The 57,671-nt window shown below is 41.8% G+C and carries 59 protein-coding genes and 1 other annotated feature (2 of these 60 cut by a window edge); of the genes, 8 read left to right on the top strand and 51 right to left on the bottom strand.

Annotated features, from left to right (window positions below):
- The 35 genes from H4683_RS03035 to H4683_RS03205 form a co-directional block, all read right to left on the bottom strand.
- A protein-coding gene (locus H4683_RS03035; protein ID WP_192597353.1) for an RluA family pseudouridine synthase crosses the window boundary here: on the bottom strand, positions 1 to 179 show its 5' portion. It extends 748 nt beyond the left edge of the window; only the first 179 of its 927 coding nucleotides appear in the window; its start codon is at positions 177 to 179; its stop codon lies off the left edge, out of view.
- Complete coding sequence (lspA, locus tag H4683_RS03040) at positions 179 to 655, bottom strand: signal peptidase II (RefSeq protein WP_192597354.1); 477 nt, start codon at positions 653 to 655, stop codon at positions 179 to 181. The genes H4683_RS03035 and lspA overlap by 1 nt, the downstream gene beginning before the upstream one ends.
- Positions 656 to 803: 148 nt before the next feature.
- Positions 804 to 3,566: an isoleucine--tRNA ligase gene (ileS, locus tag H4683_RS03045; RefSeq protein ID WP_192597355.1), complete on the bottom strand. Its 2,763-nt coding sequence runs from the start codon at positions 3,564 to 3,566 to the stop codon at positions 804 to 806.
- A gap of 170 nt (positions 3,567 to 3,736) precedes the next feature.
- Positions 3,737 to 3,955 (bottom strand) — a binding site (T-box leader).
- A 52-nt stretch (positions 3,956 to 4,007) separates the two neighbouring features.
- The gene (locus H4683_RS03050) at positions 4,008 to 4,517 is read right to left on the bottom strand and encodes a DivIVA domain-containing protein (protein ID WP_192597356.1); all 510 of its coding nucleotides are present in this window, start codon (positions 4,515 to 4,517) and stop codon (positions 4,008 to 4,010) included.
- Positions 4,518 to 4,732: 215 nt separating this feature from the next.
- Complete coding sequence (locus H4683_RS03055) at positions 4,733 to 5,509, bottom strand: YlmH family RNA-binding protein (RefSeq protein ID WP_192597357.1); 777 nt, start codon at positions 5,507 to 5,509, stop codon at positions 4,733 to 4,735.
- A gap of 50 nt (positions 5,510 to 5,559) precedes the next feature.
- Positions 5,560 to 5,808, bottom strand: a complete 249-nt coding sequence (locus tag H4683_RS03060; protein WP_225941843.1) for a YggT family protein — start codon at positions 5,806 to 5,808, stop codon at positions 5,560 to 5,562.
- Between the two features lie 65 nt (positions 5,809 to 5,873).
- A complete protein-coding gene (locus tag H4683_RS03065; protein WP_192597359.1) occupies positions 5,874 to 6,320 on the bottom strand; it encodes a cell division protein SepF in 447 nt (148 codons plus the stop codon).
- Positions 6,317 to 7,009, bottom strand: coding sequence for a YggS family pyridoxal phosphate-dependent enzyme (locus H4683_RS03070; RefSeq protein ID WP_192597360.1), 693 nt, complete (start codon positions 7,007 to 7,009; stop codon positions 6,317 to 6,319). Before H4683_RS03070 ends, H4683_RS03065 begins: the two co-directional genes overlap by 4 nt.
- A gap of 69 nt (positions 7,010 to 7,078) precedes the next feature.
- A complete protein-coding gene (locus H4683_RS03075) occupies positions 7,079 to 7,324 on the bottom strand; it encodes a PRC-barrel domain-containing protein (RefSeq protein ID WP_192597361.1) in 246 nt (81 codons plus the stop codon).
- Between the two features lie 91 nt (positions 7,325 to 7,415).
- Entirely contained in the window at positions 7,416 to 8,201 is a 786-nt protein-coding gene (sigG, locus tag H4683_RS03080; RefSeq protein WP_192597362.1) for an RNA polymerase sporulation sigma factor SigG, read from the bottom strand.
- Between the two features lie 93 nt (positions 8,202 to 8,294).
- Positions 8,295 to 9,005: an RNA polymerase sporulation sigma factor SigE gene (sigE, locus tag H4683_RS03085; protein WP_192597363.1), complete on the bottom strand. Its 711-nt coding sequence runs from the start codon at positions 9,003 to 9,005 to the stop codon at positions 8,295 to 8,297.
- Entirely contained in the window at positions 8,995 to 9,849 is an 855-nt protein-coding gene (locus H4683_RS03090; protein WP_192597364.1) for a sigma-E processing peptidase SpoIIGA, read from the bottom strand. The genes sigE and H4683_RS03090 overlap by 11 nt, the downstream gene beginning before the upstream one ends.
- A gap of 460 nt (positions 9,850 to 10,309) precedes the next feature.
- The gene (gene ftsZ / locus H4683_RS03095; RefSeq protein ID WP_192597365.1) at positions 10,310 to 11,479 is read right to left on the bottom strand and encodes a cell division protein FtsZ; all 1,170 of its coding nucleotides are present in this window, start codon (positions 11,477 to 11,479) and stop codon (positions 10,310 to 10,312) included.
- Between the two features lie 53 nt (positions 11,480 to 11,532).
- A complete protein-coding gene (gene ftsA, locus H4683_RS03100) occupies positions 11,533 to 12,816 on the bottom strand; it encodes a cell division protein FtsA (RefSeq protein WP_192597366.1) in 1,284 nt (427 codons plus the stop codon).
- A 94-nt stretch (positions 12,817 to 12,910) separates the two neighbouring features.
- Entirely contained in the window at positions 12,911 to 13,282 is a 372-nt protein-coding gene (locus tag H4683_RS03105) for a small basic family protein (RefSeq protein WP_192597367.1), read from the bottom strand.
- Between the two features lie 2 nt (positions 13,283 to 13,284).
- A complete protein-coding gene (locus H4683_RS03110) occupies positions 13,285 to 14,004 on the bottom strand; it encodes a DUF881 domain-containing protein (protein ID WP_338062380.1) in 720 nt (239 codons plus the stop codon).
- A gap of 24 nt (positions 14,005 to 14,028) precedes the next feature.
- The gene (locus H4683_RS03115) at positions 14,029 to 14,751 is read right to left on the bottom strand and encodes a DUF881 domain-containing protein (protein ID WP_338062381.1); all 723 of its coding nucleotides are present in this window, start codon (positions 14,749 to 14,751) and stop codon (positions 14,029 to 14,031) included.
- Positions 14,732 to 15,520: a cell division protein FtsQ/DivIB gene (locus H4683_RS03120; protein WP_192597368.1), complete on the bottom strand. Its 789-nt coding sequence runs from the start codon at positions 15,518 to 15,520 to the stop codon at positions 14,732 to 14,734. The genes H4683_RS03115 and H4683_RS03120 overlap by 20 nt, the downstream gene beginning before the upstream one ends.
- Before the next feature lie 17 nt (positions 15,521 to 15,537).
- Positions 15,538 to 16,626 (bottom strand): putative lipid II flippase FtsW, encoded by a 1,089-nt coding sequence (gene ftsW / locus H4683_RS03125; protein ID WP_192597369.1) that lies wholly within the window; start codon positions 16,624 to 16,626, stop codon positions 15,538 to 15,540.
- Between the two features lie 82 nt (positions 16,627 to 16,708).
- Complete coding sequence (gene murD / locus H4683_RS03130; protein WP_192597370.1) at positions 16,709 to 18,061, bottom strand: UDP-N-acetylmuramoyl-L-alanine--D-glutamate ligase; 1,353 nt, start codon at positions 18,059 to 18,061, stop codon at positions 16,709 to 16,711.
- The gene (gene mraY / locus H4683_RS03135; protein ID WP_192597371.1) at positions 18,062 to 19,033 is read right to left on the bottom strand and encodes a phospho-N-acetylmuramoyl-pentapeptide-transferase; all 972 of its coding nucleotides are present in this window, start codon (positions 19,031 to 19,033) and stop codon (positions 18,062 to 18,064) included.
- Positions 19,034 to 19,103: 70 nt separating this feature from the next.
- Positions 19,104 to 21,017, bottom strand: coding sequence for a penicillin-binding transpeptidase domain-containing protein (locus H4683_RS03140; protein WP_420826534.1), 1,914 nt, complete (start codon positions 21,015 to 21,017; stop codon positions 19,104 to 19,106).
- A 57-nt stretch (positions 21,018 to 21,074) separates the two neighbouring features.
- Positions 21,075 to 23,267: a penicillin-binding protein gene (locus tag H4683_RS03145; RefSeq protein ID WP_192597372.1), complete on the bottom strand. Its 2,193-nt coding sequence runs from the start codon at positions 23,265 to 23,267 to the stop codon at positions 21,075 to 21,077.
- Positions 23,268 to 23,302: 35 nt separating this feature from the next.
- Complete coding sequence (gene ftsL, locus H4683_RS03150) at positions 23,303 to 23,674, bottom strand: cell division protein FtsL (RefSeq protein WP_192597373.1); 372 nt, start codon at positions 23,672 to 23,674, stop codon at positions 23,303 to 23,305.
- Positions 23,675 to 23,701: 27 nt separating this feature from the next.
- Entirely contained in the window at positions 23,702 to 24,634 is a 933-nt protein-coding gene (gene rsmH / locus H4683_RS03155) for a 16S rRNA (cytosine(1402)-N(4))-methyltransferase RsmH (RefSeq protein WP_192597468.1), read from the bottom strand.
- A gap of 45 nt (positions 24,635 to 24,679) precedes the next feature.
- Positions 24,680 to 25,111, bottom strand: a complete 432-nt coding sequence (gene mraZ / locus H4683_RS03160) for a division/cell wall cluster transcriptional repressor MraZ (protein ID WP_192597374.1) — start codon at positions 25,109 to 25,111, stop codon at positions 24,680 to 24,682.
- 303 nt (positions 25,112 to 25,414) lie between these two features.
- The gene (gene bshC / locus H4683_RS03165; RefSeq protein WP_192597375.1) at positions 25,415 to 27,031 is read right to left on the bottom strand and encodes a bacillithiol biosynthesis cysteine-adding enzyme BshC; all 1,617 of its coding nucleotides are present in this window, start codon (positions 27,029 to 27,031) and stop codon (positions 25,415 to 25,417) included.
- A 102-nt stretch (positions 27,032 to 27,133) separates the two neighbouring features.
- Complete coding sequence (locus H4683_RS03170) at positions 27,134 to 27,523, bottom strand: DUF3397 family protein (protein ID WP_192597376.1); 390 nt, start codon at positions 27,521 to 27,523, stop codon at positions 27,134 to 27,136.
- Positions 27,520 to 28,422 (bottom strand): 2-dehydropantoate 2-reductase, encoded by a 903-nt coding sequence (locus tag H4683_RS03175; RefSeq protein ID WP_192597377.1) that lies wholly within the window; start codon positions 28,420 to 28,422, stop codon positions 27,520 to 27,522. Before H4683_RS03175 ends, H4683_RS03170 begins: the two co-directional genes overlap by 4 nt.
- A gap of 62 nt (positions 28,423 to 28,484) precedes the next feature.
- On the bottom strand, positions 28,485 to 30,035 hold the full coding sequence (locus H4683_RS03180) for an acyl-CoA carboxylase subunit beta (protein ID WP_192597378.1): 1,551 nt from the start codon (positions 30,033 to 30,035) through the stop codon (positions 28,485 to 28,487).
- Positions 30,036 to 30,071: 36 nt separating this feature from the next.
- Entirely contained in the window at positions 30,072 to 30,287 is a 216-nt protein-coding gene (locus H4683_RS03185) for a biotin/lipoyl-containing protein (RefSeq protein WP_192597379.1), read from the bottom strand.
- Positions 30,284 to 31,645 (bottom strand): acetyl-CoA carboxylase biotin carboxylase subunit, encoded by a 1,362-nt coding sequence (locus H4683_RS03190; protein ID WP_192597380.1) that lies wholly within the window; start codon positions 31,643 to 31,645, stop codon positions 30,284 to 30,286. Before H4683_RS03190 ends, H4683_RS03185 begins: the two co-directional genes overlap by 4 nt.
- A gap of 96 nt (positions 31,646 to 31,741) precedes the next feature.
- Entirely contained in the window at positions 31,742 to 32,503 is a 762-nt protein-coding gene (locus H4683_RS03195) for an enoyl-CoA hydratase/isomerase family protein (protein WP_192597381.1), read from the bottom strand.
- A gap of 134 nt (positions 32,504 to 32,637) precedes the next feature.
- Entirely contained in the window at positions 32,638 to 32,811 is a 174-nt protein-coding gene (rpmF, locus tag H4683_RS03200) for a 50S ribosomal protein L32 (RefSeq protein ID WP_192597382.1), read from the bottom strand.
- 23 nt (positions 32,812 to 32,834) lie between these two features.
- Positions 32,835 to 33,368 (bottom strand): YceD family protein, encoded by a 534-nt coding sequence (locus H4683_RS03205; protein ID WP_192597383.1) that lies wholly within the window; start codon positions 33,366 to 33,368, stop codon positions 32,835 to 32,837.
- A gap of 118 nt (positions 33,369 to 33,486) precedes the next feature.
- Between H4683_RS03205 and H4683_RS03210 the strand changes: the two genes are divergently transcribed.
- Positions 33,487 to 34,716: a nucleotidyltransferase gene (locus tag H4683_RS03210; protein ID WP_338062382.1), complete on the top strand. Its 1,230-nt coding sequence runs from the start codon at positions 33,487 to 33,489 to the stop codon at positions 34,714 to 34,716.
- Between the two features lie 9 nt (positions 34,717 to 34,725).
- Here H4683_RS03210 and H4683_RS03215 read toward each other — a convergent pair whose 3' ends face one another.
- Positions 34,726 to 35,772: a SepM family pheromone-processing serine protease gene (locus H4683_RS03215; protein WP_192597385.1), complete on the bottom strand. Its 1,047-nt coding sequence runs from the start codon at positions 35,770 to 35,772 to the stop codon at positions 34,726 to 34,728.
- A gap of 133 nt (positions 35,773 to 35,905) precedes the next feature.
- On the opposite strand from H4683_RS03215, the gene H4683_RS03220 reads away from it, so the two are divergent.
- Positions 35,906 to 36,826 (top strand): hypothetical protein, encoded by a 921-nt coding sequence (locus tag H4683_RS03220; protein ID WP_192597386.1) that lies wholly within the window; start codon positions 35,906 to 35,908, stop codon positions 36,824 to 36,826.
- A 53-nt stretch (positions 36,827 to 36,879) separates the two neighbouring features.
- Here H4683_RS03220 and coaD read toward each other — a convergent pair whose 3' ends face one another.
- The 3 genes from coaD to H4683_RS03235 are packed head-to-tail and all read right to left on the bottom strand — an operon-like array spanning position 36,880 to position 39,357.
- On the bottom strand, positions 36,880 to 37,362 hold the full coding sequence (gene coaD, locus H4683_RS03225; RefSeq protein WP_192597387.1) for a pantetheine-phosphate adenylyltransferase: 483 nt from the start codon (positions 37,360 to 37,362) through the stop codon (positions 36,880 to 36,882).
- 10 nt (positions 37,363 to 37,372) lie between these two features.
- Complete coding sequence (gene rsmD / locus H4683_RS03230; protein WP_192597388.1) at positions 37,373 to 37,921, bottom strand: 16S rRNA (guanine(966)-N(2))-methyltransferase RsmD; 549 nt, start codon at positions 37,919 to 37,921, stop codon at positions 37,373 to 37,375.
- Positions 37,918 to 39,357: a hypothetical protein gene (locus H4683_RS03235; RefSeq protein ID WP_192597389.1), complete on the bottom strand. Its 1,440-nt coding sequence runs from the start codon at positions 39,355 to 39,357 to the stop codon at positions 37,918 to 37,920. The genes rsmD and H4683_RS03235 overlap by 4 nt, the downstream gene beginning before the upstream one ends.
- Positions 39,358 to 39,424: 67 nt before the next feature.
- On the opposite strand from H4683_RS03235, the gene H4683_RS03240 reads away from it, so the two are divergent.
- The gene (locus H4683_RS03240; RefSeq protein WP_192597390.1) at positions 39,425 to 39,820 is read left to right on the top strand and encodes a DUF7147 family protein; all 396 of its coding nucleotides are present in this window, start codon (positions 39,425 to 39,427) and stop codon (positions 39,818 to 39,820) included.
- Between the two features lie 3 nt (positions 39,821 to 39,823).
- Here H4683_RS03240 and H4683_RS03245 read toward each other — a convergent pair whose 3' ends face one another.
- A complete protein-coding gene (locus H4683_RS03245) occupies positions 39,824 to 40,096 on the bottom strand; it encodes a YlbG family protein (protein ID WP_192597391.1) in 273 nt (90 codons plus the stop codon).
- A 128-nt stretch (positions 40,097 to 40,224) separates the two neighbouring features.
- On the opposite strand from H4683_RS03245, the gene H4683_RS03250 reads away from it, so the two are divergent.
- Positions 40,225 to 41,136, top strand: coding sequence for a glycerophosphodiester phosphodiesterase family protein (locus tag H4683_RS03250; protein ID WP_192597392.1), 912 nt, complete (start codon positions 40,225 to 40,227; stop codon positions 41,134 to 41,136).
- Positions 41,137 to 41,317: 181 nt separating this feature from the next.
- On the opposite strand, the gene H4683_RS03255 is transcribed toward H4683_RS03250, so the two are convergent.
- Both H4683_RS03255 and H4683_RS03260 read right to left on the bottom strand, forming a co-directional pair.
- Positions 41,318 to 41,761 carry a YlbF/YmcA family competence regulator gene (locus H4683_RS03255; RefSeq protein WP_192597393.1) on the bottom strand — a complete coding sequence of 148 codons (444 nt, stop codon included), beginning with the start codon at positions 41,759 to 41,761 and terminating at the stop codon, positions 41,318 to 41,320.
- Positions 41,762 to 41,816: 55 nt separating this feature from the next.
- Positions 41,817 to 43,253 (bottom strand): UDP-N-acetylmuramoyl-L-alanyl-D-glutamate--2,6-diaminopimelate ligase, encoded by a 1,437-nt coding sequence (locus H4683_RS03260; RefSeq protein ID WP_192597394.1) that lies wholly within the window; start codon positions 43,251 to 43,253, stop codon positions 41,817 to 41,819.
- Positions 43,254 to 43,363: 110 nt separating this feature from the next.
- On the opposite strand from H4683_RS03260, the gene H4683_RS03265 reads away from it, so the two are divergent.
- The gene (locus H4683_RS03265; protein WP_192597395.1) at positions 43,364 to 44,095 is read left to right on the top strand and encodes an amino acid kinase family protein; all 732 of its coding nucleotides are present in this window, start codon (positions 43,364 to 43,366) and stop codon (positions 44,093 to 44,095) included.
- A gap of 13 nt (positions 44,096 to 44,108) precedes the next feature.
- Here the strand turns inward: H4683_RS03265 and H4683_RS03270 are convergent, their stop codons facing one another.
- Positions 44,109 to 45,179, bottom strand: a complete 1,071-nt coding sequence (locus H4683_RS03270; protein WP_192597396.1) for a CAP domain-containing protein — start codon at positions 45,177 to 45,179, stop codon at positions 44,109 to 44,111.
- Between the two features lie 236 nt (positions 45,180 to 45,415).
- Between H4683_RS03270 and H4683_RS03275 the strand changes: the two genes are divergently transcribed.
- Positions 45,416 to 45,781: a YugN family protein gene (locus H4683_RS03275; protein ID WP_192597397.1), complete on the top strand. Its 366-nt coding sequence runs from the start codon at positions 45,416 to 45,418 to the stop codon at positions 45,779 to 45,781.
- Positions 45,782 to 45,926: 145 nt separating this feature from the next.
- A complete protein-coding gene (gene ytvI / locus H4683_RS03280) occupies positions 45,927 to 46,985 on the top strand; it encodes a sporulation integral membrane protein YtvI (RefSeq protein ID WP_192597398.1) in 1,059 nt (352 codons plus the stop codon).
- Between the two features lie 35 nt (positions 46,986 to 47,020).
- Here the strand turns inward: ytvI and H4683_RS03285 are convergent, their stop codons facing one another.
- The 7 genes from H4683_RS03285 to cyoE form a co-directional block, all read right to left on the bottom strand.
- On the bottom strand, positions 47,021 to 47,482 hold the full coding sequence (locus H4683_RS03285; RefSeq protein WP_192597399.1) for a DUF420 domain-containing protein: 462 nt from the start codon (positions 47,480 to 47,482) through the stop codon (positions 47,021 to 47,023).
- Positions 47,483 to 47,522: 40 nt separating this feature from the next.
- On the bottom strand, positions 47,523 to 48,476 hold the full coding sequence (ctaG, locus tag H4683_RS03290) for a cytochrome c oxidase assembly factor CtaG (protein WP_225941844.1): 954 nt from the start codon (positions 48,474 to 48,476) through the stop codon (positions 47,523 to 47,525).
- A gap of 613 nt (positions 48,477 to 49,089) precedes the next feature.
- Positions 49,090 to 49,437, bottom strand: a complete 348-nt coding sequence (locus H4683_RS03295) for a cytochrome C oxidase subunit IV family protein (RefSeq protein ID WP_192597400.1) — start codon at positions 49,435 to 49,437, stop codon at positions 49,090 to 49,092.
- A gap of 1 nt (position 49,438) precedes the next feature.
- Positions 49,439 to 50,065 carry a cytochrome (ubi)quinol oxidase subunit III gene (locus H4683_RS03300; RefSeq protein WP_192597401.1) on the bottom strand — a complete coding sequence of 209 codons (627 nt, stop codon included), beginning with the start codon at positions 50,063 to 50,065 and terminating at the stop codon, positions 49,439 to 49,441.
- Positions 50,065 to 51,939, bottom strand: coding sequence for a cbb3-type cytochrome c oxidase subunit I (locus H4683_RS03305; RefSeq protein WP_192597402.1), 1,875 nt, complete (start codon positions 51,937 to 51,939; stop codon positions 50,065 to 50,067). Before H4683_RS03305 ends, H4683_RS03300 begins: the two co-directional genes overlap by 1 nt.
- 33 nt (positions 51,940 to 51,972) lie before the next feature.
- Positions 51,973 to 53,043 (bottom strand): cytochrome c oxidase subunit II, encoded by a 1,071-nt coding sequence (gene coxB, locus H4683_RS03310; RefSeq protein WP_192597403.1) that lies wholly within the window; start codon positions 53,041 to 53,043, stop codon positions 51,973 to 51,975.
- Positions 53,044 to 53,140: 97 nt separating this feature from the next.
- Positions 53,141 to 54,058 carry a heme o synthase gene (gene cyoE / locus H4683_RS03315; protein ID WP_192597404.1) on the bottom strand — a complete coding sequence of 306 codons (918 nt, stop codon included), beginning with the start codon at positions 54,056 to 54,058 and terminating at the stop codon, positions 53,141 to 53,143.
- 327 nt (positions 54,059 to 54,385) lie between these two features.
- Between cyoE and H4683_RS03320 the strand changes: the two genes are divergently transcribed.
- Positions 54,386 to 55,297, top strand: coding sequence for a COX15/CtaA family protein (locus tag H4683_RS03320; protein WP_275403057.1), 912 nt, complete (start codon positions 54,386 to 54,388; stop codon positions 55,295 to 55,297).
- Between the two features lie 80 nt (positions 55,298 to 55,377).
- Here the strand turns inward: H4683_RS03320 and pyc are convergent, their stop codons facing one another.
- Positions 55,378 to 57,671, bottom strand: partial view of a pyruvate carboxylase gene (gene pyc, locus H4683_RS03325; RefSeq protein WP_192597405.1) — the 3' portion only. The gene runs 1,144 nt beyond the window's last position; the window shows 2,294 of its 3,438 coding nt (coding positions 1,145–3,438); the start codon falls outside the window, past its right edge; its stop codon occupies positions 55,378 to 55,380.

A 57,671-nucleotide genomic window follows, 5' to 3' on the forward strand; every position in this document is an offset into this window, starting at 1 on the left:
ATGTCACCCAGCTTTACTTTATAATTCGGTTTCACTTGTATTCCGTCCAATAACACAAAGCCATCTTTCAACCAGTGCTGAATATGTGTGCGTGACCATTCTGAGTTAATGGATGACAACGCTTTGTCGATTCGACTTCCAACTTGCTCTTCCGTTATTTCAATTTCAAATCTCTCCATTAGGACACCTTTTTCTTATTGTTTTTTTCATCCATGATGACATGAATGATAATCAAGACCACCCCAACCGTCAATGCCGCATCAGCCACATTGAAAATAGGGAAATCGTAGTTGATGATCGGAATGAGGACATCGATAAAATCGACGACTTCCTTGCGCCATATACGGTCGATGAAATTACCAATCGCCCCTCCAAGCAAGAGCATGAGGCTTAGTCCAAATAGCAGATGACCTTTCGCTTCTTTATGGAAAAAGTAAATAATGCCGACGACCACAAACACTGTTACGATATAAAACAACCACATTTGTCCTTCAAGCATCCCCCACGCAGCACCTTTATTACGGTGTGAAAGAAATCCGAAATACGGCTCGACAACGCTAATTCTTTCATCGAGCTCCATGTTTTTAACGACGAACCATTTCGTCAACTGATCCAAAATGATGACGACAACCGCCACCCCGTAATATATGAGCAATCCAAATACCTCCGTCCAACAGATTACGTTTCATTTTAACATACTGACAACTTGAAGACCGAATTTCAACGCCAAATCAACATTATGATAAAACGGCTGCGGCAAGCCTTATAAAAAGACTACCCCAGCCGCTGCAATTTTGATTCACTTAAGCGTAGTATTTTTTCACAACATCCGCACAGCGTGTGCACAGTGTCGGATGCATTTCATCTGTCCCAATCGATTCAGAAATCGTCCAGCAGCGCTCACATTTTTCTCCGTCTGCTTTCTCAACAAGAACGCTCACTGTATCTAGCTTCAACGTTCCCTCTGGCATGCGATCAACAGTACCTTCAGCAAATTTTGAAACGATGAAGAATTGAGCAAAGTCGATGTCATCAGCCGAGAAAACAGCTTGTAAACTTTCAGGTACTGTAACTGTAACCTTCGCTTCAAGTGATTTCCCAATTACTTTTTCATTCCGCGCTTCTTCTAGCGCTTTCAAGACATCATCACGGATAAGCATCAATGTAGCAAAACGGTCACGAAGTTGTGTCGCTTCCTCACCTAGATCCAGTGCTTCCGGCATATCTGTCAGTTGGATACTTTCCTCTTCAACATGCTCGATATGAGCCCACATCTCATCAGTCGTATGTGGCAAGATTGGAGTAAGTACTTTTAATAACGTAATCAAGGTTTCATGCATAACTGTCTGCATTGCGCGGCGGTGTGCATGATCCATACCTTCGATGTAGACAACATCTTTTGCAATATCAAGATAAAACGAACTTAATTCGCCCGTACAGAAATTATTCACCGCATGATAGACGCTTGCGAATTCATAGTTCTCATACGCATTACGCACTTCTTTAATCATATCTTGCAATTTCACGTAGACGTATTTATCCACAGTTCGCATGTCCTCAAACTTCACACTATCCGTCGACGGATTGAAGTCTGATGTATTACCATGTAGGAAACGCAGTGTATTACGGATTTTACGATACACCTCGGAAACTTGTTTAAAATTGGAATCAGAAACCCGAACATCTGCCGTGTAATCAACTGAAGAAACCCATAGACGCAGGATATCCGCACCAAGCTGATTCATTACTTTTGCAGGTACGATGACGTTACCGATGGATTTACTCATTTTACGCCCTTCTTTATCAAGCGTGAAGCCATGGCTTAGCAAGCCTTTATAAGGGGCATGTCCATTGATGGCAACACTTGTCGTAAGGGATGAGTTGAACCATCCACGGTACTGGTCAGATCCTTCCAAGTAAAGATCCGCAGGGTAGACAAGGTCATCTCGTTCTTCGAGTACGCCTTGATGTGTTGAACCTGAATCGAACCAGACGTCCATGATATCCGTTTCTTTTGTGAATTCACCATTCGGACTACCTTCATGCGTGAAACCTTCAGGTAATAACTCTTTCGCTTCACGCTCAAACCAGCTGTTGGATCCATTTTCACGGAAGATTTTGGAGACATTCGCAATCGTTTCATCCGAAATGATTGGCTCCCCGTTTTCAGCATAAAATACAGGTATCGGAACGCCCCAGACACGTTGACGCGAAATACACCAGTCACCGCGGTCACGAACCATATTATACAGCCTAGTTTCACCCCATGACGGTGTGAATTTCGTGTTATTGATTGCATCAAGCAATTGTGTACGGAATGACTCAATTGAAGCAAACCATTGTGATGTTGCACGGTAGATAACCGGCTTTTTTGTCCGCCAATCATGTGGATAAGAGTGCGTGATGAATGATAATTTCTTGAGTGCCCCCACTTTGTCAAGTGCTTCAGTCACTGCTTTATTGGCATCATCGTAAAACAGTCCTTCGAAACCTGGAGCCTCATCCGTCATGACACCACGATCATCAATAGGTGATAGCGCATCGATGTCATATGATTTAGAGATATAGAAGTCATCTTCCCCGTGTCCTGGAGCCGTGTGGACACAACCTGTACCCGCTTCTGCAGTGACGTGTTCGCCAAGCATAACAAGTGAGTCGCGCTCATACAAAGGATGTTTTGCAACAACACGGTCCAAATCAGAACCTTTCAGTTCACGTTCGACTGAATAGTCTTCCCAGCCAATTTCTGTTACAACAAAAGTAAGAAGATCTTTAGCAATAAGGAATTTCTCTTCCCCAACCTTCACGATGACGTATGTGAATTCTGGATGAACAGAAATCCCTAGGTTAGCAGGAATCGTCCATGGTGTCGTTGTCCAGATGAGGAATTTCACATCCGAGTCGATAACGCCAAGACCATCCTTCACCTGGAAAGCAACGTAGATGGATGCTGATTTTTTATCCTGATATTCAATTTCAGCTTCCGCAAGTGCCGATTCACTTGAAGGTGACCAGTAAACAGGCTTAAGGCCTTTATAGATGTATCCTTTTTTCGCCATTTCACCAAACACTTCAATTTGGCGTGCTTCAAACGCCGGTTTCAATGTGATATATGGATTATCCCAATCACCGCGCACCCCAATCCGTTTGAACTGCGAACGCTGGTTGTCGATTTGGCTATAAGCATAGTCCTCACACATTTTACGGAACTCGGCGATTGTATGCTCTTTCCGTTTCACACCTTTATTAACAAGCGCCTGCTCGATTGGCAGACCATGTGTATCCCAACCAGGAACATAAGGTGCATGGAAACCTGTCATCGATTTATGGCGTACGATCATATCTTTTAGCACTTTGTTCAGCGCATGCCCCATGTGAAGATCACCGTTTGCATATGGCGGTCCATCATGTAGAACGAAGAACGGGCGACCCGCCGTGCGTTCCTGCACTTTTTTATAGATGCCCATTGCTTCCCATTTCGCTTGTATTTCAGGTTCTTTATTCGGCAGATTTCCTCGCATTGGGAAATCTGTTTTTGGCATAAGTAACGTGTCTTTATAATCCATTTTGTTTTCCTCCTTTAAATTTAGAAAAGCGCAAAAAGCTGCATACCTATATCCTCTTATAAGGAAGACAGTCTTAGTGCGCGACGTCCTGTCGCAACAAGGAGGGATAAAGTTCAATCCCTCCCCCCTGCGTACCTGTATCTTGCGGGCACAAAAAAATCCCCATCCCTAAAAGGGACGAGGAATCATTCTCGCGTTACCACCCTAACTTGCAGCAAATAAATTTGCCACCACTCAGACACCATAACGGGGTGTATCCGGGATTGCGTACAACATTCCGCAATCCGGCTCGGGAGTGATTTTCATTTCCAATCTGATGACCAGGCTTTCACCACCCCTGGCTCGCTATGCACAAACTTAGAAAGTACTTTCTCTTTCAACGCCTATTGTAAATATATGCCCATAATTATATGTGCATAATCTAGTTGAGTCAAGTGATTGTCAAATTTCTTTGTCTGCAAAAGCCTCTAATCGCTCCGCATCCATCTCGTATTCAAGCAAGGTGTCCCAATCATCCGACTGGATAAGATCCAGTTGTGCTTCGATTAACATACGGAATCGATTACGAAAAATTTTCGATTGCTTTTTAAGATCTTCACTTTCCAATGAGATTTGACGTGTTCGTGACAACGCTTCATTGACGATTCGATCCGCATTCTTTTCTGCTTCCTTGACAATTAATTTTGCTTCCTTCATAGAGTTACGCCTGACATCTTCAGACGCTTCTTGGGCAATAATAATTGATTTTTGCAAGGTTTGCTCAATCGAATTGAAATGCAACAATTGCTCTTTTGACTGTTTTAAGCTATTTTTCAATTCTTTGTTTTCTTCAAGAACATTATCATAGTCTTTTAAAATTTGCTCTAAGAACTCATTTACTTCATCTTCATCATAGCCTCGAAACCCGCGACTGAATTCTTTATTGTGTATATCAAGTGGTGATAAAGCCATACAATGCATCTCCCCTTTAATATATTCCTTATTCTATTATACATGTTGAATCAGCAGAAGATAGGTTTTTTCTTGTTATCTGATGAAATGAAGATTCAATCAGTTATGCGATTGAGTGAACTTAGGTTTTATTGCACAATACTTGAGGCAATTGAACTACATTTCCTCCTTAAAAAAGTTTATATTAAGGATATTATTGCTGTTATGCAGGAAAATCATTCAAGTTTTCCAATGAGGAGACGAATTTTATCTTTACGAGTCCTTCCTTCAATCGCAATTACTTTGAATCTGCCGGAACCTCTAATAGATAATATATCCGACTCATGAAGCTCGAATGCTGGCTGATTTCGGACCGTCCAGTTTACTTTCACTTTTTCACCATGGATTAAAGAAGCTGCTTTCTGACGTGACAAATTTATGAGTGCTGCGACAACTACATCAAGACGTAAGGAACTAATAATGTATATTTCCTCAATCCATGTTTCCGTTGTGACTAGCAAGCTTTCTCGATGATTGTTCACTTCCATTGTCACTTTCGCTTTTCCAATCGATATGAAATTCGCTGTCATATAATCTTTTAACTCGCCTACGAGTGCAAACTGTACTTCATCGTCTCCTACCCGAATATCTCCGAATTTTGAACGGTCGATGCCAAGTGACATCATCGAACCAAGGATATCTTTATGTTCCAGTTTTAAAAATTTTGTTGCGTATTTCACATTGAATATTGCGATTTGATAATCAGCCGTTTCAGGCACATAATAATCGGGATAGATTAAAATTCTTTGCCGTTCCGCATCGATAAATGCACCATCCATTCCGACCAATAACATTGAACTCCCTGCAATCGATTCCACAATGAATCGTTGTCTCGGGTCAAGAAATCCGGTCAATTTAGGGGAATAATTATCCTCTACTTCACGAATCCAACCCATTGTCGTTTCGATGAAGGGCTGTTCGTCTTTTCTAAAATGTTGGATTAAACTGTCCATTACACTCTGCTCCTTATAGAAAAATCCTCACATAAGTGAGGACAACATAATTATAGTAAATACTTGGACAATAAAATAAACAGTTCCTCTACACCTCTCGAAATTAAGTTCAAAGTGAAAAGTCCTACGATTGGTGAAATATCAATCATTCCAAGTGGGGGTATAAACTTCCTGAAAAATCCTAAATAAGGTTCGGCAATTTTTTCGAGCAGTTGCCCAAATTTTGTATCACGTGTCGAAGGTACCCATGACATGAATATGTAAATAATAAGGAGCACCCAGTAAATTTGAATTATCATTGATATGCCTTTGTATAATAATATAAGTATCTCTGCCATTCTAGTTTTTACACCTCATTCAAATTCTATCGATCAAAATAATCGGATATTGCTCCAGCAACTTCCACATTTTCCGGCACACAGAGAAAAATATCCGTTCCGATTCGCTGAATATCTCCACCTAATGCATAAACGGTTCCACTTAAAAAATCGACAATCCGAACCCCTTGATCGCGCTCAATCCGTTGCAAATTAACGACGACTGCACGTTTGTTTTTTAGATGTTCAGAAACATCTTGCGCTTCCGCATAGACACGTGGTTCGGCTAGAATGACTTTCGAAGACTTCTGAATGCTTTGTAAACTCACGACCGTTCCTGTTTGTTGTGTTTCACCTACTGGGTGTTTACGGGTCGTGGCTTGCCTCGGTTTTTCCTGTACAAAGCGTTGTTCTTCTCGACGTGGCTGTTCTTCCACATATTCTTCTTCGTCGTCAAGATAAAACCACTTCTCAAATTTTTTTTTTATGCTCATGCCTCTCCCTCGCTTTCTGCTCCGACGAGTGCAGTTCCAATCCTTAAATGGGTAGCACCTTCCTCGATTGCGATGATGAAATCATTTGACATTCCCATGGACAACTGTGTACACGGCGCATGTAGCAACTTTAGTGCCGAAATTTCATCACGGAGTTCCCTTAATGAGCGGAAAATGGTACGGATTAAATCTTTGTCTCCCGACAATGGTGCCATTGTCATCAGCCCAATAATTCGGACTTTATCGTAAGCCCCTACTTCTTTAATAAAACTTGCTAACTCAGCCGGAGTAACCCCTGACTTGCTCATTTCACCAGAAACATTCACTTGCAGGAAGCAATCGAGAGTTTGGTTAGATCGCTTGTGAATCTCCTTTACGATACTCATTCGATCAACTGAATGTAAATAATCAATTTTATTGATAAACTCTTTTACTTTCCTACTTTGGACATTCCCTATGAAATGCCATATAGCTTCGTCTTGTATAATTACCTGCTTATCAAGGAGAACCTCTGGACGGTTTTCCCCAAGATGTATTATACCTGAATCCATCACAGCAGAAGCTCTTGCTGTCGATACTTCCTTGGTAACTGCTACAACCGTAATTTCTAATCTATTTCTACCTATGCGGTCACAAGTTGACTGTATATCATATTCAATTCTTTGTATTCGTTGTTGAAGTTCCCTCAATATTATCACTACTTTTCATGTTTCTTAATCTTCATTGTAACAAGCAGACGTCTACATATCAATGATAAATCATTTTTTTTCGTCCTTTTTCCCCACAAGAACAATATCTTTACCGATTGTTGCAACATCTTCGAGACGAACCCGCTTTATTTCTTTATCTTTCACATCGAAAAACAGGTTGCGATCTCCCCCCCCAACATGAAATGATTCAACTTTACCGTTTACGATGTCAATCGTCGCATCTTGGACAAATCCGAGAAACGCGCCTTTCGTAACGTCGATGACTTCCTTTTTCTGTATTTCTGAAAACTTCATGAAATCCCTCCTTACGATGAATATATGCACCCAAGTAGAAAAAAACGCAATGCAATCGCCGCATTGCGTTCTTTACTTTGTTGAACATCTTCTACATTGTCTGATCCATTCCTTCACGGATGATTTTCACTGCGTTTTTTTCAAGTCTTGAAATCTGCGCTTGTGAAATTCCCATTTCTTTTGCAATCTCCGTCTGTGTCTGTCCTAGATAGAATCGTTTTGAAAGTATCGACTGTTGCCGTTCATCCATATTGGAAACAGTCTCTTTAACAGAGACATACGTCAACCACCGTTCCTCGGACACTGTTTTATCCTGGATTTGATCCATCAAAAATACAGGATCTCCTCCGTCTCCGTTCATAGGCTCATGAAGTGACATGGGATCTTGGATAGCATCGAGCGCAAAAAGAATATCGTCTGCTGGAATACCTGTTGCCTCCGCCAAATCGGAAATCCGCGGTTCTTTTTGATTGTCATTTACAAACTGTTCTTTTGCCCTGATTGCCTTATAAGCTGTGTCACGAAGTGACCTAGATACCCTTATTGAATGATGATCACGCAGATGTCTTTTTATTTCTCCGATAATCATCGGAACGGCGTATGTTGAAAATCGGACATTATGCTTCAAATCGAAGTTGTCGATTGATTTTAGAAGACCAATACATCCTACTTGAAATAAATCATCTGCTTGTTCTCCCCTATAGGCGAATCTTTGAACAAGGCTCAAAACAAGTCTTAAATTTCCGAAAACAAGTTCTTCCCTTGCTGCTAAATCTCCGCTTTGAAGCCTAATAAACGTTTCTTTCATCACTTCACTCGTGAGTAATGGCAACTCGGACGTATCGATACCACATATTTCCACTCTTGTACGTACCATTCGCTTTTCCTCCGCTTTCTGTAGATGACTGTATGAGATATTGTGTCCTCAGTCGTCTGGAATATGCGGAATACAAGTCGCCAATTTCAACCATTATGCAATTGGATGATTCAACCTTTCGCGCAGGTCCATGATTATTTTCTTTTCAAGCCGGGAAATATAGGACTGGGAAATTCCGAGTAATTCAGCAACTTCTTTCTGAGTCATTTCAATTTGCCCTGACAAACCAAAACGTTGTTCCATAATATAGCGTTCCCGCTCATCAAGCGTCATGATCGCGTCAATCATGTGCTGGCGTTCAATTTTCTTTTCAACATCGTCAATGATAATATGCTCATCTGTTCCAAGGATATCCGACAAAAGTAATTCATTGCCATCCGCGTCTGAATTAAGCGGTTCATCGAAAGATATTTCTGAACGCAATCTATTCGTTTTGCGTAGATGCATTAGAATTTCATTTTCAATACAACGTGACGCATAAGTTGCCAATTTTATATTTTTATCGGTTTTGAATGTCTCGATCGCCTTTATAAGTCCGATGGCACCAATACTAATGAGGTCTTCGATATGCGTATTCGTATTATCAAAACGTCGGGCGATATAAACGACCAGTCTAAGATTTTTTTCAATAAGGGTATCACGTGCATTCATATCTCCTTCCATGAATGCATGAATCGTTTTAGCTTCCTCTTCACGGTTTAATGGTTTGGGAAGTGACTCGTGTCCCCCAATATAGTATGTTCCATTTTTCCTTTTGAAAAAGCTGACTAGCATCGACATCCATTTCTTCATTTCAAGCAGCATGGACTTTTCCCCCTTCTTCGATTGTTGATTCCATTGCAGATACGTGTAAAATAGCTTCAGCACCATCCGGATAACGACGGTCGTTTTTTGTGAGTACGATGTATCCCGGTTGCAATTTCCCTCCATCCACAATCGTCCACTCTTCGAATTTAAAACCGACTGCCCATGACTGCCCTTGAACCGTCAACAGACGAATAAGTCGGATCTCCTTATGATAGGCGCTAGGAAACTTTGTCATCATGGGGGAACCACAGTGATCCCAAGCAAGTAGTGGCTCTACCAAATCCCCGGGTAAGTACTTTAAGACCTTATCAAAGGATACGAAATGGACCGGAGCACCCGACAAAGGCTCCGTGCAGCCGTTCCCTGAGTCAACAAATACATCGACCTCTATTTCAGAGTTCCAAATCCTGAGAATGGACGACGCACGTAGTGACGACACACTCCGTGCTGTCCTGACATCAAGCCATTTCCTTTTCATTAAAAATAGGGCGACATATGCAACAAGCGCATAAGATAGAACAGTCAATGTTGAATTGGTTAGATTGATGCGAAATTGAAGGGCTGTTAATAATCCTCCTGCAAAAACCGCCCCGATTACTACCATCGTTGCCGACTTTCTCCACGGTTCAAATGCTTTTCCAAAAGCACTCATTGTCATACCAAAAAAAGAGGCGATTATAGCGACGAATGATGTAGGAAAGAGAGTAACCGGCACGGAACCTACAAATGAAGCGAACACAAGACGTCTACGGGTAGTCTCAACGTTTCCTACCTTGTTCGCGAATAAGAGAATTGCGTAATTAAACAGCATGTTTAATACGATAATAAGTTCACCATACATAGACTGCCCTCCCCGATTTCAACAATAGCATCCATGCGATGAAACATTTGTCGGAATAGGCGCAGAAATAAAAAAAGAATTCGACAACTATTTCAGATTTTAAAAACGACTCGACAAACCCTCTAAAATAAAGACTTATTACGGGAAAAAATAATTCATCCTCTGTTTAACCGCAAAATATAAGGTATCAATCGATGATACAAAGTGTTTTATTTGGTGGAATTCATGCATTTTTAACACTAATCCAGGAGTAATTAAAAAACCATAGAACTACTATAGTTCTAGCTTATATCATCGATTTTTATACCAATTGTTCAAAGCTACTATTATTATTCAACAATATAATGTTTATAAATAAAAACCCTAATCCACACAATTCAAGCATGTGGACTAGGGTTTTTATTCAAAACTGCACTGGTTATTTAACTGTATTTTCGAACAAACAGAATTCAATGTTGACTTATTTTCGACGTTGCCTATTACGTAGAAATGTAGGGATGTCTAGTGCTTCTTCAGGCTGATTATTATTCTGCTGACGTCCCGATCCCTGTGGCTGTTGGAACTGATTCGTCTCTTCTAAGCGTTCCCTAATCGGAGACGGGTGTTCCTGATCACGAGCTTGTGAACGACTTGCACCAAAGCCTGAGCTCCTTGTAGGCCTTGGTTGAACTAATTGAACTTCGTTAAATCCTGTTGCAATAACCGTCACGATGATTTCATCTTTCAAATTATCGTTGATAACAGAACCGAAAATCATATTCACATCCTCATCTGAAGCAGAAGCAACGATATCTGCAGCTTCCTGCACTTCAAAAAGACTTAAATTCGAACCGCCAGTAATATTCATGAGTACGCCTTTCGCTCCATCAATTGAAGTCTCGAGCAATGGACTTGAAATGGCCTTCTTCGCCGCTTCTGCTGCTCGGTTTTCTCCAGTTGACATCCCAATTCCCATAAGGGCGGATCCCTTGTTTGCCATGATTGTCTTGACATCAGCGAAGTCGAGATTAATAAGTCCTGGGACGGCAATCAAATCTGAAATACCTTGTACTCCTTGACGAAGCACGTTATCCGCTTCACGAAATGCTTCTAACATCGGTGTATTCTTATCAACTATTTCAAGTAGTTTATCATTTGGAATAACAATTAATGTGTCAACAGCTTCTTTCATTGCCGCTATCCCACCCATTGCCTGCGTGGAGCGTTTCCGTCCTTCAAAGGTGAACGGTCTTGTAACAACCCCAACAGTAAGCGCTCCGAGATCTTTTGCAATTTGTGCAATAACTGGTGCAGCACCTGTTCCGGTACCTCCACCCATTCCCGCAGTAACGAAAACCATATCAGAACCTTTTAGCGCTTCTTCAATTTGCTCTCTACTCTCTTCGGCAGCCTTTTTACCAACTTCCGGATTTGCCCCTGCGCCAAGACCCCTTGTCAGTTTAGCACCAATTTGCAATTTCACTTCCGCACTTGAAAGATTGAGGGCTTGTGCGTCTGTATTTACGGCAATAAATTCTACACCCTGTACACCATATTCAATCATACGATTTACTGCATTATTTCCACCGCCACCCACACCAATCACTTTGATTACTGCAAGAGCGTCGATATTCGTATCAAATTCCAGCATCGTCTCTCCTCCTAATCCATCTTATACCGTTCGGGTCAATTATTAATCGATACTCACTCGAATAAATTGTCGAAAGCTTTCTTTGCCTTGTGTAATATGCCGGGCCTTTTTTCCTTATTTCGATCCATTGTTTTTTTCATATTGACCGGAGCTTGTGTTTGCTCTTCATTAGCCATAACTGCTGGCGTTTTCTGTACATGACCGAAATATGCATCCTGCATATGCGCATAACGTATAAGTCCTACCGCAGTCGTATACATCGGTTCCCTTACACCAATATATTCAGGTATATGGATACGTACTCTTGTTTTTAACACATGTCTTGCAAGTTGGAGAAGTCCATCAAGTTTCGTAATCCCACCAGTCAATACGATTCCCCCAGGTAGATCATGAACACCCATGCGGTACATTTCCTCCATGACCAAATCGAAAAGTTCTTCCAGTCGAACACCAATAATTTCCGATATATATCGTTGACTGTATTGATCTTTTGAATCAGCTCCGATGACAGGCACTTCAAACAACTCATCGTCTGATGCATCATCAGAGAAAGCATGTCCAAATTGGTGTTTGATTTTCCTTGCTTGTTCCGTTGGAGTTTTCAAAATGATTGATAGGTCTTTCGTTATATGATCCCCACCGACAGGTACAACTGTTGTAGCCATTAGCCGGTTTTCACCAAATATCGCAATTGTTGTAGAACCACCACCGATATCAATAAATGCAGTTCCATGATTCCTTTCATCTTCTGTTAAGGCAAACGTACCTGCTGCAAGTGGTTGTAAATAGATTTCCCTTATTACAAGACCTGCGCGCTCTACACAACGTAAAATGTTATGCACAAGTGTTTTCGAGGTCGTAACAAGCGTCCCATCCATTTCAAGTCGAACACCAATCATACCCCGCGGATCTGTTATTTCATTATAATCATCAACGATGAATTGTTTTGGAATAATATTAACGATTTCTCGTTCAGGTGGAACCGACATAACCTGTGCCGACTTCATAACCCGATCGAGATCATCATCTGTAATTTCACGATTTTCTGAGTTGACCGCTACTACACCTTTAACATCTTGCAATCTAATACCATTTGCAGGAATACCGAGAATGACTTCTTGGATTTGCATTCCAATCATACGCTCGGCTTGGTCAACCGCTTTACGAATTGAGCGTACGGTCGCATCAATGTCAATGATTGTTCCTTTTCGGATTCCAGCCGATTGAACGTTACCGACTCCAATTACGTGCAGAGAACCACCGTCTACTTCGCCGATCAATACTTTAACCGACGAAGAACCTATATCAAGTGATATGTATAATTCTGATTGGCTCATCTACTGGCACCTCCCATGGCAACTCTTACATCCCATTCTATTGTATTATGAGTGTACTGTCTAAATACTTTCGACATCTTTTGTCTAAATCCTTTCATTCGGAAGGATTTGTATCGGAAGCCTTACTTCGCTCTGTCCATTTAGCAAGAAGAATTCTTCTAATGATGGCAATGTTCTGAAATAGCCTAACACCGAATGCGAATACCGCAGCAAGATATAGATCCACTCCTAAATGCACCCCGAGGAACGCCAGACAGGCCGCTAAAGCGATGTTAAAGAAGAACCCAGATACAAACACCCGGTCATCATAGACTTGTTGTAAATGAGCCCGGATACCTCCGAAGAGCGTATCCAGTGCGGCGAGTACAGCAATCGATAAGTAATTGCCGTATTCTTGTGGAATTTGTATGTCTGATAAAAGCCCAAGTGAAATTCCAAGGATAAGTCCAAGCAAAGGTAACCACATTGTCATTCCCCTTTCGGCAATTCCTTTAAAAATTGATTTTCAAACATTTCGGGGGAGCCATGGATTTCTACAAACCTTTCAGGCTTCCCCACTTCAAGAATCAAATTATCAATATAGAAGTCATCGTGAATTGTTGATGCTGCCAAATAACTGTATAATTTTTCGCTATCCTTAAAGCTAGGCGAAATAATCTTCATCGAGACCGGAGGTGTTGAAACATTCAATCCGTTCACGGTCGTAATGCCATTAATATCCCTAATTGAGCTTAAAGTTGTAAAACGTTTACCATCAATTTCAAGAATAAGACCTTTAAAACGGTTAATTTCATTGACAAAACGAGTAAGTAAGTCCGGAGAAACGTCAGTAACTGGAATACCAAATGCTTCACTTTCAGCGGAAGGTTTCACTTTGATGATAATTCCAGTTCCTTGAATGTTTGTCATGCCCGCTTGACTATAAAGCTTGTCCACTGTTTCAGTTAGGGCTTTCCCTGTGTTTTCATCATTCAATGATTTATATGTAAATATCGTCTTATCAAGTTCACGAATCTCAGATAATAATTCAGAATGAAGCTGCTTTTCAACCGCAAGCTCATGACGAACCGCCCAAATATCCCTTGTATCACGTTCCTTCGGATTCTTCATTGAATTGTATTGGACAGCTGTCATAAAACCGACAGTCAGCAGGATCAATGTGAATTTCCAGTTTATCGTTTTTTTCACTCGACCATCTCCCTATACCAATACTCAACTTTCGTTCCGCAAGGCTGACAAACGGAGATCTTTTAATTGTTCCGTTGTGACGACTATGTTATCGCGGATTAGACCGTCAATTACACCGCCCTTCAATTGCAATGCAGAGGAAAGGACATTCATATCACCAATCGCATCGATGACGAAGGGAGCAGGATACATTCTCCCATCAACCGTGATAACTGGGCCTGTGCATTTGATATAGGAATTTGATGTAATTCTTTGCCCGTTGATCGCTAATCCTTGTGCTCCGGCAATTCTTAGTTCATTGACAACTCGGAGAATATGACTTTCATGAACGATATAATCATTCGGGTTTTGGTCAACCGGATCATAATCCGCATCTTTCAAAGTGATTTTAACACCTTGTCCAATGGCAGGGATGACGCCAAGCAGCAAGCGGAGGTCTTTTGCTTCTTCAACAAGATCAGCATAATCTTCTTCCCTCATAGAAAACGAGCGCTCATACTCACGTATATCCTCCTGCTTGGCGGCGATTTCATCAGATAACTCCTTGTTCCGTTCCTGTTGGTCAATCAGACTCCCACGGTATTCCTCCTCTTGAAGAAATGCCATCGATTCGAATTTACCAACTTCCTTGTTTGAACCGAAAGTTCGATACGAAAATGCGAGGATGAAACCGAGAACAAGGAAAACAACGGAAAAAATAATGTGTTTTCCTCTCTTCTTGTATGCATCATTCATCTTTTTCGTCAACAGAATCACCCTCCTTTTCTTCCCCATACTCTTTACTGAATGGAGTGAAGTATGCTCCAATTTCTATATCGATTATCCCCTTTTCATAGCCGTTTAGTTGTGCTATCATATCTGGGTAGTAAACCATACTTTCAGCAAACGTGGAAATAACAGCACGTACTTCATTTCCGTCATCCATATAAACAGTAAGACGATCTGGATCCACTTCTGTTCCCTCGTAAATAATTTCAGAAATAATTTGATAAATATTTTCATCCATTTTTAGAAGTTGGGCTATCAAACGTTTCTGAATACCTAAATCCTTGATATTGTTCAATACTGGAGCTTCTGCTTCTGGTAACAACATTCCAGCCGGTAACGTTTCTCCATTCTCCAACAGTAAACTATACTGCCCATCTTCCTCAATATAAGCAACTGTCTTCCACTCAGAAATAATAATTTCGATATCTCGTAACCACTTTCGCGACACCGTTACACCTTGGACACCATCAATTTTTTCAAGTGCATCTTTTATTTCTCCCGAACTAAAGCTCCAAAATGGACTTCCGACTGTTAAGCCACTTTGCACTTTATAAAAATCTGGATCCTGAAGAACCGCACCCATAACACTAATACTATCTACTTTACTAAGTGGTGACTGTAAATATAGGACCGCCAGTAGAGCAACAATGAACACTGTCAAGATGAACCGAAATTTCTTATTTGTCTTTCTTCGGCGCTTTTCCCGCATGGAAGGGATTCGCTCTTCGATGTCAATGACTTTTTCCATTTCGGCTCCTCCTTCATCTACCTTTTAGAATTCTTTGTAAAGTGCATGATTGTTCCCGCTGCCAACCATGTAGTCATCAATGATGAACCTCCATAGCTTATGAATGGCAATGTGACACCGGTTACTGGTAATAATCCTGATACGACACCAACATTCAGAAACGTTTGAAAAAAAATCATTGATCCCATTCCCGCTACCATAAGAAATGCATAGTTCCCTTTAGCCCTAATCGCAATTCCAAAAGTCGAAATCAACAGGATAGTGAAAAGGAAAAGAACAAACATAGCCCCGATAAATCCAGATTCCTCTGCAATAATTGAAAAGATGAAATCATTTTGAGGCTCCGGCAAATACAAGAACTTCTGGCGACTATTTCCATAGCCATGTCCAACTAACCCACCAGGCGCGATGGCAAAAAGCGACTGGATTCCTTGGAAACCCGTTCCAAGCGGATCATTCCATGGATCGATGTAAGACTTTATACGATTCAATCGATATGGCGCCGCAGCGATTAGTGCTACAAAAGCACCCACTCCTGCTACACCAAGGAATATAAAAAAACGGAGTGGATAACCTGCTATGAATAGAATAACAAACGAGGAGACAATCATGATGACGGCTGAACCCAAATCCGGTTGTAGCATGATAAGAATTCCTGGTAAAAGTATCAATCCTAGATGCTTGAACCGAAAAACGCCTTTTCTTCCTATTTTGTCCATGCTACATGCCAACTTGCCAATAAGTGCAACCTTTACAAATTCAGCTGGCTGGATACTGAACGGTCCAAAGGCAATCCAGCTCTGGGACCCGTTCCGAACTGCACCCACACCAGGGATAAGGACGGCAACGAGTAGCAAGATCGTTCCATAGTAGAGAATGGTCCATGTCCTAGGACTCGAAGTCAATGGACTTTTCATGATTGCAATTGCAATACCTATCGATACCACCATATAGATTGCCTGTTTTACAATGAATGGCGGGGAATTTGCGTAATGGACCGCTCCCCAATATGAACCAGCTGAATGGACGAAAGCCAATCCAATCAATGACAGCGCCACCGCCGAAATGATAAATGATGTTTTCAGCTTCCCTTCCAGTGAACGCATCCTTCCGCAATTTTAGTCAATCAATTAATAAATCCTCAGGAACAAATTCTACACGATTTCATCCAAGGATACCTTTACAGATTCATGACAACTTTATGACAGCTTCTATGAACTGATCTCCACGTGCTTCGAAGCTAGGGTACTGATCCCAACTTGCACATGCAGGTGATAATAGGACAATATCGCCAACGTCAGTGAGTGGATATGCTTTTAGCACAGCATCATTGACATCATCAGCATGAATAATTTTCGTAATACCACATGATGTTGCAAACTCCGCAAACTTTCCAGCAGTCTCTCCGAGGGTAACAACTGCTTTCACATTATTCATAAAAAGCCTTAATTCTTCGAATGAATGCCCTCGGTCTAGTCCGCCAGCGATAAGAACTATCGGCATGTCAAATGCCGCCAATGCACTTTTCGTTGCAAGTGTGTTCGTTGCTTTTGAATCATTATAAAAGGTCCGACCTTTTAATTCCTTTACAAATTGCGTTCGATGTCTAACACCAGTAAAAGAACTAAGCACATTCTCAATCGCCGCTTTATCGCAATTCAAAAGAATGGCAGCAGCTGTTGCGGCAAGAATATTCTCTAAGTTATGCTGACCTGGTAACTTGATGATAGAACGCTTTACGTAAGGTTCCCCATCCCAATATATTTGTTCGTCATCCGCTGATATGCCGGCACTTCTTATTCCCTTTAATGAAAATGGGACCTTTGTAGCCAATGAACGAGCCGCAAACTTACGTAGTTCAGCCTGATCTTCGTTATAAATGAAATAATCCTCTTGCGTTTGTTTTTCAGTTACCCTTGACTTTGCCACTGCATACGCTTCAGAAGTCCCATGGTAATCGAGATGTGCGTCATACAAATTCGTCCATATAGCGATTTTCGGACGGAATGCTTCTGTCCCCATTAATTGAAACGAGGATACTTCAAGGACGATGAAATTGTCTTCCGTTGCTTTTTCGGCCACTGTACAAGAAGCTGTTCCAATATTTCCCGCGATAAGTGGATGCTTCCCACCTATATTAAGCATATGGTATAACAGTGTCGTCGTCGTTGTTTTGCCGTTAGACCCTGTGATGGCGATAATCGGAGCCTCACTTATCCTAGAGGTAAGTTCAATCTCGGTCCACACTGGAATTCCTTTTTGAACCGCATCTACTACAACTGAATTACTATAGGGAATGCCCGGGTTTTTCACAATAAGTTCAAAACCTTCATCTAAAATCCCTTTCGGATGTCCGCCACAAATGACCTGAATCCCTTCCAAACGAAGCGCTGACGCCTCCTTATTTCCCTCTTCTGGAGATGCGTCATTTACTGTCACTTCTGCTCCGAGCGAATGGAGCAGCTTCGTCGCAGCATAGCCGCTTTTCGCAAGGCCAAGGACAAGGACTTTCATCTCTCTAAACTGGTTTACATTCTTCACTTACATCACCTCCATCAACACAGGGAGAATTGCTGCCAAGAAAGCGACTCCCCAAAAAACGATGACAATTTTCCATTCGGACCACCCTGACAGTTCGAAATGATGATGGATCGGACTCATTTTAAATACCCTCTTACCCGTTGTTTTAAAACTAATGACTTGGATAATAACAGAAAGTGTTTCAACAACATAAACAATTCCGATAACAAGCAAAAGAAATTCTTGTTTTATTAACACCGAAAGCATTGCCAGTGCCCCACCGAGTGCCAATGAACCTGTATCACCCATGAATACTTTTGCCGGCTTAACATTAAAGATTAAAAAACCAAGCATAGCTCCAGTAACCACAAATGCGAATATCGCGATATCATACTGTTCATATATGAGTGCATGAACTCCAAATGCACCGAAGGCAATTGATGATGTCCCCGCTACAAGTCCATCCAATCCATCTGATAAATTCACTGCATTGGAGAATCCGACAAGCCAAAAAATAAGAAAAGCCACATAAAATATGCCAAGCTCCATTTTGAATTCAGTGAATGGAATTTGAACCGTAGTATCGAAAGGCCCTAATTTAAGTAGGAAAAATGCAGCAACTGCAACAACTATTTGACCGATTAGTTTTTGGATAGACGTAAGCCCAAGATTCCTCTTCAAGACTACGATTATGAAGTCATCAAAAAAACCAATGAGTCCAAATCCAACGAGAACCAGCAACAGGACGATTGTCTGAGTTGTAAGTACATCGTATATGTATGAAAGGGAGAGCGTCGAAATGATAATCGAACCAATGAAGATAAGACCACCCATCGTAGGGGTTCCTGCTTTTTTTTGATGAGTTTTAGGTCCTTCCTCGCGGATGCTCTGCCCAAACTTCATCCTTCTAAGGGCAGGGATAATAACAAATCCCAGAATTACTGAAATGATGAATGCAACGGCTATCGCCGTCAAAGTAGTGACAAGTGTCATGATTTTTTCTCCTTCTATCTTCTGAAACAGTATTAATGCTTACGCTGTGTCAGCCTTTTCATTTAACTAGTTATTCTGTATAGACATGAATGACATCTTCCACGGAGATTAATGTGTTCGCTACTGGTAACTGAGTCTTCACTTGTTCCCCAGAACCATGCCATTCGATTTGAAACGTATGCAATTGGCTAGTAATCATCCCTTTGGTCATACCTGTAAGATCTGGTGCCCGCTGTGTCAACGCATCGCCCCATTTGTATTCTTTTTCGATTTGTCCTTTCCTCACTGTAATTCCTGCGAGTGGAGCAATCTCCTCCATAATACGACCAACGATTGGAGCGGCAATGACACCACCAAACTGGACCGAATTCTTCGGGCCGTCAACAGCAACATAAACGAGCAACTCTGGATCATCCGCTGGTGCAAAACCAATGAACGAGACGATATAATCACCATCTTTATATCTTCCATCCACTACCTTCTGAGCAGTCCCCGTTTTCCCTCCAACGCGTAAACCATCTGTGAATGCCTTTCCCCCTGAACCTTTTGCCACGACTGATTCCAGCGCTTCCCTCACGTGCTTTGAGGCTTCATCCCCGATGACACGTCTTTGCATTTCAGGACCAAATGAGCGAACTGCCTTCCCTTTATCATCCGTAATTTCTTTCACGATATACGGGCGGTAAAGATATCCACCGTTTATGGCCGCTGCTACCGCTTGCACTTGTTGGATTGGGGTCACTGAGATTCCTTGGCCGAATGCAGTCGTCGCTTGCTCAACGGGACCGAAATTCTTTTCAGAAAAAAGAATTCCTTTGGATTCCCCCGCAATTCCAGATTCGGTCGACTGTCCGAAACCGAAATCTCGGATATATTTCCCAAGTGTTTCTCCACCTAAACGTTGACCAATTTCAACAAATCCCGGGTTGCATGAATTCTCGACGACTTCCAAAAATGACTGATGCTTATGCCCGCTTCGTTTCCAACAACGAAGTCTCGCTTTGCCAATCATCACATAACCAGGATCATGAAAATGATCTTGATGCAAATCAATGACTTTTTCTTCGAGACCCGCTGCGAGCGTAACGATTTTGAATGTCGAGCCCGGCTCAAATGTCATCCAAACAGGTAAGTTGCGATTATAGATACTTTGATCCACATCTTTGTAGTCAGACGGATGAAAAGTAGGCGCGGATGCGAGTGATAATAATTCTCCCGTCTTCGGGTTCATGACTATAGCGAGTGCTTGGGTCGCATCATACTTCTCCATCGCCTGCACTAATTCGCGTTCTACAATCTTCTGCATGCGTACATCAATTGTCAATTCGACATTTGCGCCCTTTACACCTGTCTTAAAACCATCATCCACATGTGGAAGCGGTAATCCTATCGCATCTGTATATAAGCGAATACGATCGCCAGTTCCAAGCAAGAATTCATCATATGCGTATTCGATACCAGCTAATCCTTTACCATCATACCCTGTAAAGCCAATCAATCTCGATAGTAATTCACCATTCGGGTAATGCCTGACAAAGTCAACTCCCGTATATAATCCATCTATTTGAAGACGGGAAATTTCATCCGACAGTTCTTTTGTAATGTTTTTCCCTTCAGGTGCTAGCTTGACCATGACTTCCCTTTGCGACATCTTTTTAGCCAGTTTAGCCTCATCCACACCTAGAATTGCTGCAAGCGGCTTCGACGAGTTTTTTATATCCCGATTTTGGGTTGGCATAAAGTACAATGTCGGTGCTAGCCTATTACCGACAATGAGATTTCCATTCCGATCCAAAATATCTCCGCGCATTCCACCAAATGGGATTTCACGATCCCAACTCGCTTCCGCGCGGTCTTTGAGTATTTCATGTTTAATAATTTGTACATGAAAAAGCTTTCCCACAACCATGGCTAGCGACAGGATAAACAGGACGAATATCGCCCTTATTCTCTTTTTCGATTGGTATCCTATAACCGTTCGCAATGTTCATACACCCCACGTTTTTCTATTAACGTATGATGTAGTACAGAATGCTATTCGTCAACCACCAGTAATATCCTCTTCTTCCGGTGCCTCTCCCCTAGATTTATAAATTTCAGATGGCGATTTCAATTGGATGACAACCGGTTCATCAAGCCCTATTTCTGTCCCTTTTGAAAGACTCTGCTCTGTGACATATCCGTCACCATTAATGCGTATATCAAACCCAGATAACATTTTATATGAAAGAACCATTTTTTTCGACCACCCTGTAAAATTCGGGAGTGTCGTCACACCTTTTGTCTGTAATAAGACGATTGAACCTTCCGCTAGTTTCGTACCTGCTTGCGGGTATTGGAGGTCGATTGTCCCTCCTTCACCGATGACGATTGGATTGAAGCCACCTTGTTGAATTTCCCCAATCGCTTCAGCCGTATTTTTCCCGGTGAAATCTTGGACGACTGTCGCCTCAATGATTTCTTCTCCTTGGGGAACGATATTCATGTATTTCAAACTACCTTCCATGATGGAGGTGAACAATTTAGCAACCGGATCCGAACCGGTTTGCCCTTCCTTCAATTTCGGCTGCTGTACATAGACGTATGTAAGCAACTGGGGATCATCCACAGGTGCCATTCCAAGGAATGAATACAGATAGTTTCCACCGCCCGCCATATACTCCCGTCCCCCAGCTTTCGGAATCTCTGCCGTACCTGTCTTTCCGCCAACCGTATACCCATTTAAAGCAAACTTCTTTCCTGTTCCTTTTTCACCTGTAACGGTCGAAGCAAGTATTTCCCTTACTTTTTTTGCGGTGTCAGCAGATATGGGACTCTCGCGTTCTTCAGGATTTTGATCTTTCACTGTTTTTTCCGTGTTAGGATTCGTGATTTTATCAATTACATACGGTTTCATCATGACGCCATTATTTGCGATTGAGGTAGTCGCCTGGATTATCTGCATAGCCGTCACTGTAGAACCTTGTCCATAAGATGTCGTTAGCCGTTCACTTGGATATCTATCTAAAATTACGCCAGGTGTTTCTCTTGGTAAGTCAATTCCCGTTTTTTCACCGAAACCAAACTTTCGAATATACTCAATGAATTTTTTATCCCCAAGACGTTCCAATAAATAGGCCATTGATGTATTTGAGGATCTTTGGAACCCTTCCAAGAATGTGATTGTTCCCCATCCTGTACGGTTAACGTCTCGAATTGTCTTATCAAATATTTTGTACTGACCCGATTTAAAGTAAGCATCTGGATCCCATTTTTCCTCTTCGATTGCAGCAGCTAATGTAAACATCTTCAATGTTGAACCTGGCTCAATCGTTGTTTCTAACGATTCATTCAACCAGTTTTCGGTAAGTCCTTCTCGTGTAGCAGGATGAAAAGCAGGACGTTGGCTCATCGCAAGAATCTTACCTGTTTTCGGATCTGCAACAACGACCAACATCTTTTTCGGTGAATATTCTTTCTCCACACGGGTCATCGCGTCTTCCACAAAGTTCTGGATTGTCTTATCGATTGTTAGTTGAATTTCATAGCCATCCTTTGCGGCAATAACTGCCTTGTCGGATTTCGGTAATGTGAAACCCCAGCGATCGGATTTGAAATTCGTTTTTCCATCCGTACCCGTTAATTCTTTATCATATGTTTGTTCAAGTCCCATTTTTCCAATAGTAGATTCCTTTCCTTCGGCATCTTTCTCCTTCATAGAAAAACCTATCAAGTAGGAAGCAAATATACCATTCGGATAAAATCTTTTTTTCTCTTCAATTAAAAGTATTCCCGGAAGCTTTTTTTCTTTGATGGCAAGTACATTTTCATGACTAATATCTTGGCCAGCTTTCCCAAACTCCACTTGGTATATTTCTCTCTCAGGGTCCTTAGGGTCTCTGAAGTTCTTGGCGTTTTTCATCTTCGTAAGTATCGTTTCTTTTTCCAACGGAATATATTCGGCAAGAGCTTCCGCCGTCTTTTCATAGTCAATGACATGCTTAGGAGTTTTTGACCCTCCTTTACTCGCTTTTTCACTCAATACGGCAACAAGTCGGTAACTTAACGTATCTGATGCAATCAATTCACCATTCCGATCAACAATTGTCCCGCGATTGGCTTTTAATATCGATTCTCTTGCGTATTTCGCCTCCGCAAGAGATGCCATTACTTTACCCTCAGCTTGTCCGGTCGCCTGAATAAAGAGCATTCTCCCGAACAAAAGTAAAAAGAGCCCTCCATAAACTAAAAACATTAGAAAGGCTCCCCATTGGAATCGAAATTTCTTTTTCATCGTCCTGGCACGACCTTTACGTTGCTATCGTTCAGATTCAAGCCGAGTTCTTTAGCTTTCTTCCAAATCGCATCATATGTTGATCTTTGCTTTACTTGATTGGACAATTCCATATTCTGTTTTCCCATTTCCGTAATTTCGTTGCCGACCATCTCAACTGCCCTGTTCGCGTCATTAATTTGAGCTTGTGTTTGTAAAATCAAAGTTGAGAAAAAGACGAGAATTGTTGAAAATAGCACGAATAGGACCTTTTCCCCGACTGAAAAAACTTTTCGGTAAGGACGAATTTGAGGTTGTTTTTTTGGTACTTCTGGTATTTCAATCTCGCGTACGAAAGTCGTCTGGTATTTTCTCTGTTCAAGCGCCATTCAACAATTCCCCTTTCCCTTTCACTTTCACTTTCTTTCAGCTATCCTGAGTTTCGCGGATCTCGCCCGCTTATTCTCTTCTATCTCTTTTTCACCTGGTATAATTGGTTTTCTTGTTACGAGCTTCATAATAGGCTCCATGCCTTCTGGGATCATTGGTAAATTAGGCGGCAAATCTGGGTAAGATGAAGCTTCCTTGAAAATCGTCTTGCATAACCGATCTTCTAGGGAGTGAAACGTAATGACACTTAAACGGCCACCAGGATTAAGCAACGTAATCGCTTCTGTCAGCGACTCCTCTGCAGCTCCGAGTTCATCATTCACCGCAATTCGAATTGCTTGAAAAACCCTTTTTGCAGGGTGTCCTCCAGTCCTTCTTGCAGCTGCTGGAATACCCGATTTAACTAGTTCAGCTAGCTCAGCAGTCGTTTGAATGGGTGCTTGTTGACGTGCATCCTCAATTTTACGTGCAATCCTTTTTGAGAATTTCTCTTCCCCGTAACGGAAAAAGATGCGCACAAGATCTTCATATGACCAATCATTGACTACATCATGAGCAGTCAGTGGGGCACTCATATCCATTCGCATATCGAGCGGCGCATCATGATTATAGCTGAACCCTCGCTCAGGTGTATCTAGTTGCGGTGATGAAACGCCCAAATCATAAAGGATTCCATCCACCGATGATAGTCCAATTTTCTCTAACTCAGATTTCAAATTCCTGAAATTCGAATGAACAAACGTCACTTGTGGAAGGTATTCCTCCAACCGTTCTTTTGCAACTTCGATTGCAGTCAAATCCTGATCGAAACAGATGAGTCTGCCTTTAGGTGATAAACGCTTTGCTATTTCTTTACTGTGACCGGCTCCTCCAAGCGTGCAGTCGACATATAAGCCATCGCCTTTTATAGCTAATCCTTCGACGGCTTCATGGAGTAATACCGTTGTATGGTTGAATATTGAAACCGCCCTCTTTCAGTGCTTCTTATTTTTTAACAACCTTTTTTAGAAATCAAAATCGATAATGTTTTCTGCAATTTCATTGAACGATTGTTCAGATTCATCATAATAGGTATCCCATAATGGTTTGGACCAGATTTCGATACGACCCGAAACACCGAGTATGACACAGTCTTTTTCAACCTTTGCGTAATAAAGCAATGAAGATGGGATATTGATGCGACCCTGCTTATCGAGTTCCACTTCTGTAGCACCAGAAAAGAAAAAACGGGTGAATGCGCGGGCATCTTTTTTCGTCACAGGCAAAGTTTTAAGCTTTTCTTCGAGACGTTGCCATTCATCCATCGGGTAACCAAAGAGACAGTTGTCTAGACCACGCGTCAATATGAAACTATCCCCTAGATGTTCCCGAAATTTCGAAGGAACAATTAAGCGACCTTTTGTATCGACAGTATGGTGATATTCGCCCATGAACATACTCTTCACCCCACGATATGAACTTAATGTACCACATCCCCCCACAATCCTCCACTATTTTTTAAATATTCCACCCGATTCCGCTCAAAAATAGGTAAATAGAACTCTTTTCAAGGAGCTTCGAGCAAAAAAAAATTAGAACATGTAATCGGACGAGTGTCATTCTGGAAAAATAATGGAAAAACTCTTACCTGCACAACTGTGCTTGCAAGAGTGTCCGAAGAGTTATCCTTATGAAAGAAAACATTCTTCTCCAACCTAAATCATTTAGATTTCGAGGAAAGAGACTTCTACCCTAGTAGGTTAAAGGTAAATTATTTTATGTGTTCCATCCATTTCAAACGGCAACTCAAGGAGATCACTGATGAGTGTCGGTCCATAACCGTTAAAATACGTATAGGGTGTATAAACTCGTTCTTGTAAACCACCTTCTGGAAACAACTCACCTTCAAGTAATCCAAACGCACGAAGAGTTGCATTATGTTTCAACAGGAGTGCTTCTTCTGACTTTTCTTTCATATAATTAAGTTGTTTTGAATGGTTGTGAAGATTTTTGTCAAGCAATCCTTGCATCTTACCCCCCTGCTTCTCAACAAGTCCAGCGATTTTTTTATACTGTATATTCAGCATTTCCCTAGTTTCATCCAAAATCAAGTCAATACGTTTCTCATGTAAACTTTCGATGAATTGCTTTCGGGCAGCATCTACTTTCCCAGACATCACATCCCCAACAGTAAACGATTTACTTTCCAGTGCACGTTTTACTTGAGGGGTGATCAAAGTCATTGACATTCGGGGAACAATAATCGGCATTTTCATACCAAGATGATGAAATGCTTCTTTCAACAAGGCCCAATAGGCAATCTCCCCTGGCCCTCCAACAAATGCCAGTACCGGCAATACCATATCCTGCATAAGCGGTCTTGTAGCCACGTTATTGCTCAGAAGCCATGGTTCGTCTTTGGCGATCCGGTGCATATCAGCTTTAGAAAACTGGATACCTGTACTACCATTGACGAAATATCCATTTTCTCTTGACAGGAGAACCCGCCCTGTTTCATGAACATAAAACAGATTTGCAGCGTCTATTTCAACCCCCATCGGATCACCGAATCCGAGCTGCGCAAATCGTTTTTCTTTATCGAAAATCAATTGTGCAATGGTTTCGGATTCTGCGATGAATTGACCAAAGTAGTCCGCTTCAAGCTCCCGTAACGGTTTAAATGCTGAATCGATGAACAATAAACCTTCCTCTTCGAATAATCCATTCATAAGTCGAACGAAAAAATTTGTGAATGTAGTTTCTCTCTCTACTGCGCTAAGTACTTCATCCAACACATTTTTCGTATACGCAGTTTCACCGAAATCTGCGAAAATATTTTTAACGAACGATGCCATCTGCTCTTTATCGTATACCGCGTCTGAAGCCATTAGCTTCAATACGAATTTTTCACGGTATTGGCTCTTTACCTGTCTGCCATCTATTTCCGTGTAAACGTGATTGATTTCATTCAAATCATGATCTTCTCCGGCAACCCAAAATACGGGAATAACAGGAACACCGAGTGCCTGACGTTGTTTTTTTGCCAACAAAATAACCGTTATTGCTTTATGTATGGAATATAATGGTCCGGTCAATATACCCGCTTGTTGGCCTCCTACAATCGCAACTGCATCTTCCGATAATTCCACAATATGTTTATTCGCCTTCTCAGAAATTCCGAACGGTTCCATGAATGAATGAATCATTTCTGCGAGCTGACGTCTTTCATATATACGACTTGCAAGCTCCTTTAGCCTCTCAGGATAGGAGCTTTCTTGATTTTCATAATCAAAAAAAGTATGTAAGAAATCCTTATCATCATTGTACGCTTGCATCACTTTATTTTTCTCTTGAAGTGACAATACTTCCAATTCCATCATTCATACCCCTTTATAATGATCGGTTTGAACAAAGTATAGCATTTCTAATCACAGGATTAAAAAAATACGCTTAAGATGCCTCCACGAAGTTCTACAGATTCAATTTACATATTCGATGATTTTTAATAAAACTCCACCTAAAAGTAAGAGAAGGTATGAAACCGATAAAATAAGAAAGTAAATTCGCCATGTTTTCCTTAGCATCCGTACAATGCGAAATTCTTTAACTTTAATCCTTTCAACAATTGTATAGATGATTGCAATCATGATTGCAATCCCAGCTATATAGACAACTGTCCCCTCACCGAATATCGTATATGCCACGATGGAAACCGAAATGAACAACAAAGGTGTTGTTACATCAGCCGCAAGTCCAATGACCGATGCAGGTGCTTGCCCCCTTATCCTCATTAAGATAAGGAAAGATATTGTCACAATGAACGGACACAAAATGATAATCCCAAATAAAACAACGATCGCCCCATTCATAATCCTACTCCTTTTCCATCAAGGGCATAGAGCATTGTCTCAAGTGTTGTTAGGAGTGGTAACGATTTTTCTCTCCCGTTCGCTTTTCGAATGATGGCGCTAACAATCGTTTCTATTTCCATCGGACGGCCTGCTAATCGATCTGCCAACATCGATGATTGATTACACGCAGTCCTCCTACATACGTCTTCCACTGCCTCATAGGGAAGTGATGACCGTATTTCCGGAAAAGCCGCCGTGAGTTCATCATACAAACAATTGAAAAGCAGGAGACAATACTCATCTGTCAATAGATCTCCATTTTTAATTCCAAGAATAGCAGTCAATGGATTAATCATGCAATTGATGAGCACTTTCCTCATAAGAATCTGTTCTGAATCAGAATGGAATGTAATTGGAAACGACTTCGAATTCGCTTGTCCGATGCGTTCGAACAACCTTCCATCTCCTCGTGCAGCCGCAATTGTAATCATCCCTACCCCGTTATGCTTGACTGTACGATCATCTATCCTTTGTGCCCCGTGTTCTACCGTTGCGAAAGCGATGTCTAGTAATGTCGTTCCATGGACAAGTTCTATATGACCAATTCCATTTTGAACAAATAAGACAGGATGAGTTTCATGCACTTTTTTCATATCTGAAAGGAGTTCACGTAATCCTGCATATTTGACTGCCGCAATCCAAAGGGCTTCAAGAGACGTATCTTCTATTTTTGTTGTCGCATTCGCATAGAATACGCCCTCTGAGCCGTCTTGATTAATGCGGCAAACGCCCTCTACGTGAAGCAGTTCCGCTTGTTCTTCCCTTCTAACATAAAAAGTCACATTCATCCCCACCTCCGACAAGTATGACCCAATTAGCAAACCGATTGAACCAGCCCCAGCAATGACTACCTCCATACATATCCCCTTCTCCCAATCCAAAAAGCCCACTTAAGTGGACCTTTTGGTCATTGACATGATTATACAGGATAGACCGGATGTTTTCTTGGTGGTTGCGGAATATCTTTTGTACTATAGAAACGGAAACGTTCCGCCAGGACTCCCCTCAAACTAGACGGTGCTACTATTTCATCGATAATAAGTTCAGATGCCAACTTATAAATGTCAATCTGTTCTTTATATTCCTTATGTTTTTCCATTACAAACGCCAGCTTTTCTTTTGGATCTTGAATCGCTTCTATTTTATTCGAATAGACGGCATTTACCGCAGCTTCCGGTCCCATAACCGCAATTTGTGCAGTTGGTAATGCAATACAGACATCTGGTTCAAATGCCGGTCCAGCCATTGCGTAAAGACCTGCACCATATGCCTTACGAACAACAACAGAAATTTTCGGCACAGTCGCGGAACTCATCGCCATAATTAGTTTCGCACCGTGGCGGATGATGCCTGCACGTTCCACTTTCGTTCCAATCATGAAGCCCGGTACATCCGCAAGGAATAACAGAGGAATTGAGAACGCGTCACAAAGATTGATGAATTTTGTCGCTTTGTCTGCCGAATCGACAAACAAAACGCCACCTTTCGCTTTCGGCTGATTAGCGATGATGCCGACAGGCTGCCCTTCGATTCGTGCTAGTCCCGTGATAATTTCTGTTGCGAATAATTTCTTGATGTCGAAAAAACTATCTTCATCAATCAATGCATCAATTGCTTCATACATATCGAATGGTGCGTTTTGATTTTCAGGAATGATTGCTTCAAGCGTACGTCCAGCTTTCGCCTCAACTTTTTCTTTCAATGCAGGTTTTTCCGTGAAGTTCGCTGGAAAATACGCGAGATAACGGCGCGCTTCCGCAATGGCCTCTTGCTCATTTACCGCAAGTACATCGCCACAACCACTGACTGAACAGTGCATATGAGCGCCACCCATTTCTTCAAGTGTCACTTTTTCCCCAATCACTTTTTCAGCCATACGTGGTGAACCCAGATACATGGATGCATTCCCATCAACCATGATGACAATATCACAAAAGGCTGGTATATATGCACCACCCGCAGCAGAAGGACCGAAAAGAATACAGATTTGCGGGATGAAACCAGATAACCTTACCTGATTATGGAATATTTTTCCTGCCCCGCGTCGATTCGGGAACATGGCTAGCTGATCTGTAATACGAGCACCCGCCGAATCAACGAGATACAACATTGGTACACGATTCTTTTCAGCGATTTCCTGGATACGGATTATTTTCTCGACCGTTCGGGCTCCCCAAGAACCCGCTTTAACGGTCGAATCATTCGCCATGACACAAACAGTTTGGCCGTTCACTTTCCCCATCGCAGTGACAACGCCATCTGCTGGCAAATCCCCCGCTTCACAGTTCGCAAACCTACCGTCTTCCGTGTATTCTCCATCGTCAAATAACAGTTGGAGTCGATCACGGACAAATAGCTTACTTTGTTCTTTCTGTTTTTCGTGATATTTTGGATGTCCACCTGCAAAGATTTCCTGCAATTTTGTTTCCAGCTTTTCATTATAAGTCATTTGTTCAGTTTTATTAGTCATTCAAATACCCCTTTCATTGACCCGTTCAATTCCCCATTAAGCCTCGATTATTACTAGGTCATCCTCTTCATTGACGAAATCGCCGACTGCTACGTTAATGGCTGATACTTTCCCAGCCGTTTCCGCTTCAATCGGTATCTCCATCTTCATGGATTCGAGCACTATGACGACTTGCCCTACTACCACTTCTTCTCCTTCTGTTACATTTACCGTGAATACTGTACCCGCCATTGTTGATTTTACTGGTGTCATTTTTCCACACTCTCCTTTTGTTTTTCCAACCAAATTGGTAATACTGCCGTTGTATAGTCACCTATAGTGAACGTTTCAGAACTTAGAAATTTATTGAATAGTGGTAGGTTTGTTTTCAGACCATCGATTTCAACTTTTGAAAGGAATGCCTTCGATTGTTGGATTGCTGCTTCTCTGGTCGCTGCGTGGACAATCACTTTAGAAATTAGCGGATCATAAAACGGCGTCACTTTCCCACCTTCAACATAGCCCGTATCGATACGGACCCCATCCGTATTCCCCCAGTCTAGTTTCACGATTGTTCCCGGTGAAGGCATGAATGTGACCGGATGTTCTGCATAAATACGGAATTCAATTGCGTGGCCACTTAACTTGATATCTTCCTGATTCTTCACTGGAAGTTCCTTACCATCCGCAACTTCGATTTGCCATTCCACCAAATCGTACCCCGTTACTTCTTCCGTCACTGGATGTTCGACTTGAAGTCTTGTGTTCATTTCAAGAAAGTAGAACTCATTGTTTTCATCCACAATGAATTCTACTGTTCCTGCATTCTTATAAGAAACTGCTTTCGCTGCATCGACCGCCGCTTGATGAAGACGCTTTTTTGCTTTTTCTGGTAAATTTGGTGAAGGCGATTCTTCAATCACTTTCTGATTTCGCCTTTGTACCGAGCAGTTTCGTTCGAATAAATGAACTACATTTCCAAAACTATCACCAAAAATTTGAACTTCTATATGGCGCGCATTTGTTATGAATTTTTCAAGGAAAACGACATCATCACCGAAATAAGCTTTTGCACGCGTTTTGACGGATTGAAAATGTTGACTGAGTGCTTGCTCATTATCACAACGCACCATACCAATCCCGCCGCCCCCAGCACTCGCCTTCAACATAATCGGATAGCCAATTTCAGTCGCCTCAAGTATCGCTTCCTCCAAAGATGCAATTCCTTCATCAGTACCCGAAACCACCGGCACCCCTGCCGCTTGCATCGTCACACGTGAAGCAATCTTATCCCCCATCTTAACAATAGTGTCCGCTTCCGGTCCGATGAATCGAATTCCCGCTGCTTGTATTTTTCGAGCAAAATCCGCATTTTCCGACAGCAACCCGTAGCCAGGATGTATTGCGTCTGCACCGGTACGAATCGCTATGTCTATAATAGCGTCTGCTTTTAAATAGGATTGTTGGACCTGTGCAGGTCCAAGCAGGAACGCTTCGTCCGCTTCTTTCACGAATGGCATATCCACATCCGCTTCCGAATAGACCGCGACAGTCCCTATTCCGAGGCGTTTACAAGTCTTCATAATTCTAAGAGCGATTTCCCCACGATTCGCTATCACTATTTTATCCATCGTAATCCCCCTAAATGTTTGATTGTGAACTTTCCCTTCCCCTTTTAGTTTAAACGATAAATGAAACCGTTTTCAACCTTTGTATGGAAAAAAATTTTAACTTCTTTTCGATAAGAACCGTTCGACCACTTCATGATGTGCTTCTTGTTCCCAAAGACGTGCACATTGACGCGATTCCTCAAGCATCCGGTCGCGCATGAAATCGGCTGTCCATTTGCGGATAGCGATTGTCTTGTAAGCCCTATGAACCGATGGATGGATGCGAGACATTTTGGATAGAAATCGCTCAAGACCTTGTTCAGCAGTGCCATCATAAATTTCTGTTGCCCATTCAACTTCGAGCAATTTCTCCGCCGTATGCACTTCGGCTTCAGAAAGAAAGCGAAATACCCGGTCATGCTTTCCGTGTTTTTCAAACAGCAGGGTAGCTCCACCCCAACCAGTCGTAATCGCAAGTGTCGCTTGGATGAATCCTGCATTCGCTTGGTCCGAAATAACACGATAATCACAAGCAGTTGCAATCTCACATCCACCACCCACAGCTATCCCATTTACTAAGGCTATCGTAGGCATCGGCAGGGTTGCCAACCTGTACAAAAGACCCGACATTTTGCTTAACATTGGTAAAGCCTCATCCGCTGTACGCATACTATGGAATTCGGATAAATCCCCCCCAGCACAGAAGGCACGATTACCTGCACCCGTAATAACCGTATATGCAACATCTAGATTATCTTCGACTTGGTCAAGAAATTCTGCAAGTCCATCCATGACGGCATCATTGACTGCATTCATTCTCTCAGGGCGATCAATTGTGAATATCGCAATCCCGTTTTTGATTTCAATGATATGTGACATACCATTCACTCCTTATGTATATACGTATAGAAAAAGGCTACCGGGAGCCATGGTCTCGCGGTAGCCTTACATGAGGTTATTCAAAAAGATGGAAAACCTTCTTTTCAAACGCTCAATTCATAGGCAAATCATGTTTATTCGCCTATAACTTCTTTTCCTTTGTAATGTCCGCATGCTTTACAAATGCGGTGGGCCAACTTGATTTCGCCACAGTTAGTACAAGTAGTCATTCCCGGTACTTGCAATTTATAATGCGTACGGCGCTTGTTTTTAACTGTTTTGGATGTTCTTCTTTTTGGTACAGCCATCTGGGGCACCTCCTTACGTTCGCCTATTCGTCCTTGGATTCAAAAAACTTTGCCAAATCGGCAAGTCTTGGATCCACTGTCGTTTCCCGTTCCTCACGAAGCCGGGCATTGTATTCCTCGTCGGTCGCATATGACCAACCTTTTCCTTCAGCCTGCTTCATTTCATCAGCATTTTCGCTAAAAATCTGAAGCGGCACTTCAAGGAGGACGAGCTCCTCAAAGACAGGGGTTGGATCGATTATCTCTCCCACAACAGGGCGGATTTCGTCGTCGGTCGCAAGAACCTCTTCATCCCAACTGAATTGTTCATCAGATTCGATGGAAAAAGGCAATTGGACGTCCTCCCATGTACGGGAACAAGGCAGGGTCAGTATACCTTCAAGCCGGAATCGGCACGTTAATGTCTTCGAGCCGATTGTACAACTTCCGGTCACTTGGACAGGCGTAATATTCCGGATTTCCGGATTCCGTTTTTTAACGGATTCAAGGTCGACAGCTTCGTCAAGCGGCATCGCACCTTGCCTGTATCTCTGCAATTGATGGATGGACCATTTCATGTCTATCACCTCAAGACAACAATGTTGATTATATAATGGGCGAAAAGGGATGTCAAGATATTTTCTTGTCACTCTAGATGCGGCATAGGATATAATCTATTTACATTATAGCAAAGGAGTGACGGCTTTGAAAGCGGTAGGGATAATCGTCGAATATAATCCATTTCACAACGGCCATCTATACCATGCATTACAAGCAAAGCATACGACGCAAGCAGATGTCATAATCGCCGTCATGAGTGGGAATTTCCTACAACGTGGCGAACCCGCCTTCGTCAATAAATGGAGTCGGGCAAGAATGGCCTTAGAAAGCGCTGTTGACATCGTTTTCGAACTCCCTTACGCATTTGCAACAGCGAATGCACCGAATTTCGCGCAAGGGGCCATTCGATTGCTAGATGCGGCCCATTGCAGCACATTTTGTTTCGGGAGCGAAGACGGTAATCTCGAACCGTTCAAAAGGAGCCTCCACCTTATCCAACAGGCAGGAGATGTATATGAGGAAATCGTAAAAGAAGCTGTCGGACGTGGTCTAAGCTACCCAAAAGCCTTGAATGAGGCCTATTTGTCAACAGTAGATTCCGCAAATACGAAGGGCAGTATTGCCGATCTTTCCATGCCAAATAATATTTTAGGATTCCACTACATGGAAGCAGCACAGAAAATCGGTTCTACTATAGAACCCGTCACAATCCCACGTATTGTCGCACGTTATCATGATGACGTAGTAGAGGGAAACCGAATTGCCAGCGCGACCGGTATCAGGAAATCTTTTTTCGAATCGGATGCACTCAATACTGTTGCAAGCTTCATCCCCGATTCAACACGGGAAATTCTCCTTCAATGGCAATCGGAACGGCAATCATTCGGAAGCTGGGCTACATTCTATCCCCAACTTCGTTTCATAATCCTGAGAGATGGTCCCGAACGACTGCGATCAATCGCCGATATCACAGAGGGAATCGAGAATTTATTTTACCGAGCGGCTGCCAACAACGGAACGTTCGAAAGTTTCATGCGCGAGGTGAAATCTAAAAGATATACATGGACGCGCATTCAGCGAATGCTCACACATATTTTCACCGGCTTCACGTATGATAAGCGTAACTGCATGACAACGCCATCTTATTTACGTCTACTTGGTATGTCGCAGGCAGGAAAAAATTATTTGAACGAAAATAAAAAAAGGCTGAAGCTGCCTCTTGTAAGCAAAGCAGCCGCCTTTTCGGATCCTTCTCTAGAGATGGATATTCTTGCATCAGATTTGTATGCACTCGGCATCGGGAATGAGGCCTTCCGTTCCCAGATTGGAACCGATTACGATACACCACCGATTATCATTAAATGACGACAATTATCACTTTTCTTTCAACGTTGCCAAATAGTCAAGTGCATCATCAACCGTCTTCACAGGCACGATTTTCATTGTCGTGTCTATTTTTTTCGCCATTTTCACCGCTTCTTCATAGTTTGTTAAAATACCCGGGTTCGCTGCCCGCACTTCATCAGGCAAGTCGTCATCAGGTGCAAAGAAAATTTCCACTCCCTCGCGTGAAGCAGCAATCACTTTGAAGTCAGCTCCTCCGATCCGTCCAACAGTCCCATCTTCCAACATTTCTCCAGTTCCGGCTATGTTATACCCTTTAGAAATATCTTCATCAAGCAACTGGTTCATAATTTCAAGCGTAAACATCAGACCCGCAGAAGGCCCTCCTATATCAGACAATTTAAAATCTACTTCAGGCTTCGTTATGAGTGTTTTATCCTCTTCAAATCGGACACCTAGTCCTGCACGTCCATCACTATCCGGAATTTCTTTCAAAGTTAGTCTAACATCAAGCGACTTATCGTCCCTTTCCAATGAAATTTCCACATCATCCCCTACCTTTTTATCGCCGATGAGGGTATAGAACTGACCGGATTTTTTGAGAGGCACTCCGTCAATCGATCGAATTTTATCCCCGACTTCCAATTTGCCGTCCGCAGCTCCTCCTTCAAGAACCATCATGACAAAGACTCCGTCAAATTGGATATCAACAGGAATCCCTACTTTATCAAAAGCAACTGTAATCGCACTGAACTGTGAACCTGTCATGAGTTTCTTTTGACGGACATTGTACTCTTTATCATCTTCCCCTGGCCTCCTTACATTACCCACTGGAAGAATTTTCTTCTCATCGGATAACTTTGCAAAAATATACGATAACGGCGTCGCTTTTGCAACAGAAACCGTCATGAGACTGAATGCGCCATTATCATCCTGATCTCCACCAATCACTGTGACGAGTGGTGCGAGATTATAAGCGCCTCCCGGTTTAGATACATAGGCATCTATCGGGTAAAGAACCAGAATGGCCATAACAACGAGTACAATGCCAATCACGCCAAGTTGTTTCTTTTTCATATTTGATGCACCTCCGTTAATAGCCTGTACTTTCTTTACATAGTATATAAGTGTAGCACCGAAGAAAATGACTGACAAAGGATTCCCTGTCTTTTTATTTTCCCGGAGTCAAATCACGAGAGGAGTCGAGCCCGTGGATAATACAATGTATGCACGCCTTTTTCACATGATAAATATTGCAGTTATTTGGGGACTCATCATTTTATTCATCTTGAAACCAGGCGTTGCGCATGCGGGAGCGGTAGCTGGAGCGCAATTATTCATCCATGCATTACTCCCTTATTTACTACCCTACATTATTTTGACACAATGGCTCTTAAAAATACCCAATCACACACAAAACATTCCGAAATGGCGACGATTCATGAAAGCCTACGTACTTGGATCTTTCGGCGGATTTCCTGTCGGTGCTGTTACAGTAACAGCAATGACGAAAAATGGCGAACTCGCACGGAAGCACAGCGGCTTGCTCCTAGCAGCTTGCCATGCACCAGGACCGATGTTCATCATCGGCTTTGTTGGAACAGAAATTTTCGGTAACATCGAAACAGGTTGGAAATTGCTTGCAGCCATCCACATTGCTAATATTCTTTTTTTTCTTATCGCAATCCTATTCCTCTATCGTAAACAGGAGATGGACAATATTCCTTCTCGATTTATCCAAACAACTATAGAAATGCCGCTTCTTGAAGCGCTTAAAGAAAGCTCAACGGTAATCATACTTGTTGCAACCACCGTCATATTCTTTTCATCTCTCGGAACAGTGCTGTCAAATGGTATTACTTCCGCCTTCACGGTGGACATGGGCATTTCAAAAACTCTTGCATTATCTTTTTTTGAGATGACGTCAGGTGTTCAATCGGCAACGGACCATTTTTTGGACCTATCCATCTTCCCCATCCTTATCGCTATAATCATTTCCATGAACGGCCTTAGTATTCATATGCAAGTCTTCGTCATAGCGAAATCATGTGGAATTCCAATGACTCCCTATTTTGTCGGTCGTATATGGAGCATCATTTTCGTTCCAATCATCTTTTATTTCATTTTGTAAAATAAAAATGGTTATGATGAAAATCTAGTTTCATCATAACCATCGAACAAACGTTAAACATTAAATTTTTGTTTTAGTGCCTCTTCAACTTGTAGTGGGACAAGACCTGAAATTTCACCGCCATACTTCGCCACTTCTTTGACTATACTAGAACTGAGGAACGAATATTGATTGTTCGTCATGATAAAGAACGTTTCAATGCTCTCGTCAAGAAATCGGTTCATAGACGTGATTTGCATTTCGTATTCAAAATCAGAAACAGCCCGCAGTCCCCGAACAATCACGGAGGCATCGACACTTTTAGCATAATCAATCAATAACCCCGATGATGATTCAACCTTTACGTTCGGAAATGGAGAGCTAGCTCCCTCGATGAGTGTCATTCTCTCTTCGACTGTAAATAGTGGATTCTTCGATGAATTAACCATGACGACTACCTTCACTTGTCCAAAAACACTGGATGCCCTTTTAATAATATCAAGATGGCCGTTTGTCAACGGATCGAAACTTCCTGGTACGACTGCAATTTTAGACAATAGTGAAACCTCATTTCTCATAAATGGATATTGCGCTATTTCCGTAAACCGCGTTTTTTATTTTATTGAAAGGACCATAAGAAGCTGGCAATTCTAATTGTTTCTCATGCTCACACACGATGACAGCCCCTTCAGAAAGTAGGTTTGCTTCGGAAAAATCCTGTGCAAGATGATAAAATCTCGTCTCTGCGTACGGGGGATCAATAAAAAGTAAATCTGCTTTCTTACCACTTATTTGCAGGATTTTCACTGCATTCCGTGCATCTGTCCGCTCAATATGTAATTCTTCCGTGAACTTACATTTTTCCGCATTTGCTTGAATGATAGCACAAGCTTTCATGTTCTTTTCGAATATGAACGCCTCATCCGCACCTCTTGATAGAGCTTCAATCGAAAGGGACCCGCTCCCCCCAAATAATTCAACCACAACCCCACCGTCAAAATAAGGGCCAATTATATTGAACACGGATTCCTTCACTTTATCAGTTGTTGGGCGAGTATCCGAACCTAACAATGACTTCAATGGGATTCCTCTTCTTGATCCTGCAACAACCCTCAATGGCCAGCCTCCTCAATCAATGTCGAAATTGGTACAATATCAATTGTATCGGCTGTCTTTTCAATGCCCAACAGAAACAATCGCTTAAACGAATTCTCTTCGAAATAGTAGTCACCGCCCAGAACTTCGAAGGGAATCGTCACAATATCATATTTTTGTTCATTATAAACATAGAAATGCTCTTTCTCCGGAAATCGATACTTCCTATTACTGTTTTCAATGTACATAGATTCGTTATTCGACGTTACAGAAAATCCGATTTGACTCAAAATCATTCTAGCTGGATAAAGCGTTTTGCCATCCTTTAGAATGACTTTTAAATTTGGATTGTCTTTCCCATCTACCTTAACTTCCCTGGAATCTTCAAAAAGGAATGGATAGATGGCGGGATCTTCCTGGACATTTTTGGTGAAAAAAGAAGTATTGAAACCTGTCACTTTATCAATCAGACCATCTAAAACAGTTGCGTCAATCCATTTTCCTTCCATATTAATTAAAAATTCCCTGAATTGTTCAAGTTCTTCTTTAGTAATCGATGCGATGAGCATATTATAAGCTTGTCGGGACTTTTTCACCCCAACCGGTTTATGTCCAACTATAGACGCCATCACTTCGATTATCATCCGTTCATCTGATGGAATTGAAAAGCGTGAAACTATACGATTCGTTAAAAAGATGTCCGTCATCTTACCTACATTCGTATTATCCGAAACGATGAACCTAGAAGAATGAACAGCAGGTACACTACTGTCGATTACGACTATCGAATGATCTGCATCAATGTCTTTAAGTGCATTTTCTACTTCCACAAATTTGTCGACATCATTATTTGTTCCATAAACGGATAGTCTCTCTCCACTTACAAGGATTGGTAAACTGTTTTGTTGCCAATATAGATCCGTGACCTTTCCCGAACCGCGGAACAATGTATAATCGGTAAGTTCCAGCTTTTTAAAACCAATCTGTTTCAGACCGGTCACCCAAACTCCACCAATTGCGGTTTCATCAGACAGATGCAATTGTGTAGACGTAACCGAAGAATCGCGAATAGTTACAAATGATTCTTTGAATAAAGCTGACAGTTTCATCGGACCACTTTTTGGTATTTCGTATGAAATGGATTGTTGACCATTAACTCCTTCAATAAAAACCGCACCATTCTTGTCTAATCGATCGCAAGATGTGACACTTGCAAGATAACACGCTCTTTCAATGCTTGACTCGGGCCAGCTGATTTCATGCCGCCCTTTCGATAGACCGCTGAAATGATGACGGATATAGAGTGCATCCGGACGGTTCGTCACTTCAATTTCCTGTGAGTATATCATCGAATTCGTTTCATTCGCCGACACGTCTGCTGACTGTCTATAATGCATATAAATAAGGAATCCATTTATGAAAAGTAAAAAGACAACTACCCTTTTGAGAAATTGCAATTCTTACACCCCATCACATGGTATGATAAAGCCAATAAAAACGTATTTAGAAAGGTTGTGTTTATGTATGATATTACATCAACGATTTATTGAACTAGGTGAAGGATTTGGAGATATTTTCGAATTATGCGAACTAATAAGTACGAATAGCAATCGCCTACATAAGACATTCATCTTATCCTCTGTAACTCCAGCGGGACTTGCATTATCGTTTGCTGCCGCCTTCGAACCCGCAAATGACAGCAACTTTATGCCGATTTATATTTGCAGGGAAGGAATCCTTCAACAAGGTAGCGACAAATCTAAACGTAGGATGCTTTTTGAAGAGACCGCTGAAAAAACCGGTAGCATCCCAGTCTATATAGAGCTTAAAAACTCTTCCGAATTCGCTGAACGAGACCTCTTTTATCACTATGTGACAGGTATCCTAAGACTGAATCATTTGTTACCACCATTACGTTAAATTTTATAATCCAGTTTTATAATCATACTCTTTTGCTTTATCTGGCTTGGCATTTTCATATTCAGTTTTCACAAATGGCCGATAAGAAGGCAGAACTTTTTTCACAGCAGGAAGTCGTTCAATCTTTCCCATGACCGTGTCGATATCCTCTTTATCACAATAAAGGATAACATATTTCATTTTTCGTGATATATAATGAACATGTCCATATTTCCGGAATGATTTTGCCTGTTTCAAATGATGGAGATAGACAATAACTCCTTGTCGATTGATCATAGACTTCCCCTCTTTTCCTACCCCATACAATACCATAGGTACGAAAAGGGCTGCAACCGAACATAGCTGACAACTTCAATCTTTTACCTTATAATGAGAAAAGTAATAACTAATGAGGAGGTTCCTTAATGGGAAGAAAAACAAAAGTAGCCCTCACAGTCGGTGTTGCAGGCGTAGCTGCCTGGGCAACTTCCAAATTTGTCGCAAAACCAATGCCACGTGAAAGTAAAAAAGCGCTTGACTTCAACAAACCGATTATTCTCGCTCATCGGGGAGGACTTGCAGAAGCGCCCGAAAATACGAAGGCCGCATTTTCAAAATCGGCTGAACTTGGTGTGCACGGTTTCGCAATTGATATCCGACTAACGCAAGATGAAGAAATCATTGTCTTCCACGATGAGTATGTGGACCGAACGACTGATTTCTCCGGAAGAATTGCAGATTATTCACTTATCGAACTAAAAAAGGCAGATGCAGGCTATGCATTTAAAAACGAACAAGGTGAACACCCTTACCGCGGCAAAGGCGAACAGATTCTTACCCTCCGCGAATTATTAGAGAACTTCCCTCACCTGTTAATAGCCATCAATCTAAAGGACTCCCCTGATACATATGAAGGTAGCTTAATGCCCTCTAAACTTTGGAGACTTTTGGAAGAGCTTGGAGCCGAAGATCGGGTCGTCGTGACAAGTCAATATGATGAGCAGACGGATCGGTTCAATTTATACGCACAAAACCGGATTGCGACGGGTGCCGGTAGTGATGAGGTGAAAAAAGCATATGCAGCTTTCACAAGTAAGTTAGGTCATCTCTATAGCCCGCGTGCAGATTTGTTCAGGATCACTAAAAAACTCGGTGTCTTTCCACTTGGAACTAAAAGTTTTATTCACTTCCTCACACAGTTAAATATTCCTACTTATTTCGAAAACGTCAATGACAAAGAATCATTCATCAAACTTTTGAATTTAGGCGCAGCGGGTTTTATCACAGATTGCCCGACTCCTGCAATGGAAGTTGTACAAGAAAGTATAGATGAATAACGAAAAACAGGTTGCAACACATGTCGATTTTCCAACATGTATGCAACCTGTTTTTCAATAGCAAGACATTTAACGCCATAGTATGTTGAAATAAAGAATTCCATTGAATCTGCTACGGCTACCCCTTGGAAGGTGCCTTCGCTGTATTCATACGTTCAACATTATAGTAATATATTTCACTTTACGCAGAACATGAGCAACCCCCACCTGTGCCACAACCAGTTGCACAGGATGAATCAGAAACAAATACGCTTCCTGCTGGAACCTTCACTGCATCTGATACAGATTTTGCAAGGAGTGAGCCAATTCCATCTAATATAGATTGGACATCGTTCTCGGCTACCCGAAGTGTTGCAATCTGTTCATTAAGGTCAAGCGCACGTTTTTGCACGCGAATACTTTTCATTACTCTATTATAATCCGGATGATATTTTCCGAACCGTTGGACTTCCTCATAACGTTCCTTCATTTCCGTAAACCCTTTAATGGATATAGCCAATTCGGCGTCCGAATAAACTTCGTCATAGGCTCTGCGGTATTGGGCTACCGCTTCCGAAGAAAACAGCATTGCAGTTAGTTCTTCCGCATTTTCAATGATGTTGATCCATTCATCGGTCATCATCATGGACTCATCCCTCCAATCCCCCCCTATCATACCAGATGAGCCTGTTTGTATGCACCTATTCCTTTTCATATTTTAAATCCAATACTGTTTTTTCAAGGAGTGCATGTTCCGCTTCTTTATAATCAGAAAATGGGAACAGTCCATTCGCCGTATGCTGTGTCTTTTCGTGGCCCTTTCCAGCTATCAGGACAATGTCACCCGGTGCTGCACTAAAAATTGCTTTTCGGATCGCATTTTTTCGATCAAGTATCGCTTCGACGACTGAACAATCGCCACCAAAACCTTTCATAATATCCTCTATGATTGCTAACGGTTTTTCACTCCTGGGATTATCTGATGTTACAATGACAGATGATGAATAAAGGACAGCGAGCTCTCCCATTTCTGATCTCTTTCCCCTATCACGTTCACCTCCACATCCAAAAACTGTGATTAGCCTCCCATAACAAAAATTGGAAAGCGTATGCAACACCGCCTGAAGAGCGTCAGGTGTGTGTGCATAATCTACGAAAACCTTCACGCCATCTCGCTCCAATTGTTGCAATCTGCCTTCAGGTAATTTTAACGTACTTGTATATTGAAAGATTTCATCCATAGGATAGCCAAGGACGATTAATGCTGTAACCGCCGCCATAGCATTCATCTTGTTATAATGACCCAAAACAGTAAGCTCCAACCTCTCGTCAGAAACATGAAAACCTGCCGACGAATCCTGCCCAAAATAAACCAACCGGACCAATGCGTTTTCTACCAATTGTACACATTGTTCATCATCCAAGTTGACAATAATTGTCTTCGCCATCTGTACAAGCTGCTTTTTAGCATTCAGATAGGCCCTCTTTCCACCGTGTTCATCGTAATGATCATTCCCGATATTCAATACTATACCAATATCAATTTCACAATGATCCAGACGATTCCTGGATAATCCAAGAGAAGATGCTTCGAGAACAACATGAGTGACGCCTTCTTCTTCACATATCCCCAATAAAGGATGCAGATATTCGGGAGGCAGCGTTGTCATATGTGGTATCTCACATTTTGTTTTTACGCTATCGATAAAAAAGCCCGTCGTTCCGATAACAGCTGCTCGAACCCCTACTCTCTTCAGTAATTGACCGATGAAATGGGTCACTGTCGTTTTTCCGTTTGTTCCGGTCACCGCTATCACTTTCAATCTTTTTGAAGGATTACCTGCAAGCCGGGCACTTGCATAGGAAAGAAATTTTCTGCACTCAGGTACGATAACGACCGGCACGTCCGCCGGAAAAACAGTCAAATCCATTCTATCAATAATTACGACCGAAGCACCGCGTCCTATCGCTTCTTCAATATAGAATGTCCCGTCGTCATGAGTCCCCTTCCTCGCTACAAAAATGAAACCCTCTTTCACCTTTGATGAATTTTCAGTGATCCCCATTACAGGGGTCCTGAATTCACCTCCGCTTACTGTACACGGCCAGTCTTTCAATAGCTCCATTAAAAGCAGCATACTTCTCCCCTTCCCGAACATTTTCTGTAAAAAAGAATATATTGAGAACGAACATACTTTATCGTATGAAAACAATGCAATGAACGTCACGAAGAAAGTTGGGAGAGTTTATGATTATCCAAAAGTTCGGTGGAGTCGCAATGAAAGATGAACAGATGAGATTGAAATGTATCAACCATATAAATGATGGATTAAAAGAATATGATAGAATTGTCATAGTCGTTTCTGCAATCGGTCGTTTTGGAGATCCTTATTCAACGGATAGCCTATTAAACCTTACCGATGCCTTCGCCTCTTCGACAGCAGCAAGCGATCTTGCAGTGTCTTGTGGAGAACTTATTTCGGCAGCTGTACTGTCAGCAGAATTGGCCCGTGCAGGTGTGGCAAACATGATTCTTCACGGTATCCAGGCAGGAATCACGACGGCTGGGGAATTCGGAGATGGAACTATTGCTCATATAAATACTACACCCATTCTCAATAGTTTTGAAAGTACACGCTGTGTTATCATCCCCGGTTTTCAAGGGGTGGATGATAATAACAATGTAATGACACTTGGAAGGGGGGGGAGTGACCTGACTGCCATCGCACTAGCAGCAGCTCTTCACGCTTCACATGTAGAGTTTTTTAAAGATGTACCTGGCGTCATGACAAATGATCCACACCTAGTAGAAAATTGTCACAAACTAGATTTACTAAAGTTAGACGATTTCATCCACCTTCTTGATTGTGATAGACCCATCATTCAAAAACGGGCTGCTCTACACGCCATTAAAAAAGCAATCCCTCTCTATATTAGAGGAATTGCTAGTACAGAGTCCGGAACATGGATTACCCCATGAACAGACTACATTTTCATTGGTGTCCGTTTTCTTCCGCAGTCATACGAATCAGATTTTGTGTATAATAGGTGCCATATGCACCTGATCCAAGATGTGTGAAATCCATGTCGAGCAAGACACCCCGGTGTGCTGGTGAATTGAGCCAACCATTAATCGCTTCAATCGCATCCACATAATTGAACGCAATATTTTCCCCTGCCTTACGGTGTTCGATTTCTGCTTCCTTTAACCTGTCAGCAAAATTTCCAGTCACCGGTGAATTATGAGAGAAGTAATTTTCAAGCGCCATATCCTTACTGTGTTTCTGCGCTACTAAACCGAGTCTATAATTATTCATTAATTCGTTTACTCCATGTTTCGTCCTGTATTGATTCGTTAAATCAAAAATTTGACGCTCCATCGCTCTATCCACTTCAATTTGCATTGTAGATGACGGACGGTTAGCAGAAACGATTTCACCCATGTAAGCCATATCATAGGGTTGATGGAGGACAAGTGTAATCGGATCGATAAAACGCACCGCCTCTAGTCCTCCGTTTACACTGTCAATATAAAGCTGAGCATACAGATTTTCGTATTCAATGAGTAGCTTATTTTGCATATCTTCACTATTCAATGTGAATGTGTATATATTATCCCCGATTTGAACACTTACTTCCGATTCAACAATTGTAAATCTATAGATATCTTTTACATTTTGTCCAATTTCAAAAGGTGATACATCTGACGTAATGTCTGCTGAGTAAATTTGGTTTACTTTCTCCTGGGTTACGCCCACCATGAATTGATGGGTTCCTGTATAAATCCACCAATCATAGTTATAACCGGACGGCTCAATTCGATCTGGTTTTCCCATCTCAGCTAGTAAAGTTTCTACATTACTTCCAACAAATTTCGATAAACCTGTTTTGGGTAGTGATCTCTGTGGGATGGTCGTACCTACTCCCTTTCCAGGTACTGGTATAGCCGTGCCATGCTTCACAGGTGATTCAAGAGGTTTATTTTCCTTCACCCGATCATCCATAATGTAAAATAGCACTAGAACAACGATGAGTAAAAAAACTATTTTCAAAAGTACTTTCATATGTCGCCCTACTTTCAAAAGTAATGGGTTTATCTTAGTATTCCCTGTCCCATACTATATTAATGATTCCTTCTTTTCATTATACTTCATCAATATGAAGGGAATGATGATGATTGTCTTTTTCTTCACAAAATTTATTCCATGTCACAATGTTGTCATTGCAACCGTAACTGATTTGCTCTATTATAAATAGGTATAGGGAATTAGCTGAATGATATATGAGGAGGATACAAACTATGTATATTGAAGATACAGGCATCGAAAATATTGTTGCCGACTTATCCTTACTGGATGAACTCATGTTAAAACATGATCTCGTCCGTGCAGGTCAGTGGGATTATGAACGGGTGACATATGATAAGAAATACGTCATCAAAGAAGGTACATACTATCTACGAATATTTGGTTATACAACTGATGGTGATGTGGATACGCGTGACGCAATCATGAACCTCAAAAAACCGGTCCTTGGCAAGTATTACTATCCACATGGGGTCGAATACGGTGAAAGTGAAATCTTCCCGGAAAGTCTTGTGAAAGATTGTGTACTAACGTTAAAAGCGGTAAATGATGCACTACAACCTTATAATCTGAAAAAATAATGGTGTAAGGAATACCGGAGAATATACTATTCCCCGGTGTTTTTATTCCCTCCCAATCTTTGACACGTCTTGCAACTTTCTTTACTATTCAATCGTCACTATTTTGGTTATAATTTAAACAGTGATTAATTTGGGGGAATGACCGTTGTCGAAATGGCTTACTAAACGTAACTTCATCATTACTTTAAGCGTAGTTGTCACAATCTTAATAATCATCTTTATCCTTCCAGTTTCAATACCAATCATATTTGCACTTCTTACATCCCTGCTTATCGATCCGTTGGTCAGGCTAACTGAAAAGAAATTTAAATGGAGTCGGAAACTTTCAGTCATCTCGGTCTACATTTTTATCCTTGCCCTCATAACTTCGGTTTTGTATTATACGGTCACTCGACTTATAGGGAAAATTATTGAGTTCACGAAAGAAGCACCTGAATATTTCAATTCACTGTCTGGTGTATGGATAGATGCTCAAAGTAAATTATTTCAATACACTTCTAGCATGCCTCATGACGTCGTTAAAACTGTCCAAAAAGAATTTGGAACTATATTCGAATCTATGCGTGTGTCGATTTTGAATTTGATGAGTTATGATAAAATTATGGGACTCATGACGGATATTCCGAATTTCTTGGTCAGTCTGATTGTCTATATGATTGCTTTATTCCTCTTTATGCTTGAACTACCCGAACTAAGGAAGACCATGTTCAGACATATGACAACATCAACAGCGGAAAAAGTTCGGTATATGATCACAAAACTCAATTCTGTCTTTTTCGGTTTCATGAAAGCACAACTTCTTGTCAGTTTAATTATTCTCGCTGTCACGTTTGTCGGACTGCTCCTGATTGTACCAGAATATGCGATTGTCATGTCGCTAGTCATTTGGATTATCGATATCATCCCGATTCTCGGGTCTATCATCATCCTCGCACCCTGGTCCCTTTATGAATGGATAAGTGGTGATGTCGCAACAGGTACGAAGTTGGCGATACTAGCTGTTATTCTACTAATCATACGCAGGACAGTAGAACCTAAAGTGATGGGGTCCCATATCGGATTGTCACCACTCCCGACACTGATTGCAATGTTTGTTGGCCTTAAACTTATCGGTTTCCTCGGTTTCTTCATTGGACCACTTGTTGTTATCCTCTTCACAACTGCCCGTGAAGCTGGCATCATCAGAATGAATTTCAGAATATGAAAACACGCTTCCACAAAAATGTGGAAGCGTGTTTTTTAGAAACCAAGAATTGCCTTAATAGCAGATGTCGTCTCTCCGCCTTTATAGAATACATATAAAAGCAAATAAACCGCGACACCTGTAATCGCTGTAAAGAACCAAATGACACTCGTAATCGGTCCTAATTTCCGATGTCTTACTAAATTATTCTTGAGTCCAGCGGAAATCGTGACGACTCCGAATACAGCACTTGTCGTCGCAAGGACTATGTGAAACACAAGAAAAATCGTATAATAAACTTTCAAACTATCCGGTCCACCAAACGCCGTATTTCCGACGAAAATGGTCCTTGATACATAAATGATAAGAAAGAGAACCGCAAATACCGCCGCAGCTAACATCGTTTTCTTATGAGCCTCAATTTTCTTTTTTCTGATTAATCCCCATCCTATAGCCACTAAAATTGCTGAAAGGACTATAAAAAAGGTGCTAATCGTAGGTAATAGTGGTACACCCATCTGCTAATTACCCCCTTCTACGAATATTTCCGCTACTTTTTTAGTAACCGTGCATCGTCATTTTTTTCCGTTCTAACAAATCTTGTTGCGTTATTTCATCTGCGTTCAATTGCTCTTCTCTATACCACTTGACGAAAATTCTACCGAGTACAACCACGTAAATTGCCTCCTGTATAACTTTCATAAGAATTCCACCCAATTGCTGATCATAGAGCGTAGGCATATTTGTAAATAGTTCTGGTCCTGAAATCGTCAAACCTGACAATGTTCCAGCTGGAACGCATAAGGCCATCGCTTTTAACCATGCCTCACCGGTACTGTATGTATCATATACAGGAACATCCACAAAGATGATCAGGGCACACGCAGGAGTGACCAGAATCGCACTTAGAATTACGTAACCAATCTTCTTCAGACCATGGAGCTGCGGTTGTCCTTCCAACGAATTAATGATCGGCCACCAAAGAGACAAGGCTGCCATGAATAGAGTTATGGTAAATACCGCATGTAGAACTGAGCTTAATTTCACAAAATCAAGCACCATTGGATAATGATAAAGTGAAAACATGAAAGTGAATAGCATAAGACTAACAAGGGGCTTAGTGAAAAATCGAAGAATAGAACCAAGGATTTTTGCATCAAAGACCTTTTTCCACATCCAATTCGGAATCCCTATAATGAGAAATGGAGCAATCACAAGAAGAAGTACTGCCATTTGTGTCATATGTACGGAAAACAGAATATGACCAAGCAAATCTACTGGTGAACCCTTCACGATATATAAAATAATCATAGACACAAGGAAATAACTAATCTGTCTAGGACTAATCGGTTCCGCCCTCTCAAATTTATCCCTCCATACTACCGTTAACAAGAAATACAAACCGATAGCAAGTAGAATAGATAATAAAAACCAAGGACTCCATAAAGCTTTAAATCCAAATATGCTTAAAGGCAACATTGCCATCGCTCCTTCAACTAAGTCTCTCTCCATTATAAAACTAACCAAGCACTAACACAATGAACGAACTATGACAAATAAGAAAAGCGCAGGGCGCCGTCTAGACGCGACAGGCGCTGGAGGACTTGAAAATAAAGGCGTTCTTTGCCTTTATCTTCAAGTCCGAAGCGTCCCGAGCGGCTGGTGACCGAAGCTAGACAATTAAGAAAAGCGCAAGCGGCCATCTAGATGCGACAGGCATAAGTCGGTCTAACGACGCGGCGCACTTTGCCGCATATAGGAGGGATGCAATACAATCCCTCCCGACTGCTTATGACCCGAGCATCTGGCCGCTGGAGCTAGACAATTAAGAAAAGCGCAGGGCGCCGTCTAGACGCGACAGGCGCTGGAGGACTTGAAAATAAAGGCGTTCTTTGCCTTTATCTTCAAGTCCGAAGCGTCCCGAGCGGCTGGTGACCGAAGCTAGACAATTAAGAAAAGCGCAAGCGGCCTGCCTAGATGCGACAGGCATAAGATGGACTGGCAACGCGGCGCACTTTGCCGCATCGCCGGGCTAGCTTATGACCCGAGCATCTGGCCGCTGGAGCTAGACAATTAAGAAAAGCCTGTGAAGATAAACTCTTCACAGGCTTTTAGTCTTGTTAAATTACCACCAAATAATTGTGAGGAATGTCAGCGGAATAAGCCCGCCTAATAATACTCCTGTATACATGAACATTTGGGGAATTCCGTGACCTTTCTCATTCATATGCATGAAGTAATACAATTGTAAACCAACTTGGACAGCTGCAAACAACATAAGCATCGGGATAATAAAAAATTTCGAGAACCCAGCGACACCAGCGCCGTAGGCTGTGACCATTGTAAACGAGATAAGCGTCAGGAAAATCATAAGCGAAAACATCATGACCTGATTACGCATCGAACTCTTTGCACGTCTCTGTCCTAACTCTAATTCAGCTGCTGATTTCGTATAAACCTGAATGTCCGCCATATTATCCTATCACTCCCATCAAGTAGACTACAGTGAATATGAATACCCAGACAACGTCAATGAAATGCCAGTACAACGAGAATGTGTAAAATTTCGTCCCGTTATACAAATTCAATCCACGCTTCGAATTACGGAAAATGAGTAGCGTAATCCAGACAAGTCCGATAGCTACGTGGAAACCGTGTGTTCCTACAAGCGTGTAAAACGCAGAACTAAATGCACTATTGTCAAAAGTGAAACCCTCACCTACATAATGTACAAACTCGTACACTTCAAGCATTAGGAATGCAAGACCCAGCAATGCAGTGATTCCAAGCCAAAGTTGCATTTTCTTGAAATTATAATTCTTTAGATGATACATCGCATACACACTCGTTAATGAAGATGTAAGTAGGAGCATCGTCATAACAAACACGAGAGGTAGTTGATATAATTCTTGTGTTGAAAATCCAAAGCCACTTGGACCTTTATTTTTCAATGCAAGGTATGTCGCAAAAAGTGTAGCAAACAGAACTGTCTCTCCACCTAGGAAAAGCCAGAAACCAACAAATTTATTTTTCGCTTCCAAAGTTGCTCTTTCCGGATGATCCGGCCACGTCTCAGGGGTGAATTTTTTGTTTAAATCCATTATTTTCGACCCCCTTTACGTTTTAAATCTCTTAAGATTTCATCCTTCTTAACATAGTAACCCAAGTCATCTTGTAATGAACGTACTGCCATCGAGACAAATGTCAAGACAAGTCCAAATATAAGTGCTGAAAGGCCCCATGATGTTTCAACGCGGTACATCGCACCAAATCCAGCGATGAACATACCAAGCGTCATGAAGAATGGAATGATTGAACCGTTTGGCATATGAATATCCTGAATAGGTTCAGCCGGTGTAATACCCGATTCATTACCTTCTGATTTCTCAATCCAATACGTGTCAAGCCCACGAACAAGTGGTGTTTGTGCAAAGTTATAGTGAACAGGTGGTGAGCTAATTGCCCATTCAAGTGTACGACCGTCACCCCATGGATCATTTCCAACACGAACATTCTTAACAGTGGTGATGATTATGTTAATGACAAGCACAATAACACCAATCGCCATTAATAAGGCACCTATTGAACTGATAAAGTTTGCCGTGTTCCATCCTTGTCCGTCCATATACGTCCAGACTCGACGTGGCATACCCCAGAACCCTAACCAGTGCTGGATAAGGAATGTCATATGGAATCCGATGAAGAAGAACCAGAATGTCACTTTACCAAGTGTTTCACTCAACATCGTACCGAACATCTTCGGCCACCATAAATGTGTAGCTGCCAAAATTCCGAGTACAACACCACCGACGATTACATAGTGGAAGTGAGCGACGATAAAGTACGAATCGTGCAATTGATAGTCAAGCGGTGCAGCACCTTGCATGACTCCAGTAACACCACCCATAACAAAGGATGGGATAAATCCTAGTGCATAGAGCATCGGGGTTGTAACTTTGATGCTTCCGCCCCAAATTGTTAACAACCAGTCGAAAATCTTAACCCCTGTTGGTACGGCGATTGCCATCGTTGCTACAGCAAAAATTGCATTCGCTGTCGGTCCGAGACCCACTGTAAACATATGGTGAGCCCATACCATGAATCCGAGGAATCCGATAAGAACTGTTGCAAATACCATCGCCGGATAACCGAATAGGCGTTTACGTGAGAAAATAGGGAAAATCTCAGAGAAAATACCGAAAGCCGGTAAAATCAAGATATAAACTTCAGGGTGACCAAATATCCAGAATATATGCTCCCAGATGATTGTGTTTCCGCCCATTGTATGATCAAAGAAGTTACCGCCGAACATTCGATCGAATGTAAGCAAGAACAATCCAACCGTAAGTGGAGGGAATGCGAATAAAATCATCGCAGATGCAACAAACGTAGTCCATGTAAACAATGGCATACGCATGTATGTCATACCCGGTGCACGCATATTGATAATCGTTACAAGGAAGTTAATCCCTGCCATCAACGTACCCCCACCGGCTATTTGAAGTCCTATCGCATAAAAGTCTATCCCATGTCCTTCAGACACGAGAGATAATGATGCATAAGATGTCCATCCAGCATCAGGAATTTGACCAACGAGCCATGAAATATTTAGGAAGAGTCCTCCGAAGAAGAACATCCAAAAACCTAATGAGTTGATGAATGGAAATGCAACGTCACGAGCTCCGATTTGGAGCGGCATAATGGCGTTCATAAAACCGAATAATATCGGCATGGCTGCTAGGAAAATCATCGTTGTTCCGTGCATCGTGATGATTTCATTGAAAAGACCGGCACTGACGATATCACTATTCGGTCGTAAAAGTTGCAAACGAATAATCATCGCTTCTATACCACCAAGGACGAAGAAGAAACCTCCACCAGCGAGATAAAGAATTCCGATCTTTTTATGGTCGACAGTTGTCATCCAGTCCCATAGCGTTGCGCCAAAACCTTTTTTTTGAGCAACTGAACTCACTTTATTTACCTCCTATTCAAATTCACAATTAAATTACTTTTCAACTGAAAGACCCATAAGGTATTCAGTAAGAGCGTCAAGCTCATCTTCAGAGAGTTTACTGCCAAATTCAGGCATCTGATTGCTTGGCTTGTACTTTTGTGGATCCTTAATCCAGTCTTTTAAATCTTTCTCCGTATGATCCATAAATCCAGCTACTCGATTACGGTCACCGAATGAAGCAAGGTTTGGTCCAACTGCTCCACTTTCACCGACAGCAGACGTCGCATGACATCCGATACAGCTTTGTTGGAACACTTCTTCACCTTGACTAACAGTAGCAACATCTGTCGATGGCTCTCCAGTTGCTTGCATCGCTTTAGCCCAAGCATCGAATTCAGCACGAGGCATTGTTTTTACTTTGAAGTCCATAAGTGCGTGTGAAGGGCCACAAAGCTCCGCACATTTACCATAGAAAACTCCATCTTTAAGTTTTTTCGAATCTTTTTCAAAAACGAGATAGAACTTATTGACGTTTTCAACGTTCGTATCAATTTTACCACCGACTGCCGGTATCCAGAATGAGTGTTTGATGTCCGCAGCGATTAAGTTGAAATAAACTTTTTCGTCCATCGGTACAACAAGTTCCTGTGCTGTTACGATACCCAGTTCAGGATATTCGAATTCCCACCAGAAAAGTTTCGCCGTCACATCGACAACTAAATTTTCCGCATTTCCATCTTCATCCACAGCACCCATCGCTGTAACGTCGCCAAGTTTATACGTGTAATAGACTGTAGGAACTGCAAGTAGTAAAATTAAAAGAATCGGAACAATCGTCCACACAAGTTCCAACGTATGACTACCTTCAACTTGTTCTGGAACATGGTCCTCTCCTACTTTGGAACGTCTGAAACGTACGAGTGCAACTACGTAGATCGTCACAACTACAATGATTACTAGTAACATGATTGCTGAAGACAGCATCAGCAAGTTAAATTGATCCTGCCCAACTTGACCTGCCGGAAGAAGCGTGGATAGCTCTTCTTGACCACACCCCGCAAGAAACACGGTAAGAGCTGCTAATAAAGAAAAGAGACGCCACTTTTTGAGTCCTTTCATCATCGCTTAATGATACCTCTCTTTCTAAAAAAATGTTTTCTTATCTTGAGGATTACTTACCCCTCTATATGAATTCCTATCCAAAGAAAGAATTCCGGTGTTAGATGAATAGCGAGAAAATGATTATTGAGACAAACAGGATGGTCATGTAATTCAATGAATAGATGAACATCGTCTTCGCCCATTTCAAATCATCTTTCGTTTTAAATCCTTTTAGTGCAAAGTAAAGCCAACCGATATTCAAAGCGGTTGCCAGTAAAAGGAAGCCTACCCCAAGTTCAGTAAGAAGAAACGGTAGTGGGAATAAAAACAGTACCCATGCTAACATTGACTTCTTCGTTCTTGCAAATCCCTTTACAACAGGAAGCATGGGTATGTTTGCTGCACGGTATTCCTCTGTTAGACGCATGGCAAGCGCATAAAAATGCGGCGGTTGCCATATGAACATAATTAGGAATAGTGCCCAAGCACCCGCTCCAAGTGCAGGTTCGACTGCGGCCCAACCGATTAGCGGCGGAATAGCTCCGGAAATACTCCCGACAATCGTATTACTGACGTATCTACGTTTGGACCACATCGAATAGAGTACAACATAACTGAATACTCCAGCAAGCCCCCAAAGGCCAGCTGCTGTGGATGCTGAGAATAGCAGAATTTCACCTACAACGATAAAAGTGAGCGCAAGTGCCAATACAGCCGGTGCTTTGAATCGTCCTGTGACTGTGGGTCTCAACTTCGTTCGCGTCATTACTGGATCAATATCACAATCAATCAAATTATTGAGTGCCGCAGAGCCTGCAATAATCAGACCCGACCCTACAAGGGCGTACAGAAGCAAATCAATATTTTGTAGAAAGCTCTTGTCGGTAAATTGAAACGCCAAAAACAAACCAGTAAACGTCGTAATCATATTCGAATTGACAATACCAATTTTTATGAGTGCAAGAAAGTCCTTGAACACAGATGTCGATACAATTTCTGGTTTGACGGGTGTTGAAATTGTAGAGCCGTTTGACATGTTACCCCTCCTTTCAAAGTTGTTTGCGAAGACCTCTATACTTCACTATATCGAAATTCGGGTATAATTTCTATACATAAACAAAATTTCTCCAAATTCCGTTGGGCATCGAAACAATTTATTCTGTAGCTCTTATCTATAGTAAATCATTTCAGTATGCCTTTTGTGAAGTTAAAGCGTCTTTTTTATGAACAATTTGTGAAAACAGCAACTCCTTAACCATTTTTAACCGTTCTCCATTGTTTTTTCACCTTTTTTTCGTTATCATCGAAATGGCAGGGATCATCTATACTGGATGGTCATCATTAAAAAAGTAGGTGTCTTTTTTTGCGATATAATAAATATCTAAAATGGTTCGCAGTTGCTTCTACGATAGGAATGCTTCTAATCCTACTCGGAGGAGCCCTCGTTTCGAAGACGGATAGCGGTTTAGGATGTGGTAGACACTGGCCTGGATGTAATGGACAACTCATCCCCGATGTGATTACTCCTGAAGTACTGATTGAATTCTCCCATCGGCTGGTTACTGGAGCGGTTGGAATCCTGATTGTCGTACTTGCTGTCTGGTCATGGAAAGCAATTGGTCATATAAGGGAAACAAAATTCCTTTCCTTCATGGCAGTATTCTTCCTTATTTTACAAGCGTTAATTGGTGCTGCCCAAGTACTATGGGGGCAAGGTGATTTCATACTTGCACTTCATTTCGGAATTTCACTTATCTCGTTCTCAGCGGTCCTTTTATTGACACTTCTTATTTTTGAAGTGGACCAAAAATTTGATGCAGATAATCTACGGGTAGGAACGACATTAAAATGGCATACAATTGGCGTATCAATTTATTCTTATTTAGTCGTTTACACCGGCGCTCTCGTTCGCCACACAGAATCAGGACTCGCTTGTGGGTCTTGGCCATTATGTAGAAACGACTCGTTTGAACTACCGAAAAATATGTATGAATGGGTGCAGATGGGCCATCGCACAGCTGCGGCTTTAATCATCGTGTGGCTTGGTATCATCATGATTCACGCCATCCGGAATTATAAAGAACAGCGTGTCATCTACTGGGGATGGATCATCGCCTTCACATTAGTGGTGCTTCAAGCAACGACAGGTATGATAGTCGTTTTTACACTCCTCAATCTGTATGTCGCACTGCTTCATTCGTTGTTCGTTACATTACTGTTTGGTCTATTGACATATATGATTCTACTTGTTTCGAGAGGCAAACAAACGAAATAAAGTGTGAGGGTTATCCTTTCTAAATTTATCAGAATACAAAAAGCACTCAGGTTTCCCCTTGAGTGCTTTTTGTATTCTAATTAACGTTCCAGTTCAATAAGTAAATCGCCTGTCGCAATCGATTCTCCTGCTGAGACATAAATCTCTTTTACAACACCATCATATGGCGCTTGAATCGTTGTTTCCATTTTCATGGCTTCCGTGATGAGTAAGTGTTCGCCCCTTTTCACTTTCGCCCCTTTGGATATCGCAACTTTCAAAACAGTACCCGGCATCGTTGCGGCAATATGGCCTTCATTTGAAAGATCTGCTTTTTGTTTCCTAACCGTTACGGATTCCACACTCATATCTTCTATAATTACTTCACGTGGCTGGCCGTTCATCTCAAAATAGATTACTCTTGTTGCATCTGATTGAGGTTCACCAATTGACACAAGTTTCACAATCAACGTCTTCCCTTTTTCAATTTCCACTTCAATCTCTTCACCAAGTCGCATTCCATAAAGAAACTCAGGTGTGTCGATGACTGATACATCACCGAATTGTTTATTCGTTTGTGAATACTCTTCAAAGACTTTAGGATAAAGTGCATTCGAAAGTACTTCATGGCTTGTAACTGGACGTTCTAATTTGGCACTCAACGCATCACTCATTTTCTTGAAATCGACGTCCTCTAATAACTCACCAGGTCGAACGATAATTGCTTTGCGCTCTTTCAAAATCACTTTCTGTAATTCTTCCGGGAATCCACCATAAGGTTGGCCGATATATCCTTCGAAAAATTCAATAACTGATTCTGGGAAATCAATCGACTTGCCACGGATAAGGACTGATTTTTCATCCAGTTCATTTTGCACCAAAAATAAAGCCATATCCCCGACCACTTTGGATGAAGGTGTCACCTTTACAACATCACCAAATAGCAAGTTGACACGAGAATACATGCCCTTGACATCTTCCCAGCGTTCCCCTAAACCTACCGCTTTCGCCTGCTGTTGTAAATTGGAATATTGCCCACCCGGCATTTCATGGACATAAATTTCCGAATGTGGACTCATCATGCCACTTTCGAAATGCTGGTAGTACTTTCGGACATCCTCCCAATAATACGATAAATCTTCGAATGACTTGACGTCTGCACGCACATTACGCTTACCGCCTTGTAGCGCATAGTAGAGCGAGCTTGCTGAAGGTTGTGAAGTTAGACCCGCCATAGATCCGAGGGCAGTGTCTACGATGTCCACACCCGCTTCAACCGCTTTTGCATACATGTATATACCATTACCGCTTGTATCATGCGAATGCAAATGGATCGGCAAATCAACCGTATCCTTTAATTCTGAAATAAGTCGGTATGCGGCTTCTGGCTTCAAAAGACCTGCCATATCTTTGATGGCAAGAATATGAGCTCCGGCTGATTCAAGCTCTTTCGCCATTTCTTTATAATAATTTACTGTGTATTTCGCACGCGAATCGTCAAGGATATCTCCCGTATAGCAAATTGCTGCTTCCGCAACCTTCCCTGCTTCGCGTGTCGCATCTATCGCAACTTCCATTCCTTTAATCCAGTTCAGACTATCGAATATCCGGAATACATCGATACCTGCATCCGCTGATTCTTTAATAAATTTACGAATAACATTGTCGGGATAATTGGTGTAACCGACTGCATTCGCACCACGAAACAACATTTGGAATAAAACATTCGGGATTTGTTCACGTAATTTTAACAGCCTGTCCCATGGGCTTTCTTTTAGAAATCTATAGGCTACATCAAATGTCGCCCCGCCCCACATTTCATAAGAAAACAGATCCGGCATAAGCCTTGCTGATTCAGAAGCAATTGAAGTCATATCAGATGTACGGACACGTGTAGCTAATAAGGATTGGTGCGCGTCCCGGAATGTCGTATCCGTTAAAAGTACATCCTTTTGCTCTTTAATCCATTGAACAAGACCCTCTGCTCCTCGCGTATCCAATATTTGCTTCGTTCCAGGAGCAGGTTGTGTGAGAAGGTCGACTGACGGTTTTCTTATGGAATGGAATAGCGGTTTTGATTGTTTTCCGATGCCAGGAAATCCATTAATGGTTACGTTGCCGAGATAATTCAGTATTTTTGTTCCACGGTCTTTTCGCTCTGGGAATAGGAATAGTTCCGGTGTCGAATCAATAAAACCAGTATTATAATTCCCCGTAAGGAAGTTGTTATGTTTCACGACATTTTCAAGAAACGGAATATTCGTCTTAATTCCCCTGATTCTAAATTCTTGTAAGTTTCTGTCCATTTTAGCCGCAGCTTCACGGAACGTCATTCCCCAAGTAGAAACCTTAACAAGCAAAGAATCATAATAGGGTGTAATTACAGCTCCTTGGA

The sequence above is a fragment of the Sporosarcina limicola genome (genome assembly GCF_014873855.1).
In the GTDB taxonomy this organism is placed as follows: Bacteria; Bacillota; Bacilli; order Bacillales_A; family Planococcaceae; genus Sporosarcina; species Sporosarcina limicola.

What these genes read in the sequence shown, in the direction of transcription:
- ileS (WP_192597355.1), bottom strand. Translation starts at nt 3,566, where the DNA reads ATGGATTATAAAGACACGTTACTTATGCCAAAAACAGATTTCCCAATG.
- H4683_RS03050 (WP_192597356.1), bottom strand. Translation starts at nt 4,517, where the DNA reads ATGGCTTTATCACCACTTGATATACACAATAAAGAATTCAGTCGCGGG.
- H4683_RS03055 (WP_192597357.1), bottom strand. Translation starts at nt 5,509, where the DNA reads ATGGACAGTTTAATCCAACATTTTAGAAAAGACGAACAGCCCTTCATC.
- H4683_RS03060 (WP_225941843.1), bottom strand. Translation starts at nt 5,808, where the DNA reads ATGATAATTCAAATTTACTGGGTGCTCCTTATTATTTACATATTCATG.
- H4683_RS03065 (WP_192597359.1), bottom strand. Translation starts at nt 6,320, where the DNA reads ATGAGCATAAAAAAAAAATTTGAGAAGTGGTTTTATCTTGACGACGAA.
- H4683_RS03075 (WP_192597361.1), bottom strand. Translation starts at nt 7,324, where the DNA reads ATGAAGTTTTCAGAAATACAGAAAAAGGAAGTCATCGACGTTACGAAA.
- sigG (WP_192597362.1), bottom strand. Translation starts at nt 8,201, where the DNA reads ATGGTACGTACAAGAGTGGAAATATGTGGTATCGATACGTCCGAGTTG.
- sigE (WP_192597363.1), bottom strand. Translation starts at nt 9,005, where the DNA reads ATGCTGCTTGAAATGAAGAAATGGATGTCGATGCTAGTCAGCTTTTTC.
- H4683_RS03090 (WP_192597364.1), bottom strand. Translation starts at nt 9,849, where the DNA reads ATGTATGGTGAACTTATTATCGTATTAAACATGCTGTTTAATTACGCA.
- ftsZ (WP_192597365.1), bottom strand. Translation starts at nt 11,479, where the DNA reads ATGCTGGAATTTGATACGAATATCGACGCTCTTGCAGTAATCAAAGTG.
- ftsA (WP_192597366.1), bottom strand. Translation starts at nt 12,816, where the DNA reads ATGAGCCAATCAGAATTATACATATCACTTGATATAGGTTCTTCGTCG.
- H4683_RS03105 (WP_192597367.1), bottom strand. Translation starts at nt 13,282, where the DNA reads ATGTGGTTACCTTTGCTTGGACTTATCCTTGGAATTTCACTTGGGCTT.
- H4683_RS03120 (WP_192597368.1), bottom strand. Translation starts at nt 15,520, where the DNA reads ATGGAAAAAGTCATTGACATCGAAGAGCGAATCCCTTCCATGCGGGAA.
- ftsW (WP_192597369.1), bottom strand. Translation starts at nt 16,626, where the DNA reads ATGCGTTCACTGGAAGGGAAGCTGAAAACATCATTTATCATTTCGGCG.
- mraY (WP_192597371.1), bottom strand. Translation starts at nt 19,033, where the DNA reads ATGACACTTGTCACTACTTTGACGGCGATAGCCGTTGCATTCATCATT.
- H4683_RS03145 (WP_192597372.1), bottom strand. Translation starts at nt 23,267, where the DNA reads ATGTTTTTAGTTTATGGAGGGCTCTTTTTACTTTTGTTCGGGAGAATG.
- ftsL (WP_192597373.1), bottom strand. Translation starts at nt 23,674, where the DNA reads ATGGCGCTTGAACAGAGAAAATACCAGACGACTTTCGTACGCGAGATT.
- mraZ (WP_192597374.1), bottom strand. Translation starts at nt 25,111, where the DNA reads ATGTTCATGGGCGAATATCACCATACTGTCGATACAAAAGGTCGCTTA.
- bshC (WP_192597375.1), bottom strand. Translation starts at nt 27,031, where the DNA reads ATGGAATTGGAAGTATTGTCACTTCAAGAGAAAAATAAAGTGATGCAA.
- H4683_RS03170 (WP_192597376.1), bottom strand. Translation starts at nt 27,523, where the DNA reads ATGAATGGGGCGATCGTTGTTTTATTTGGGATTATCATTTTGTGTCCG.
- H4683_RS03175 (WP_192597377.1), bottom strand. Translation starts at nt 28,422, where the DNA reads ATGGAGGTAGTCATTGCTGGGGCTGGTTCAATCGGTTTGCTAATTGGG.
- H4683_RS03180 (WP_192597378.1), bottom strand. Translation starts at nt 30,035, where the DNA reads ATGACTAATAAAACTGAACAAATGACTTATAATGAAAAGCTGGAAACA.
- H4683_RS03185 (WP_192597379.1), bottom strand. Translation starts at nt 30,287, where the DNA reads ATGACACCAGTAAAATCAACAATGGCGGGTACAGTATTCACGGTAAAT.
- H4683_RS03190 (WP_192597380.1), bottom strand. Translation starts at nt 31,645, where the DNA reads ATGGATAAAATAGTGATAGCGAATCGTGGGGAAATCGCTCTTAGAATT.
- H4683_RS03195 (WP_192597381.1), bottom strand. Translation starts at nt 32,503, where the DNA reads ATGTCACATATCATTGAAATCAAAAACGGGATTGCGATATTCACAATT.
- rpmF (WP_192597382.1), bottom strand. Translation starts at nt 32,811, where the DNA reads ATGGCTGTACCAAAAAGAAGAACATCCAAAACAGTTAAAAACAAGCGC.
- H4683_RS03205 (WP_192597383.1), bottom strand. Translation starts at nt 33,368, where the DNA reads ATGAAATGGTCCATCCATCAATTGCAGAGATACAGGCAAGGTGCGATG.
- H4683_RS03215 (WP_192597385.1), bottom strand. Translation starts at nt 35,772, where the DNA reads ATGAAAAAGAAACAACTTGGCGTGATTGGCATTGTACTCGTTGTTATG.
- H4683_RS03240 (WP_192597390.1), top strand. Translation starts at nt 39,425, where the DNA reads ATGATATTACATCAACGATTTATTGAACTAGGTGAAGGATTTGGAGAT.
- H4683_RS03245 (WP_192597391.1), bottom strand. Translation starts at nt 40,096, where the DNA reads ATGATCAATCGACAAGGAGTTATTGTCTATCTCCATCATTTGAAACAG.
- H4683_RS03250 (WP_192597392.1), top strand. Translation starts at nt 40,225, where the DNA reads ATGGGAAGAAAAACAAAAGTAGCCCTCACAGTCGGTGTTGCAGGCGTA.
- H4683_RS03255 (WP_192597393.1), bottom strand. Translation starts at nt 41,761, where the DNA reads ATGATGATGACCGATGAATGGATCAACATCATTGAAAATGCGGAAGAA.
- H4683_RS03260 (WP_192597394.1), bottom strand. Translation starts at nt 43,253, where the DNA reads ATGCTGCTTTTAATGGAGCTATTGAAAGACTGGCCGTGTACAGTAAGC.
- H4683_RS03265 (WP_192597395.1), top strand. Translation starts at nt 43,364, where the DNA reads ATGATTATCCAAAAGTTCGGTGGAGTCGCAATGAAAGATGAACAGATG.
- H4683_RS03270 (WP_192597396.1), bottom strand. Translation starts at nt 45,179, where the DNA reads ATGAAAGTACTTTTGAAAATAGTTTTTTTACTCATCGTTGTTCTAGTG.
- H4683_RS03275 (WP_192597397.1), top strand. Translation starts at nt 45,416, where the DNA reads ATGTATATTGAAGATACAGGCATCGAAAATATTGTTGCCGACTTATCC.
- H4683_RS03285 (WP_192597399.1), bottom strand. Translation starts at nt 47,482, where the DNA reads ATGGGTGTACCACTATTACCTACGATTAGCACCTTTTTTATAGTCCTT.
- ctaG (WP_225941844.1), bottom strand. Translation starts at nt 48,476, where the DNA reads ATGGAGAGAGACTTAGTTGAAGGAGCGATGGCAATGTTGCCTTTAAGC.
- H4683_RS03295 (WP_192597400.1), bottom strand. Translation starts at nt 49,437, where the DNA reads ATGGCGGACATTCAGGTTTATACGAAATCAGCAGCTGAATTAGAGTTA.
- H4683_RS03300 (WP_192597401.1), bottom strand. Translation starts at nt 50,065, where the DNA reads ATGGATTTAAACAAAAAATTCACCCCTGAGACGTGGCCGGATCATCCG.
- coxB (WP_192597403.1), bottom strand. Translation starts at nt 53,043, where the DNA reads ATGATGAAAGGACTCAAAAAGTGGCGTCTCTTTTCTTTATTAGCAGCT.
- cyoE (WP_192597404.1), bottom strand. Translation starts at nt 54,058, where the DNA reads ATGTCAAACGGCTCTACAATTTCAACACCCGTCAAACCAGAAATTGTA.